The following is a 57,671-nucleotide window of genomic DNA, read 5'->3' as shown; positions in this document are numbered from 1 at the left end:
GTCGTTTCCAAGCTCTTCTTGGAAGACATCAGTGTAAACTATCAGGATTCCAAAATGACCAGTCCTGCTCAATTTAGAGTGGATGAATGTGATGGCGCGATGAAAGCGGGGCAACCGTTTGATCTGACCATAAAGGGGCAACTGCTTGGAGAGTCTTATGTGACAACTGTTAACATCGCATCTCTGGAAGAATTTATTTTAAACAACAGGTCCTGGCTGACCATTAAAATTCAAATTGCAGGAACTAATTTCGATCTCTCCGGGGGGATAGAACTGGAAAAAGTGTTAAGAAACCTTCAACTCAAAGTTTCGGTTAGCGGAGACAACTTAGACAGCCTGAATCAGTTGTTAAAAGTTGATCTTCCCCCGTTGAAAGCCTACAGCGCCACAGGTACAATCTTATTGCAAAAAGACCGGGCCGATCTGACGGACTTTGCCGTACAAGTGGGTAAGAGCAGGTTCCACGGTAAAATGAATATCGACAAATCAGGCAGTCGGGCAATGATAAACATCGATATGAAGGCACCTCTGATTCAACTGGATAACTTTGATATGGACGAATGGTCACCTGAAAAGAACAAACCTGCACGAAAAGAGGATCTACCTGATCCGGATAAGCGTGTTGCTGACATCAGTCAAATCAGGGAATTGTTTTCTCCGGACGTGTTGAAGAAAATGAATATTAAAATGGACGTCACAGCAGACAGAGTATTTTCAGGTAAAGATGAACTGGGCAGCGGCAATCTGACGTTTTCCTTAAAAGACGGGCAACTTCTATTCGATCCGGTTCATTTGAATATACCCGGCGGAGAGTTCTTTTTGACCGCGTCGCTAAGACCAGATCCAAGCAAACCTGAAGCAACGCTCAAGGCGGTGATTAAAAATTTTGATTTCGGTATTTGGGTGAGGCACATAAAACCTGAAAGCGACATGGGTGGGGTTATAAACCTTGACTTGGATTTGAAATCAACTGCTGGCAGGAAAGAAAACCTCATGAAAAAAGGCTATGGTCATTTCGATTACTCCGGCCGCCTGGAAAATCTGAAAGCTGGGATCGTGGACCTGTGGGCGGTAAACCTGATTGCAGCCGCCCTGTCCAAGGAAAAGACAAACGAATCCCATATCAACTGCGTGATCGGGCGATGGAACCTCAAGAATGGATTGCTCACACCGGATATTTTTCTTATTGATACCACAAAAATCAGAATCTGCGGTAAAGGACAAATCGATTTCAATAAAAAATATATCGATATCAAAGTAGCACCTACACCGAAAACACCGGAATATTTCAGCCTGGCAACCCCCCTCCAGATCCAGGGCAGTTTTACTGAACTGGGAGTCGGCATTCAGTCGGGGGGAGTGTTCGGTACAGCGGTTAAATTCTTGGTCAGCCCTGTAACCGTATCCGTGGGGAAAATGGTAAGCAAAAAACTGCCTGCAGACGGGTCCGATGTTTGCGCCATGCCGATCGGCATGGATGATAGATCGGCTAAGTCGCCTGGGGGGTGTAAGTAGCGAGTCTTTTGTCTATTTATGTAGGGTCTCGGCTGAAAACCTACAGCAATCACTGGCATTTTAAAGACTCAGTCAAGACAAGATTCGGGAACCACAATATGTGGTATATGAATATTTTTTAGTTTTGAAATTTTGACTCCACTATATGAGCCTCAACCGCTGTTACAAGCCAATATTGCACTGTGATTTTTATAATATATACATCACATTTTGGCAGATTTTTGGAAAATACTTTCCGGGCCTGGGCGAAAATCTGGTTACTCTCCAATATAGGTTAATGGAGTTTTGATCGATTTGAAAATGTCATTTCCCATATATCTTAATCCACAACCTTAAACTGAAAAATCTTGCCATACCATATCTGGTCTTCTGGAAATATTTAAAAAAACCATACTGGTGAAAGAAACGCTCGGTAAATTGGGGGATTTGACTCGTAAGCTTTTATACCATTATTATTGAATTGAAATTTTCTACTTTTCGAAACTTATTCATTGATCCCAACGTTGGACTCCCCTTGATACTCAAAGAACTTTTTCCTTAAATGTGATACGAATGGTTGGCATGGGAAAACTTAATGGACAAATTGGGCTAATAATAAATTTTAATTTCATCAATCTGTAGTTATCTCAATGATTAATATCGAGGAATGCTTATGACGATGAAGGCGGATACAAACTGGAAGGATCAGGTCTCAACACCTTGGGAAGTTCTGAAAAGAATTAAACCGGGAATGAGGATATTCATTGGGACCGGTGTATCAGAGCCTTTGACTCTGGTTAAACATTTAAAAGAATCAGACACCGGTAATTTGATGGATTTGGAACTGTTCCAATTGGTGGGCCTTGGAGAAGCTATCGAAGTAACTGCTCGGAACTCGAACAGATATCGTCTGAAAACCTTTTTCAGCGGATGGCAAGCCAGCCAAGCCGTGTCACAAGGACTTGCCGATTTTATCCCCAGCCGTTATTACCAGATTCCATCGGTATTTAAATCCGGCCAGATTCTAATTGATGTCGCCTTTGTCCAAGTAACACCACCAAACAAAGCAGGCTTTTGTAGTCTTGGAGTATGTTCGGATGTGGCCCTGTATGCTATCGAACTGGCTACTTTGGTGGTCGCTGAAATTAATACGGAAATTCCCTGGACGTTTGGGGACAATTTCGTCCCCTTATCAAAATTTAACATGATCGTTGAAAGCACTGAACCGCCACTATATTTCGACCGGTGGAAGTATGACGAAATTTATGATCGGCTCGGAGCTAATGTTGCTGCGCTTATAGAAGACGGCAGTTGCATCGGCTCTTCGGTAGGCCCGCTTTATGAAGCCCTATTTCACCATTTGAAATCAAAACGAGATTTGAGTATCCACACCCCCTTTTTTTTTGACTGCTTGATGGACCTTGTCAAATGTGGTGCGGTAACCAACCGCTATAACAATCTATCCCCAGGAAAGTCCCTGACATCTTACGCTATTGGCACCCGCAACCTTATGCAGTGGCTGGACAACAACCCCCTGGTAGAATTTCGAAGTATCGAACAGGTTTTCAACCCCATTTATATCAGCAAAATCCCAAAAGTCGTGGCTGTTCTGCCGGCCCGAGAAATTGACCTGTCAGGTCGGATTACCCTGCATACCGGAAGAGGTAATGTGGGATCAGGGCCCAGCGAGGTGGTCGACTTTTTCAATGGTGCTCTGATTTCCGAAGGTGGACGGGTGATTTTTGCACTGACCAGCCGCAATAGACAAGGGCGGCCCAATATTTTGATTTCGGTCCGGGAACGGCCCAATCAGTTCAGTTTATGGGATTCGGTCACAACGATTGTCACTGAATATGGATTTGTTAACATGAAAGGTCGTTCCGTCAGGGAAAGGGCCCAGGCATTAATAGAAATTGCACACCCGGATGACCGTGCCGATTTGGTAGAAATGGCTAAAAACAGAAATATCCTCTACTCGGATCAGATTTTTATCCCGGAAAGTACCCATTTATATCCAAGTGACATTAGTTTTCGTAAGACCTTTAAAGGTGGCATTAAGGTTTGTTTTCGCCCCCTTAAACCCTCGGATGAAGAAAATATGCGCCGACTCTTCTACAGGCTCTCAGACAAATCAATTGAATACCGTTATTTTTATCCCATCAAAGCAATGTTTCATTCGGATATACAAGAGTACGTTAACATAGACTACAGTCATTCACTGTCATTGGTGGGGTTGCCAGATGATCCTGATTGTGAACAGATTATTGCTGAAGCACGTTTTGACAGGCTCAATCCCCAGGCCAATTACGCCGAACTGTCATGTTTAGTAGATGAAGTTTATCAGAATATCGGAATCGGTACTTACCTTTGTGAAATGCTAATACTATTGGCCAAGAAGGAACAATTAAAAGGATTGACCGCAGATGTATTGATTGAAAATACAAAGATGCAAAACGTCTTGAATAAAATGAAGTGGGATATAAAACTCAAACGTATTGGTAGCACTTACAGGATGACTATGGATTTTTAGCGATCCAGGATTCATCCTGCCTCGAAAAATTGCAGACCCCACAATGTGTCTATAATCGCTTAGAATTAGCCCGTGTTTAGGGGCGTTCACTGGTATTTTAAAGACTCAACCCTTTCCTTCAATTCTTTCCCACACTTGAAAAAGGTCAATTTCTTGGCAGGGATCTGAACCTTCTCCCCTGTTTTGGGGTTCCTGCCGGTATAGGGCTCATAATCTTTGATAAAAAAGGAACACAGTCCTCTTATCTCAACCCTTTCACCTTTAATAAAGGCTTTGGTCATTTCCCCAAAAAATATCTCAACGACCTTGGAGGCTTCCTCTTTGGTCAAGTGACCGTTCTCTTTAAATTCCTGAATCAGTTCAAGTTTGTTCAATGCTTTTTCCCTCAATCATGTGGTTTGGCTAACGAAATAACATTTACCCGCTTGGGCAAGATATTTCAAGGTTAAAGGGCTCTGTTTTAACGTCATGAAGATTGGACACATCAAATAAACATCATCCCTGTAAATCGGGGAAACCCTTAATTTTGATAAAATCGGCAGAGCCAAGTAAATGACACTGCCCGTAACGTTAAGGATTGAGATCGACCTTGAAGGTCTATCTCAATCCTGTATTCAACAGTTCATTGGCTATCCCATTCCAATCATTTTCAATCCTTCTTCCACATCAAGAAATGGCTTGATTTCATATTTGAAACCAGGTACTCCAAAAAATATTGCCAAATAATTTCCTATAAATTCATAACCTTCGCCCAGTTTTGATTTATCGAGTTCATATACAGATAAGGTTGTAATACCATCGTTAAGAGTTGAATTAATGTAGGGGCCTTTTCTCGTCATAAAATCTGGTAGTTGAGGAGCCTCTAAAAACCTTTTTGCAATATCCTGTGCACTTTCTGGCGGGTAGGAAATAGTCGATACAATAACCATGATTTATATCCTTTCATTTTGTTCCATCGGACATTCCGCACTCTTTGGTAACAAAATTCCTAATTTAACTCCGTGGTTTTTTTCATGAGCCTACCAATTCACCATGCTTATTATGAAAATTCAAAGTTCCACCAGCCATCTTGCAGATTTTCATACACGCTGAATGGAACTTTCAATAGTTTCAGTAACAGATGATGTGTTTTTGTTACTCCCTTAACCGTAGATTGTAAAACCCTCTCATCTTTTGTGATTAGAGCCAAGTGAACATTACGAAAGAAATAGCGAATATTATTCCAGGTCGGTGTCTTTGTTTTCATCCTTGACGGTAAAATTGGAAGACTTTCAATCTGCTCTTCTGCCATCTGTTGGCGAATGTTCCTTTCAATCAAGCTCACGATCATCAATGCAATAAAGTAGAGAAACATCATCGCTTCAATACGCTCATTTTTTTTCAAAAACACAGGAGCGACTTCCAAGACCGATTTCTTTGTATAAAAACGCTTTTCCAAAAAAGGCTGCGTCTTATAGATTTTTAAAATTTCTGCTGCCGGTAGAGTTGCATTTGTAATCAGCGGGAATATCCCATCGATTTTTGATGCTCGCTCAATTGCTTCTTTATCACGAGAGCACTTGATGTCGTAGGTAACTTTTTCACTGTCTTCATATTTAGTATTTGGGCCTATTCGACCTGGACCAATTTTAACTTTTTGGGTTGTTTTCTCTTCTATTATTTCAACTTTAATAAAATCTCCGGCTCCTTTGAATGCTTTCCTTGTTGCTTTTTCGATTTGTTCCTTGGTCTTTAAATAATATTTGTTGAGCCCGGGTAATAAGGCCTTCAAATTTTCTTCTGCCTTAATAATCCGCCTTTTTCGGGTTTTGCAGTCTTGTTTTTCCTTACTGCTCGAATGTACCCAAACCAAATGATAACCTTCCCAACTTCTCTCCTCAGAATAAGTCTGATAGGTTATCAATGCTCCTTTTTTGCGACTATACTTTGTAAAATATGCAGGTTGCCATTCGATATTTTCGCCTTGTCGGAGTCGGTCATAAAATGCACTGACTTCTTTACGGTTTTTTGGCATAATTGTGATGAACTTGCCATTGTTTTTTTCGATATGATGCATGTTATCTTCACTACAGAGTTTTGAGTCGGCTATATAATAAAATTCCTCATTTGCTAAAAATTTGCGTAAACTATCCCAGTTGAATATGTGGGTATTAACATCTGCTTGGTTTCCATTGAATACTTGATAACTTATCGGAACATGTCCATCCTCTGTGATATTTAGTCCAAATACAATCTGCTTGTAGTCTGGGCGATGATCTTTGTTATGACCGAAGTTCAGTTGTATCGCTGCTGGGCTTTGATTTTTATATGCACCTGCAAAGCTTACTGTAGTAGAATCGTTGTGGATTCGTGTTGTTATCAAATTATGAACTTTTATAGCTGATACTGATGTCTCTGACATCAAGCTTTGACGATCTGCTCTAAACAGAGCATCAAGGCAGCGCCCCAAACGATCATCATTATATTTGTCCGCATTCACCATGTTTTCTGCTTTGCCATCTATATGTTCAATCAACCATTCATCCACTTTGTATAGCGGTTTTGGCGCAACTACAATGTTCATTAGCATCATGCATAGCACTTGAGCGGGATTGATTTCACAACGGTTCTTATTGGGTACATATTTATCAAAAAGTTCATGCAATCTCAGCTCAGTTATGTAATGCTTAACCAGAGGAAGAACATCTACCTGTTTGACTTTTGTGTCCATTGTGTGCATAGATAATCTGGCCTTTTCATTAAAAGAATAAGTATCCAGATTATTATGAACTACTTTCATACGTTTGTCTAATTAATTTTGAAATTGATCTGTTTTTGTTCAAAGTCTGAGTTTATTTGATTTAAATCTCTTTTCCATGGGTGCGGAATGTCCGTTCCATCAAAATTAATTTAATAAATACGTGTTTGACTAAAGTTTAGAAATAGGCTCCTTAGTTTCTTATCTCTTATATTCGTGTTTTTTTGGCAAAAGAATTATGCAAATGGCTCATAAGCCTTTGACAATTCAGGGATTATAACCATTGTTTTAACTTTCATCCCCATGGTAATTACTTGGCTTCCAAAACGAGTCAAATAGTATTTATAAGTGTGGGCAACTTTTTTGATCATACCGTGTGTATGCAATCTTTTTAAGGTTCTTGATACTTGACTGCTGGAGTAGTTTTTAAGCTTACTACGGAGATTTTTATTCTGGAAGCCACTGATTGTAAACTCACCGGACATTATTGTTTGCAATACGTTCATGTCATCTTCGTTGAAAAAGTTAAACCCCTTGAATGGCCGGTTGTTTTGAACAACGGTCTCTGAGATTTTTTTAAGTTTTTTTATACCAACACTCGGATCAACTATATCTGAAATGAATTTTAAAAAACGTTTGTTTGCATTCAATAATATGCCGGTTAAAGGCCCCAAACTGTATAGTCCTTTTTTCATACCTGTAAGTTTCATGGAGCTTGTTCCATCTCGATGTTCTACCTTTCGGTAGTGCCTAAAAAAAGAGACATCATTGGTCGTTGTTTCTATCCTGAGAATGATACCGTGTTTATCATACATTTTTATTGAGGTGGACCCCATTCTAAATTTGATGCATGTCCCCTCTATCCTTGTAGAAAAATTATTGCCCATTTCATCCTGATATTGTGGATCGAGTTTTCGGCCAAGAAAAGTAGCGATGTTTTCAGGTTTGACTGAATGAATAGCAGTACGGGTTAAATTTTCATAAATTAGTTTCAAATCTTCTTGACGTTTGAAAATAATATCGGTCGCATATTCAACCTGCATGATGCTCCAATGATAACCCATAGGAAAATGTTTGATAACCGGACAATAACGGTTTGCAAGTTCATTTAGCTTTTCATGTATTTGAACAATATTTAGAGCATCGCTGATTTTTTGAGCAGCTTCAAAGGATTCAGTTTTCATGATTGCATTGTCCCTTATTACACTTTGAATGCCTTTTCGTTTCATAGCAGCATCAAGGACATTATGGCCATTAAAATAAATTTGTAATCGAAACGGACACCATGTAGGAACCCTGACATAACAAAGGCCCAAATTATCATCAATAAAATAAAAATAATAATGCAAACATTTCCCCAAAATTGATTTCAGATATGTTTTGCCAGTTTTTTTATTGTGCCAAGGTTTGTAGGAAGGACATGCTTCCATGGCCGAAATAATATGAACAAGACCGGGATGATCACCTCTTTTTTTGATGATATCTTTTATTATTTTTTCTTTCCGAATTTTTCTCTTTGGAAGAAATTGAATCTGGATTTCATTATTTAAAGCAACTTTTTCAGCATTATTTCGGAGTTCTTCTTTGAAAGGTTCGGCAAATTTTGGGTAATCAAAAATTCTAACTTTATTTGAATAAAGATAACTGGTCATGCCTTTTGCGTAACAGATTCCGGGAACAGTACCTTGAATAATGACACGATCGTAACAATGTAAAACACCAGATATTTGTTTGGAGTATCTTTCTGTAAAAAGCATACTTGACCTCCTTTGGGTTAGGCACGGTTTCCAGTGGAGGTTTGATTGCCTTGTAAAGAGCGTGTTTTTGATCATTTTTTACAAACTCTTGCCGAATGGAATGATAGAACAGCAACTGTTTGAGGGAGCGAAGCGAGAGAGTTTTGCTGTTCAAATGAAATGAGGGTAGAGTTTGTTAAAATGATCAAATCAGCGATTGCAAGGTGATCAGACCGGAACGGGTCTTGACCAAATTCTTCTTATTGGATATTCATTATACATTCGCTTATTATTAAATGAAACCTTTTTGGTTCTGGCTTGTCCAGGTTAGGCAATATGAAATTGCCTAAGGAGCTATAGCTTGCATAGTTTGAGGGGGGTTTCCATTTGTATTGATCCTGAATAAAGATTAATAACAATCAAGGCAGGACAATGATTCAAATGATATGTGGCAAAAACAAAACGATCAGCGGAGGCATAAATAGAAACTCAGAAATTTCCTTGTGATTTAATTATCTACATATTTAAGCATTGTCAATCAGGGAAAACCTTAATTTTCTAAAAAATCGAAGGTTGGTATTCATATCGTTTGGATTTGGCGGATTCTGGACCAATACCACCTATTGTATTTCAAATTTTCCAAATTATAATTTCCAATTTCACTATATGAGCAGAGAGAATCATCTTCGGCCATTATCCCACATTAAACGATATAAATATTTAATACCAAAGAATAGAATCGTGAGTGTGTGTGAGCTCGCCTAAAGGCTCACACACACTCACGATATCTATTTCTTTCAACGTGCCAATATAATAAATTTATAGTTGCTGATTTCGAATATTATTTTTCAGCGGTTTGAACCGCTGGAAAGTGTATCTCCAATAATCGTATTTCAATTTTTCTGTGGGAGGATCTCCTGTAATGCCTCAGAATTGTATTTACAGCTTATAGAAATGATTGGTAGATTAGTTGGTGGTTATTTAAAAAAAGTTAAGCCAGCACAAACAACCCCTTGTCTTCCTCAAGGGCGTAGAGTTTGTCGATCATAAATTCCACGTACTTTTCGCATTTTTCTTTCCAGACGCCGGTTTCTCGGAATTCTTCATAAACACCAGGTTTGGAAAAATCCATGCCGATTAAACCCAAGCAGGTTATATCGCCGAACTCTTGATTAAACTCGCTGACAAGCTTGGCTGAAAAATTGCGGATGGCGTGGCGGGCCTGTTTGGAACGCTCTTTGTCCTTCAGCGGGCTACGGTGCCTCAATCCAAGACATATTGCCGTTGATGACACCACCCCGCAGGGTGCATTCTGAAAACCACCTATGCCTCCTAAAAATGGAATACCGGTCCACAGAAAATCTTCATTTTCGAGGCCATAGGCTTCCCACATAACTTGCAGGATGGAAGGCCCTCAATGGTAACCCTTCTGCATCAGTTCTTTTGATAAGTTTTTAGCTTCTTCGACGGACATTTTCATTTCCATAGTAATCTTCTCCATTATGAACATATGTTCGGTTTTAGATGGAGCTTTAAACTTTGTCAATGAAAATTGAACATATGGTTTGTTTTTATTGACAAGGACTTCTTCCATGATTTTTTGATCAAAGTTATCCACTTTCCAGCTTGATCATCACCCTAAAGATAGAGGCTAAGTTAAATCACCTTAATGGAATTAACTATAATAAAAAACATTCAACAACGATTATCCTATCTTTAAGGTTGTTGAATCTCATTATCATTAAGAATACCAAATATAGTCTAAAGTATTTTAGGAGAAGGGGTGGATAGGGGCAAGATTCATTTCTGACCATCTCGGCGTCCCCTATTTTCTAAGTCCCCTATTTCCCAAAATTTCGTTTTTTTAATTGGTTGGCATCTATAATGGATCTTATTGTAATATGACCCATGATAAGATCTTTTAAGAAGATAAAAATAAATAGGAACCCGGCTTGTAGTCTTTGACCAGGGTCTGGATACATATAAAAATGTAGTGTTTTAAAAAAAAATGTTTTAAACTTGCATATATTTGAGCAATAAAGTTATTTTTTTTGGGGAAAATAAATATGGTATTAGAACAAAAAAAGGTGAGTTTTATATCTCCTGCTGATTTTTTTATACGACTTGGATCAACATTGAAATTGCCGACATTTTATTCAACATACAGGGCAGTCGATTTTGTTTTACGGGAAAAGATTTTGCTTACAGTGTCAATAACGAACGATTGTTCTGGATGAATTGGCGCACATACTGCCGTGAGCAGAAAAACAGGAATAAGCAAAGGGGAAATTGCAAACCTCTATACCCTTAAGCAAAAAGATTTTGATTATACTGAATGGCTTATTTTAAAATATGCAAGGGAGTGGACTTTAGTTAAGGGGGAAAATCCATCTGGAGATATTGTCTCTGAATATGAAACTATTGTCTCGGCAGAATTACGAAGATATATTGATAAACTTCTCAGGATGATGATATTTGCAAATTATTTCGGCAACAAATTTCTGCGCAGGAAAAAAGGAAATGATACGTGCAGCCTGAATTAATATTTTAGTCTTTTAATAAAATTTTCCATTTAAATATATGAACCGCAGGCATCATTTCTGGGCATTCTATCGGAGTAATTTTAATAAAGATCAATATAAAAAATTTAATGCGTATCTCTGGCTATAATAATGGCTTTCAGGATTTGAAGAGTCACAAGGACTATCTCCTATTTTATATGAACCTTTGGCCAAGGTTTAGCAATTATAAGCGTTTTGTTTTTTGTTGTGGCCAGGAGTAAGTACCATGTTTTGGCCTCGGTTATTCAAAAATATCCATCCACAATGGAGGAGAACTAATATTATGGAATGTGGTTATGTTTGCGAGGGCAGAGCCTTACCTACCTCCTCTGCCGATAGGTACTATTTGAGAATTGAAAATTGGGAAATTTAGGGTTATTATATTTGGCCGAGGGTTTTAAAAAAAGGGACAAATGGTATGGGGTCAGATAGTGGCAAGGTATTGTTAAAATAGTCAAAAAACCTTGACAATTTAGATTGTTTCACGGTACTAACCCCATGTAAGTATGGATAAATATTAAATAATAAGGGTGTTTGAATGCTTGTTTTAGCCAATTTTCTTGAAGCAATCGCGGTGGTATTGGACTATGCGTTGAGTATATATATGTGGATAATTGTTGCGGGGGCTGTTCTTTCCTGGGTCAGCCCGGATCCCTACAATCCCATTGTCAGGTTTATCAATACGGCTACCGAGCCGGTTTTTTATCAGATCAGAAAAAGACTTCCCGTCAGTTTTGGCGGGCTTGATATTTCTCCTATAATTGTGATTTTAGCGATTATTTTTCTTCAAACATTTGTCGTTAACAGCCTCCGTGGGCTGGCACGCTCAATTGTTTAATTTGCAAAAAGGAGTTTTCCTATGGGGATAACACCACTGGTTGTAAGGCAAAAGGAATTTACGACCCGGTTTAGAGGGTTTGATGTCCAGGAAGTGGATATTTTTTTGGAGGAAATTTCAAAGGAGCTTGAGGCCCAGGGCCGGGCCATCGAAGATGTAAAACAAGGCAATCGTCGTCTGGCGCTTGAAAATCAGGGGTACCGGAAAAGAGAAGATTCCATGAAAACAGCAATGATTCAATCTCAGAAGGTATTGGATCAGATGAAGGAAAACGCTAAAAAAGAAGCCCAGCTTGCCCTTGCCAATGCGGGGGTTGAAGCGGAAAAAATTTTAAATCGTGCCCATAAGAGGCTTTCCCAGCTTCACAGTGATATTATTGAACTTAAGCGCCAGAGAATTCAGCTTGAAATGCAGATTTCTGCGGTGCTCGAATCCCATTCGAAAATGCTTGAGATGACCAAGGAAGAAAATAAGGCGGCAGACGAAACCGATTCTACTCTCAAATTTATTCGACAGGCATAAGATTCTATTAACCCCAGAAACAAGGTGTTTCAATGGCCGAGATTGATGCTTTTTTTAAACTCATGCATGAACAGGGCGCATCCGATCTTCATCTGTCATCGGGTCAGCAGCCGGCATTAAGGCTTAACGGTGATATTGAACGGATCAAGTATGAAGATTTATCCAGCGATAAGCTGCGGCGAATTTTGTATGAAATCACTTCCCAGGAAAAGATAAAGGTTTTTGAGGAAACAGGGGATGTTGATTTTGGATATGAGATTGCGGGATTGGCCAGGTATCGGGCCAATTATTTCATGCAGAAAAACGGCATATCTGCGGTTTTTCGTGAAATCCCTTCCGATGTGCTGACAGCAGAGCAGCTGGGCCTGCCAGGGGTGATTTCCAAGTTGGCGGACCTGCCCCGTGGCCTGGTGTTGGTGACCGGCCCCACAGGCTCGGGTAAATCCACCACCCTGGCCGCCATTATTGATCATGCCAATAAATCCCGGAAAGATCATATTATCACGGTTGAAGACCCCATCGAGTTTGTTCACCAAAGTCATAGTTGTATTGTGAATCACCGGGAAGTGGGGCTCCATACCCAAACTTTTTCTTCGGCCCTTCGGGGGGCCTTGCGTGAGGATCCGGATATTATTCTGGTGGGGGAGCTGAGGGATCTTGAAACCATTTCCCTTGCCATTGAAGCGGCTTCAACCGGACATCTGGTTTTTGGTACCCTCCACACTTCCAGCGCACCCAAAACCGTTGACAGAATTATTGAGGTGTTTCCTTCCACAGAGCAGGCCCAGATCCGTTCCACCTTGTCCGATGGGTTGCGGGCCGTGGTGGCCCAGGTGTTGTTCAAACGCATTGATAAAAAGGGCCGGTGTGCGGCCATGGAAATTTTGATTGCCACCCCTGCCGTCCGGAACCTGATTCGGGAAGGAAAAACCCACCAGATTCCTTCCATGATCCAGACGGGAAAGCAATATGGCATGCAATTATTGGATGATGCCATCATGGAACTATACAAAAAACACTGGATCAGTGCCGAGGAGGCCTATGCCAAATCCAATAACAAGGGTATTTTCAGGCCGTTTTTGAAAACTCAGCCCTCTGATTTTACAGAAGTCTGATTTTAGATTTGGCAACCTAAATTATTTGAAAACGGAAAGTATGCCCACTTTTTTATATGCTCCAGATTATATCTGACCAGGATTATATTTGACCAGGAGGGGATGGAATGAAAAAACAGCAAATTGACCATATTCTTTTACGGATGCTCGATTCCCATGCCGATGTTTCGGATTTGAATCTGACACCGGGCAAGCCGCTCCAGGTGGAAAGTTCAGGCCAGCTGGTTCCCGTTGAAATTGAGCCGGACTATGCCGTTCTGACGCCCTTTCAAACTGAAATTTTTGCCCTGAATTTGATGAACAATAATAGGAATTTGACGGAAACCCTTATACGGGAAGGCTCCTGCGATCTTTCCTACCAGCTTGGCACCAAGGCCAGATTCCGGGTGAATATTTTTTCGCGGTCTGGAAAATATTCCATTGTTTTAAGAAAGCTTGAAACCAAAATTCCCACCATTGAAGAGCTGAACCTGCCCAAAAGTTTTTTGCCCATGGCCGAGGAGAAAAATGGAATTATTTTTGTCACCGGTGCCACAGGTTCGGGTAAATCCACCTCCCTTGCGGCTCTGCTGGATAAAATCAATGAAACCAAGTCCGTCCATGTGATTACCCTTGAAGATCCCATTGAGTACCAGCATTCCCAGAAACGCTCCACGTTTAACCAGCGGGAACTGGGCATGGATTTTGACACCTTTGCAAGCGGGTTGCGAGCAGCTCTTCGCCAGGCCCCCAAGGTGATCCTGGTGGGGGAGATGCGGGACAGGGAGACGGTTGAAATAGGACTGATGGCTGCCGAAACCGGGCATCTGGTGCTGTCTACCCTTCATACCGTGGACGCCGGTCAGACCATTAACCGGGTCCTGGGGATGTTTTCAAGCAAAGAGGAAAAGCAGATCCGAATCCGCCTGGCCGACACGGTGAGGTGGGTGGTGTCCCAGCGGCTGCTGCCCAAGGTGGGAGGCGGCCGGGTGGCAGCTTTTGAAGTCATGTCCACCAATCTGCGGGTCAAAGATTCTATTTTGAATGGGGAATCCGAGGGAAAAACTTTTAACGATATAATCATTACAGGCAAGGCCCAGGGCATGGTTTCCTTTGACGAGTTCATCCTTGCACTGTTTGAAGAGGGGCAGATTGATGAGTCTACGGCCACGGCTTATGCATCCCGAAAGGATATAGTGGGAAGGGGCCTTGACTCCATAAAGAATGCCCGGGGGGAATCCACCACGAATATAGATTCCCTTGAAATTGACCATGGATATGAAAGGGAAAAATAAACAATGAATATTACCTGCCCCCATTGTAAAACACGATTGAATATTCCGGATAATAAGATACCCAGGGACAAGGATTCCTCTTTTAAATGTCCTAAATGCCAGGAAAAGGTCCAGGTACTGGTGTCTCAATTGAATTTATCTGTCCCAAGGTCCCCAAAAAATGCAGATCCCAAAAAAGAATCCATGGGGACTGGGATTTCTTCAGTCCAGGGCCGTGAACAAGCCTTGGTGTGTATGGATGACTCTCCGGTAAGGGACAAGCTTGTGGCGGCGCTTCAGGGGCTTTGGTTTCATGTTGAAGCGACAGGTTCCACCTCATCGGCCTTAAAAAAAATGGCGTATCAGAGTTATCCCCTTGTCCTGCTGAGTGAATCCTTTGATCAAAATAAGGGTTTTTTAGCCATGTCCACCCATATGAATGAACTGGACATGTCACTGAGGCGGCGGATTTGCCTGGTTTTATTCAGTGACAGGCTGCCAACCGGGGATCCCATGTCAGCCTTGCATTCAAGCGTAAATTACATTGTCGGATCCGACAGCCTGAGCTATGTGGAGGTTATCTTGACAACTGCTTTAACAGAACATCAAACTTTTTATAGGGTTTACAACGAGTCCATGAGGGCAGCAGGCAAGGCCTAACGCTTTATGATGCAAAAATGGTATGACCCCTTCACTGCCGGCGAGTGGGCCAAGAGGACCTTTTCATTTTTTAACCTGGGTCTTTTGATTTTCACCGTGGCCTTTGGGGCATCTGAATTCAGGTTCGATTGGTGTGAAAAGCTGGTGGGGACCTATCTATTGGCTACAAACGATCTAAGGCCTGAAACCGGTGCCCTGTGGGAAACCGGCCGGCAGACATCGAACGCCCACAAGTCCTTGAGCCGTATCATTACCCAAAGAGAAGATTCGAAAAGAAGTGTTCAAAACGCCGACTCTTTTTACCATCTGTTAGAGAGCCTTGGGCCGGGGGAATGGGTTACCCTGGAAAAAGGACACTTTAAACGTCTCTACCTTTCCCTTGCCCCGGGAATTGGCCGTCAGTTAATAGAACCCTCCCATCTGGTATGGCTTTTGAATGGAAATCTCACAGACCGAATTTTTTGTGAAGGAATGACCCAGGGGGTCAGCCTCTATTTTATCGATTCCCGGAACCGGGTGATCCATCAGATTGACTTAAAAAAGGATACCATTGGAGAAATTCAATCCAGGAATGAACCGGTTCCAGGAAGACTGATTGAAATTGAGGCTTTTTCCGGTCGTATTTATCCTAGTGAAAAATTTTTTGAGGCAGTGTTCAAGCTGCCAGCCGAGATGATTCCCGAGCTGATGGTGGACCCTGAATTATTGCTCAAACAGGAAGGAACCATTCAATCGGTGGGAATCTGGAACGAAGCCGATGGGGGCTATATCAAGCTGGGATTCGAGTTTTTCCACCGGGGGGAAAACAGGGTGCTGCTGATCCAGGCACGGGAGTGGGCCGTCTGGCAGTTAAGTCTTATCCTGAAAGGGGAAATTCAATGAAATCATTTGTTCGCCTTATTTTTTTTCCCCGGATGATATTTTTTCTTTGCCTTGTGGCGGGTTCCCTCGGCATCCTTGGCAGCCTCTTTTTGGTATTTCATGTGGCCAGGGATTTGCCCAAATTGCCTTCCCCCTTAAGTCGGATCATTGAAACCCCCCAGAGTCTGATCTATGCCTCCAACGGCCAGGTTCTCATGGGGCTTGGGGAAAGAAAGGCCGTGTCCCTGGAAATGGTGTCGAAAAATTTTATGAATGCCATTGTGGCCACAGAGGATCACAGGTTTTTTGAGCACCATGGTATTAATAAGCTTAGAACCCTTAAAGCTTTGTACATCACCCTTTTTGAACCGGGCCGGGTTCAGGGGGCGTCCACCATTACCCAGCAGCTTGCCAAAAATCTGTTTTTCAGCTTTGAACAGTCCTGGCAGCGAAAATTCAAGGAAATGCTGGTGGCCCTGCAGATAGAAGCGGCCAATACTAAAGAGCAAATTCTTTCTGCCTATATCAACCAGATATATTTTGGTGCCGGTGCCCAGGGGATTGAAAAGGCTTCCCAGACTTTTTTTGGCAAACCTGCCCTTGAATTGAATCTGGCGGAAGCCTCTCTTCTGGCAGGCCTTCCCAAGTCTCCCACCCGTTATAACCCTTTTCAGCATTATGAACGGGCCTTGAAACGGCGGGAAGTTGTTCTGGAACGGATGGTGGCCACCGGGTTTATTTCCTCCCTTGATGCTCAAAGGGCTGCTGCCACATACCCCGAACTCCACCAGGGACGGGTGGATGCCAGGCGCGGAAGCTATTTTTTGGATGCCCTGATGAAGGAGTTGATTCAAACCTATGGTGAAGACGTGGTTTTCCATGGGGGAATCCGGGTTTACTCCACCCTGGATACCCGGTTGCAATCCTTTGCCCAAAATGCGCTTAAACAAGGCCTTGAACGGTTGGATGGGTTGATGGGCATAGGTCTGAATGAAAATAGTCTGAAGGAAAATGGCTTAAATGAAAATGATCCGGCAACAATAGATCGTCCCCAGGGGGCATTAGTCGCCATTGACACGGGGTCCGGGGCCATCAAAGCCATGGTGGGAGGCCGGGATTATTACACAAGTGAGTTTAACCGGGCGGTGGACAGTCGACGCCAGGCCGGCAGCGGATTTAAACCCTTTGTTTATTATACGGCTTTTCAAACTTTAGGGGTGCATCCCGGGACAATTATGACGGATAAACCGGTATCCATAAAGGTTGCCGGGGCAAAGGACTGGGAACCTCAAAATTTTGAGCATCAATTTAATGGAAATATGATTCTAAAGAGTGCCTTGACCCGGTCTGTAAATACCATTGCTGCCCAATTGGTGACCATGACGGGGCCTTCTGCAGTAACCGCCCTTGCCAAGGCCTGCGGGGTGAAAAATCCTTTGGAAAATGTTTATTCAGTGGCCCTTGGTACTTCATTGGTAAGTCCTTTGGACATGGCAGGGGCTTTTTGCGTATTTGCCAATCTTGGCATAAAACATGACCCCTTTCTTTTCTGGCGGGTGGAAGATGCCTTCGGGCGGGTGCTGTTTGAGCGGATTGTTCAGAACAAAAAGGTGCTGGATCCGGCCCTGGCTTTTCAGGTGGTGGATATGATGAAGGCGGTTGTGGATACAGGATCGGGCCGGTCCATCCGGGGTCTTGGTTTCCAGGGACCTGCTGCCGGAAAAACCGGCACCACAGACAATTATAAGGACGCCTGGTTTACCGGGTTTACCCCCTCTTTGTGTGCATCGGTGTGGACAGGGTTTGATAAAAAAAAACGACTTAAAAGTAAGAATGGAACTGGCATTACAGGGGGTATGGGGGCGGCACCCATCTGGGCTGATTTCATGATCAATGCCATGAAAGGAGAGCCAGAAAGGGCTTTTAGTGTTCCGAATAATATCCGGTTTGAGGCGGTGGACCCTTCGACCGGATGCGCGCCTGAACCAGGTGGTCCGGTTTCATCGGTGCCCCTGAAAACAGGCCAGGTTATCTGCGGGGAGGCGGTTCAATGATCCGGATTATTGGTAGTTTGAGCCTCCGGCTCTGGATTATTGCTCTTTTGGCTATTCCTGCCTGTTTTTGTTTCTTGTCCATGATATTACGAATTTTTCCAGAGGTGCATCCAGCAATGCCCGGCGGGCTTTTGATCGTATTCCTCGGCGGGGGTGTTGGGGCGGCCCTTGATTTTATCGGCCGAACCCGTATAGAGGGAATGATGAAAGAAGGGGAGATCTGGGAAAGGGCCGGTGTCCTTTCCCGGGCAGAAAAAACATATGAAAACGCCATCAGAATATATGACAGTTTTTTGTTATCTCCTTTGTTTACCAAAAATATCGGCAGTCGTTTGGCCGGAACCCTGGCCAGGTTTTCTCTCACTGCCGGCATTGAACGGCCGCACTTCAAGCTTGCATCGGCTGTTTATCTCCGATCAAGTCCCGGAGATGAGATTTTGGCAATCCTGTGGCTTGAGCAGCTTAAACGAGAGGGGGTGGCCGGGACCATAGAACAGGAGGTGTTGACTGCCCTTGCAAATATCCATTATACCCGCAAACGACTTGTAATCCTTTTGGCGGATGTGCTGCTGGATTTGGGGCGGATGGATTATTCTGCTAAACGTGTCTACAGGACGCTTCTGGATGACCCTGAATTGGCCCGGGAGATTAAGACAGATTTTCGGGAAAAAATCCAAGGGCTTATAGGGGGGCCGCAAGAACCGGGAGGCGGATGGGAATCGGCTGAGATCCTGGGAAATAATGGCCTTGGCCGGGTCGTCTCAACATCCCCCGATAGAAGGGAGGGGCGAAAACAAATTTTACGGAGTGTCGCAGCTGTTTTTACCAGGGCGGCTATCCTTGTGAAATATGGGGGCAGGGGTCTTGGGGCAGCGTTAAGCGGTTGTCTCCATTATTTGTGGCGGGCAATTGTCTTGATCAGGGAAAGGGAGCGGGTTGGGTTTTATATCAGGGTAGGGGCCATGGGGATTTTGTCTGTGTGGCTCTTGTTTTTCATGGGAAATACCATTTCTCATATATTAAATTCCAGCGTCCTTAAAAAAGAACCCCGGATGATAGAGATTCAGTTTCCCAAACCCTTTACCATCCAGGTGGCAGCCTATTTGAAACAAGTTCATGCAGACCGGTATGCGGCCATTTTGAAACAAAAGGGCATTGTCCCCATCATTACAAAGGTTAAGGGGGGCGGTAAAATCTGGTATGTGGTGAGGATTTCTGAATTTGCGGATAAAGCCACTGCCGCAGCTTTCGGTAAAAAGCTCAAGGCGGAAAAAATCATAGACGATTTTTTTGTCAGTAATAAATAAAAAAAATCCCCATTGTTCAAGGGTTATAGGTTAATCACCTTGTCGGCATATTGCATGGCCGTGACAATATCCAGCATATTGGTGGTCTGTCCCACTTTTTTTTCTTTCATAAGTCCCAGATGGGTAAGGCAGGTGCCGCAGACAAGAATTCCAACCTTGTCGGCTTCCAGGGCCTGGATTTCTTCCAAAACCGCTGAATCCTTTGTGGCCAGTTTTACCCCGTGGTTGACAAATACAAGTTGCCAGAGGTCTTCTCCCATTTCTTTCAGGGTTTTTATATAACTAATCATGAGCTTTTCACCCAGCTCCTGGTCTTCCCTGCCCATTTGGGTGGAAGAGATCATGATCATTATTTTCTGGGAAGATCCCCCTGTTTCAGACTTTTGGAAGGCCGGTGCAGATTCAATTATGGTTGCATCTGCAGCCTCTTTTATGCCTTCCACGGCAGAAGAAATGCCATCCGAGTCAACGGAAATTTCAAATCCGTGAAAGGTTAAAAAACGGCTGACATTCTCCACGGCCGCATCATTGTCAACCAGAATACGGACATGGCTCAGGGCATTTGCTTCAAGCAGTTGTTTTGTCTGCAACACCGGGGCAGGACAATCTAATTTTCGACAATCAAGTTCTTTTATCATATTATTATTCTCTTTAGGTCATTCTTCTTTTTAGGGTTTCAGGTTGATCTGTTATGTTAAGAAGGGAGGGGGCTGAAGTCAAATAGGGATATCCAATGAAGCCCCATAAAGATATTTATATTTTAAATAAGCGAAAAAGGTTTGACACAACCTTTAGGGTATGGTCATTATTCATAGGGTAGAATAACAGATTTTTAAAGGAGACAAATCATGATTATTATTTCGAATGTGACCTATCCCCCGGAAGGGACCCGGGAAATAGCCAATCGTTACCTGACAGCACCTGCGTTGCCGAGTTTTATTACTAAAAAAGGGCCCTATATTTCTGCAAGCAACACCCAGGGGATGCATTCCATTACCTATTATGAATTGGAAAATGATCGACTGGCAGATGGGCTAAAGGCCATTGGCGAGAGCCTGGCCATCTATTTTGGTGTGCCGGGGTATAAATATGATATCAAACCCTATTTTGAGCTGGAGGAAGGCTTAAGTATCCTGGGGTTGTGATGCCCCTATAAATTTTTTTTTGCCCAGCCGCAAATGGTTTCAAAGCCTGTAAATCTCCATTCTTTGGGAAATTGCCGGCATTGCAAGGGCTTTACCAAATTGATTTTACACCCCGCATCCGTGAGAAAGATACACGCGCCATCCTCTTTTTCAATGAGGGATAAACCGGTGCGGTCTTTTGTTAAAATCGTATATTGAGCGATGAAATCATGGACAGATAGTCCCAAAAAGGATGCAATTGCATCGGGTTCATCTTTTTTCAGCCTTACATAACCCGGTTCCCGGCAGCAGGCATGGCAGCCGATACAATGAAAATTTGACAGGTCCATGGCCTATAGTGTCCCCCTAAGATTAATCGGTTAAGCACTGATTTATATCAATACTTTCTGAACAGATCAAGTCAATGAGCTGCCGGGATGTCAGGCGACGCCTGGACAGGGATATTTTTTTGTTTTCCACCACCACTTCCGCCGGCATGGGCCGAAGGTTGTAAGTTCCGCCCATGGCATAACAATAGGCCCCTGCATCCTGGATGGACAGAAGATCATTTTCCCGGATTTGGGGGAGAAGACGGTCCTTGGCAAAGAGGTCGCCTGTTTCGCAGATATTGCCACAGATATCGTAGACAAAGGGTTCCCCTTTGGGGTTGCTGATGTTTTCGATTTTGTGGTAGGCATCATAAAACATGGGGCGGATGAGTTGGGGAAAGCCTGAATCTGTCCCGCAGATGGTCCGGTTCCGGTTGTGTTTGATGGTGTTGACCTCGACAAGGAGCTGGCCGGCTTGGGCCATCAGGTATTTGCCGGGTTCAAATCGAAGTTCAAGTTGCCTGCCGTAGGTGCGGGTGAAATCTGAAAAACGTTCCACCACCTGGGCACCCATTTTTTTGTAATCAATGGGGATTTCGTCGGGTCCATAGGCTATCTTGAATCCGCCGCCAAAATCTAAAAATGTTAAATCCGGGAAATTTTCCCTTGTGGCAATGGACATGATTCGCTCCATGGCAGTGAGAATGGAATCGGGTTTTATTAACCCTGATCCCGTGTGCTCATGGAGGCCGACCACTTTTAGGTCATATTGGGTCGTTATTTTTTTTACCTTGGCCACATCTTCCAGCAGGATACCAAATTTTGTTAAATCTCCCCCTGTTTTTATTTTGTCATGCTCGCCATCCACCACATCCGGATTGAACCTCAGGCAGATCTGGGTACAAGGATATTTTTTTGCATATTTTTCAAGCCGGGACAGGGAATCGATATTCATGAGGACGCCTGTTGCCATGACCTCGTCCATTTCCGTTTCCTTCATATTATTGGCGGTATAGATAATTTTTGATCGTTCAAATCCGCAGGAAAGCGCCATATAAAGATCCCCTGGGCTTACGGCATCAATACCGGCACCCAGGTCTTTTAAAGTAGCGAGGACGCAAATGTTGTAATTGGCCTTCATGGCATAAAATATTTTTAAGGCAGGCCAGGGAAACGCGTCCTGTAATCGTCGGTACTGATTTTTTATCCGATCCAGGTCATAAACATAGGTGGGGGTGCCAAATTTTTTTGCAATGGTTTTCAGCAGGGGGGCATCATTTTCCATATAAAATCTCCAGTTGTGGGGTTATGGGAATAATATACAGGAATTTCGGATTGTCAAGAATATTATTCTTATTATATTATAATTATCAGAATATTATTCTTAAATTTTACACAAATAGTGTTAAATTGGGGGTTGTGAGAGTTTCAGGGATAGTTTTTAACAAGCGGTCTATATTGATACAGATTTGCGCCATGGTATCGGCCTTGATCAGTTTTTTTAATGTGGCCTGGGAGAATTTAAAATTGGCACAAAAATAAGGGGCAAATTTTTTAAACATTTTTACGGCAAAAGGATCGTCATAGTGCTGGCTCAGCAGATGGGAGAAGCGCAGGGCGGTAAAATGGAAAATATCATCCCCCGGCACAAATCCCTTTGTCCACTGGGAAAAAATCCAGGGCCTTGACACGGCCATTCTTCCTAGAGAGAGCCCTTGGCAACCGGTCTGGTCCATCATTTTAATTCCGTCCCAGGTGTTAAACAGATTGCCGTTGCCAAAGACCGGTATGGAAACGGCATCGGTTACCCGGGTGATGATTTCCCATCGGGGGGGGCGATTGCGTCTGTCAGGTGCTACCCGTGGATGGAAGGTTAAGGCATCGGCCCCGGCATCTTCAAATCGCTTTGCCATGTCGACTGCAAATTGGGGATTGTTCTCCCATCCGGTTCGAAACTTGACAAATACAGGGCAGGAGACCGCCTGCCGGACCGATGCCACAATTTGGGTGGCAAGATCCGGGGTTTTTAAAAGGGCTGCCCCGCATCCCTTTTTGCAGATGGCCGCCACGGAACAGCCAAAGTTAAGGTCCACACCGAAAAAACCTTCTGCCTCAATGCGGCGGGCTGCCAGAGCCATGCTCTGGGGCCCAGATCCGAAAATCTGACAGACCAGCGAGTCAAGCTCTGCCTTTCGCCAGGTAAACACCTTGGAGATGGCCGGGTTCTCATGGGGCACTGCCCGGGCGCTGCACATGCCGGTAAACAAAAGCCCGAACCCGCCGAATTCCGATATAAGTTCTCTAAGGGCAATGTGTCCCAGGCCTGCCATGGGGGCCAGCACCATCCTGTTCTGGATGGTTTTATTGCCAATGGGAAGGCAAGTGTTTAGATAACAGGCCAGGTCTTTTTCTGTGGTTATCATGTTAATTTCAAAGCTTTTATGGGGTTATTGATTTTGGTATTGTTCTGTATTTTATAGGAACCCTTTCCAGATTGGATAGTAACATTAGCGGCTGGAAATTGTCCAGAAATTTTCATGTTTTGCCTAAGCGGTATTTTTTGAAAATTGCATTCCTTGACATACGCTTGTACCTATAATATCTTAAAACGTTAATTTATGGGATATAATAAATGATTAATAGACATGAGCAGGAAAAAAAACAGTTTCGGCGGCTTTTTCAACGACAGAATGTTGACAGATTTGATGAAAGATTTCATGTTCTTGAAGCCTTTTTAAAGCTGGAACACCATGTGACATGCAGGGATATTTCCCGTCAGCTGAAATTGGACGGCATCGATCTGGATGAAGGGTTTGTGAGTACCAGCATGGAGCATCTGTGCCGGTTTGGTTTTGCAAGCCGGGTGGCCTTTGATCCCGGGGAAGAGATCCTTTATGAACATCGGCACCTCGGGGTTCACCATGACCACATGGTCTGTGCAAAATGCAGTGCCATCCTGGAGTTTAAGGATGAAACCCTGGAAAAACTTCAGCAAAAGGTGGCCGAGGCCTATGGATTTTATATGCTTCAGCACAAGATGGAAATATACGGGCTTTGTTCCAAGTGCATGGCTACTAGAAAGAACCGGGTTCCCCTTTACAAGGCCAAGCCTGGGGAAAAGCTCATTGTCAAGGCGTTGGAAGCCGGTAAAAAGATGCAGATGCGGATTTCATCCATGGGGCTTAAAATAGGGGATCTTGTCGAGGTTGTCTCCAATGGGTTCGGCGGTCAGGTGGTCATTGCCGTCGGGGAGAACCGGCTGGTTATTGGGACCGGGATGGCTCAAAAAATATGGGTCCAGCCCTTTGACAGATTGCCCGCGTTAAAAATCGACAGGCCTAAGGGTCGGGAAGAAAGTTCTGATGCACCTCCCATGGATCTGAGCCGGATGAAGGCCGGGCAGGAGGGGACCATCGTTCGGGTCTCCGGAGAAACACATTTGCGGCGCAGACTTCTTGAGATGGGAATCAACCGGGGAACCACCATATATGTGGAAAAATATGCCCCCTTAAAAGACCCCCTTGAACTGGTAGTCAAGGGATACCATATTTCCCTCCGAATTGAGGAGGCAGCCAATATTTTGGTTGAAAATGTTATTTCTAAAAAAAGATAAAAATGAAACAGAATCTAACCATAGCCCTGGCAGGGAATCCCAATTGCGGTAAAACCACCATATTCAATAATTTGACCGGTGCCCGGCAGAAAGTCGGCAACTGGCCCGGGGTAACCGTTGAAAAAAAAGAAGGGCATCTTCGCCACGGGGAGGTTGACCTGAAGGTGGTTGATCTTCCGGGAACCTACAGCCTGACACCCTTTTCCATAGAGGAAATCACGGCCAGGGATTTTATTATTGATGAAGCCCCGGACATTGTTATCAATATCATCGATGCCTCCAATCTTGAAAGAAGCCTATTTTTGGCCCTCCAGATTCGGGAATTGGGCCGGCCAGCCCTCTTTGTCTTGAATATGGCGGACATGGCCGAGGCCAAGGGCATTAAAATTGATGAAAAGAAATTATCTGAATTGCTGGGCCTGCCCGTTGTCTTTACCATCGGCAATAAAAACAGGGGAACAGATATACTGATTGAGGCCGCCATCCGGGAAGTGAGCTCCTTTCATCAGCAAAAAAAATTTAGAACCATCCGGTACAGCAAAGATATAGAAAGCTGTATTTCAAAGATTGAATCGGCCCTTAAACTTGCAAAAATAGAGGATGAAGATGTTCTGATTCGCTGGAAGGCCATCAAGATTCTTGAGGATGATAAAATAATCAAGGAGAAAATTGCCGGTCTGCCCCTGGAAAAAGAGGCCGATGTTTTGGCCCAGGCGGCTGCCTGTCGCGCCAGGATTTATAATTTATTCCAGGATGATTTTGAAATTGTTTTGACCGATGACCGGTATGGGGTGATTGCTGGGATTGTAAAAGAAACCGTCACCAATCTTGCCATCAAGCGGATCGATATGTCACGCAATATCGATCTGGTACTGACGGATCGGTTCTTTGGTCTTCCTGTTTTTGTTTTCTTTATCTGGGCCATGTTTCAACTGACATTTACCCTGGGGGCCTTTCCCATGGAATGGATTGAAGCCGGCGTTGGGGCTTTGTCAAGTGGGCTTGACGGGGTGATGGCACCGTCTTTGTTCAAATCTCTTCTTTTGGATGGGATTATTGCCGGCATTGGCTCTGTGGTTGTTTTTTTGCCCAATATTTTAATTTTGTTTTTCTGCATTGCCTTGTTTGAAGATACCGGTTATATGGCAAGGGCTGCCTTTCTCATGGACCGGGTCATGCATACGGCAGGTCTCCATGGCAAATCTTTCATTCCCATGCTCATGGGATTTGGCTGCAATGTGCCGGCCATTATGGCCACCCGTACCCTTGAAAATGATAAAGATCGGATTCTTACCATATTAATGACACCTTTTATGTCCTGTTCTGCCAAGCTGCCGGTTTATATCATCCTGGCCGGCAGTTTCTTTGCCCACAGGGCCGGCACCGTTATCTTCGGACTGTATTTTGCCGGGATTATTATGGCCATTTTGTCCGGCCGCATTCTGCGTTCCCTGTTTTTTAAGGGGGAAGACGCTCCCTTTGTGATGGAGTTGCCACCCTATCGAATGCCCATGTTAAAGAGTCTGCTGATTCACATGTGGGACAGGAGCAAGATGTTCCTTAGAAAAATGGGGGGGGTGATTCTGGTGGGCTCCATTATTATCTGGGTGCTGTCAAGCTTTCCAAGAAACATAGCGTATTCAGTGGATTATGATACCTTGTCTGCTGGCCGGTCTGCTGAATATGCCCTGAAGATTAAATCAGCAGACAAGGATGCTGCCATGGAACTTGTCCAGGCAAAGACATTGGAACTGCAAGGGATTGAAAATAAACGAGAACAGGAACGGATTTCAAAATCCTATATTGGCATGATCGGTAAGACCCTGGAACCTTTGTTTCAGCCCATTGGTATCGGGTGGCAAGCCAGTGTCGCATTGGTGACAGGTTTTGTGGCCAAGGAAGTTGTGGTCAGTACCATGGGGGTATTATACGGGGTTGGTGCGGAAGATGGCAAGGCCCTGGAAACGGCCTTGAAAAGATCGGGGATGACCCCTTTGTCTGCCTTGTCCATGATGGTTTTTGTGCTGTTGTATGTGCCTTGCTTTGCTACGGTGATGACCATTTACAGGGAAGCCTCCCCTAAATGGGCCTGTTTTAACGTGATATATACAACTATGGTTGCATGGACCATGTCTTTTTTGGTATACCAGGCGGGAATGTTTTTTTCTGGATAAAAATCAGGGATACCGTAAAGGGAGAGTCTTATATGAAAAATAATTTTGCCAAACAGGTGCTAAAATATATCTTGCCCGCAGTGGTTGCGATGATGGTTGTCGTTGGCCCGGGGTTAGCGGCTGAAAGGATGACCGTTAAATCAGCTATTGCCAATCTTCGTTCAGGTCCGGGCAGTAAATATGAAGTTTTGTGGCAGGTGGAAAAATTTCATCCGTTGTTGATCATTGAAAAGAAAAAGAACTGGTATAAAATAAAAGATTTTGAAGGGGATATGGCCTGGATCCATCGCTCTCTTTTGGGAAAAATTAACGGGGTTATTACCATCAAAGCCAAATGCAATGTTCGGTCCAAACCGAATAAAAAGGGTAAGATCTTGTTTACGGTTGAACGGGGGGTGCCTTTCAAGGTGCTCAAACGCAGTGGCAACTGGATCCGGATTGAGCACGCAGATGGTGAAGTCGGTTGGATTTATAAGAGCCTTGTATGGTAAATGAATGTTTTTAAAGATTAAGGTGGGTGTATGGCAGAGCAGGGAGTATCAAACGAACGGAAAAAAGAACTTGAGCAGATAGATCCTTTTCAGGAAAACCTTTTAAAAACATTGGCCTATGTAAAGGAAAATCAAAAACAGTTTTTGCTGATTCTGGGGGGTATCCTTCTGGTTATTGTTATTTTCTCAGGCATTATGTTTAGCTTCAAAAATTCGGAGAGAATTGCATCGGATCTTGTCGCAACGGCAGTCATCTCCTATGAAAAAGCCAGTGATCCGGTCAAGGGATTTCAGGCGGTAACGGCTGATTTCGACACGATTTTTGCAGAGTATTCAAATACCAGTGCCGGAAGAATGGGCAAGGTCAAATTTGCAAAAATTTGTTTTGATGCAGGCGAATATGACAGGGCCTTTGACCTTTATAAAGAGGCTTTGGAGATGTTTGAAGATGAAGCGGGTATGAAAAATTTCCTCCTGGCCTCTCTTGGGCATGTCTCCCAGGCAAGAAGCGACGCTGAAAAGGCAAAATCTTATTTCCTTGAGATTGAAACAGGGGCTTCTGATCTTCTAAAGGATGAGGCACGGTTTGCCCTGGCAGGTATTTATGAAGATGCCAATGACACGGCATCAAGTTTGAAGATGTATGAAAAAATTGTGAATGACCATGAAAATTCTATTTACAGGAATATTGCCGAAAGCAAAATCAAGGATGTTCAATAACGGATCCAAACTAAACGAGGCTGCCATTGGCAGCCTCGTTTAGAAAAGGAAAAAAGATGAAAAAACTAACACTTGGTTAGTGAATATAATCAATGCAAATCTCCGGCCAATCCCCTCCTGTATTCTGTTATTTTCTAATCTTTCTTCTAACCATCTAAAATTATTATAATATAAGACCTCAATTTTTCCGAAATGCTGTTGGCTTTTTTACCGATATTTTATGCCCTCCTGTGCAAAGTTCAAAAATTTGAACTCCCTTGGAGAGGTTTAAAGGGAGAAGGGGAGGGACGGCTTGAACTGAAAGGGGTTTGCAAAGGGTTCAATATATTGAACTTGGTGCAAAATTATATCTATTATATAATTAATTCAATTATTTGTCTTGATTGAGTTCCCTGTCCAGATTAAACTTTTTTAGTTTCTGGTTCAATCCGCTTTTGCCAATTCCTAGGAGCTGTGCCGCTTTGGTTTGAACATTACCCGATAGCTTCATGGCCCGTTGAATCATCCTTTTTTCAACTGCAGCAAGGGTTTCTGACAGACCTACACCATCTGGGATTCCGTCCAGTTGAAGCGCTATCCCTGAGCTTTGTCGAAGTTGTGTGGGGAGATCTGTCGGGGAGATCAAGTTGCCGCTGGAAAGAATAACGGCCCGCTCAATGACATTCTCCAACTCCCTTACATTTCCTTTCCATTCATAATCACACAGAATTTGGGCGGCTTTTCTGTCTATACCGGTCACACGGCTCACAGACCCAGCCTCGCTGGTGTATTTTTTAATAAAATGATTGATCAGCATGAGGATGTCTTCCTTGCGATCCCTTAAGGGCGGGATGGTCGTTTTTACGACATTGAGTCGATAATACAGATCTTCCCTGAAATTTCCCTTTTGTACCTCGTCTTCAAGAATTTTGTTAGTGGCGGCTATCAAACGGAAGTCAACGGGGATAGCCATAGTTCCCCCGACCCTCTCCACAGAGCGTTCCTGGAGAACCCGGAGAAGTTTTACCTGCAGGGTCATGGGAAGTTCGCCAATTTCATCCAGGAAAAGGGTGCCCTTGTCGGCCAGTTCAAACCGTCCTTTTTTCATATTTGCTGCCCCTGTGAAGGCGCCTTTTTCATGGCCGAATAATTCACTTTCCAATAAGGATTCAGCAAAGGCGGCGCAATTGACTGCCACAAGAGATTTGTTTTTTCTTGGGCTGTTGTAGTGTATGGACTTTGCCACAAGTTCTTTGCCGGTGCCGCTTTCGCCTTCTATGAGGACAGAGGCATTGGTGGGTGCCACTTTTTGAATGATTTCATACAATTCCTGCATGGGCTTGCTTTTTCCGATGATATTATCAAACTGATATCTTGTTCGCATGGCATCTTTGAGGATATTATTTTCCTCTACAATTTTGTACACGGAGATGGCTTTTGCGATGTGGGCAATCAAGGCTTCATTTTCAAAGGGCTTGAGGATAAAGGTATAAGCTCCCTTGTGCATGGCTTCAACTGCCTTTTCAACACTGCCGAATGCTGTCATGATGATGACCGGCATGTCCGGTTTGAGTTCTTTTATTTTTTCCAGCAGATCGATGCCGGTCATTCCAGGCATCTTAACGTCGGTGAGGACAAGGTCAATGAGTTGGGTGTTTAAGATATCCAGGGCCTCCATTCCGCTTGGGGCTGTGAATGTTCGATAGCCTTCTTCTTGAAGGATTTCTCCAATTATCATTGGATAATGCTTTTCATCATCCACAATTAATATATTTTCCATTTAGTATGACTCCTGAATCGGTAAGGTAATTTCAACTTTTGTCCCCAAAGGTCTGGCATTGGAGATGTGGATCTGGCCTTTGTGGGCTTCAATAATGTTTTTGACAATTCCAAGACCAAGGCCTGTCCCGGTATCCTTGGTTGTGAAAAATGGGGTCCATATTTTCTTTAGCACATCTTCGCTGATACCGTCACCCGTGTCTGTAAAACAGATATGGACAAAGTCGGGGTCTGACCATGTGGCAATGGTGATGGTTCCGTTTTCTTTCAATGCATGGAAAGAATTTAATAAAATATTCAAAAAACTCTGATAGAGCATGGCGGTGTCCGCCATGATTTCCGGGATGTCTTCTTGATACTGTGTTTTAATATTGATTTTTGCATCTTGAATCTGGGAGGCAAGAAAAATCAGATTCTTTTCAATTACCTCATCTATGATGCAGGGCCGGAGATCCGGTACCCTTGGTTTTGCAAAATCAAGAAAGTCGGTAATAATATGGTTGAGTCTTGTTGATTCTTCCACAATTATATTCGGAATATTACTGTCAGGATCCAATTTGGCCATTTTCTTTTTTAATAGTTGGGCACTGCTTTTTATGATTCCCAGAGGATTTCTGATTTCATGGGAAACCCCTGCCGTCATGCCTCCGATGGCAGACAGATGTTCAGCCCTGCTCAGTTTTTCTTCAAGCTTGAGGCGTTCTTCTGCTCTTGCCTCAATGATTTTTTCACCCTGCTTGACCACAAATCTGAGTATGAGAAACAAGATACCCATGATAATGGAACAGGTGGCAACGATGAGTCCCTGGAGCCTGACGACGTCCTGGTAATCATCGGATATATCCCGGATGACTTCGACTACACCGATAACCATCCGTTTTCCGGAACGAGAGAATTCTACTTCCTGAATTAAGGGGGCAAAGGTGATAATTTTTGTTTCCTTTGGGAACCAGAACATCAATTCAAGAAAACTGCCTTTTTGGATCAGTTTGGAGGTGACCTGATTTTTCATGGCCTTTTCATAGTGGACACCGCCAGCGTTTTTCTTTCCAATCTGGCTTTCATCGAAACTATACCCGATAATATTATCGGTTCCATATATATTGACCATTTCAACATGAAAGCTGTGGAGGGTTGATTTGATAACGGTGTCCAGAAGCATATGCTGGGCATTCTCCCTCAATTTGATTTCACCGTGTTGATATACAACCGGTGCAACAAATCTTAGAAAGATTTGATGATTAAGGTTTTCAACCAGAAGTGAATTGTATTCTTTGTTTTTTTCAAGGAGGATATTCCTGACCCAGTGGGCATTTAAAGCGGCAATAACAATGGTGGCCGTCAGCATGACGATCAAGCTGGAAAAGGTAAAGGCTTTGACCAGTACAAATGGTCGAACCTCCTTGGGATTTGAGTCTTTTTTTGGTATATTTTTCACAGGTTTCCTTGGTGGTATGTATTTTTTTTCATATTTTTCATGTTTTTGTGTTTGACAAGTCATGGTTTCTTTTGCTATCAATTACCATAGATAACGATTATACTTGACTTTAGCGTCATATCGTATCAAGTTATAGTAATATTGTTGTTACATATCAATACAAAAGATTGATGGTACCGTATGGTGTTTAGATGCATGGCTTGCCGAATAAGGATGAAAGTGTATGCTATTTAGAAAAAAGGATCATCTTGTCGGTTTAGATATCGGCTCTTCATTCATAAAAGTTGCTGAGCTTAAGATTTCCAAAAAAGGAAAGATCCTTAAAAAATTTGGTGTGGCGCAGGTTCCTTCCGGGGCGATTGTTGAAGGGCGGGTAATCGATACAGAAGGGGTTGCCAATATTATTCGTACCCTGTTTAAATCCCAGAAAATCAAAGAAAAAAATGTGGCAATTTCAACGGGTGGGCATTCCGTTGTCATAAAAACAATCACCACGGCAAAAGTGCCGGAGAAAGAACTTCACGCAACGATTCATTCGGAAGCAGAACAATATATTCCCTATGATATTGACGATGTGAATATCGACTATCAGATTCTTGGGGAAAGTGAATTTTCGCTGGATCAGATGAATGTTTTGCTTGTGGCGGTTAAAAAAGATCTGGTTGCTGAGTATATTAATCTGCTTTCCCTGGCAGGTTTAACGCCTAAAATAATTGATGTTGACACCTTTGCCTTGCAAAATATTTATGAAGTTCTGCCGGACTCAGATCCAGAAACGGTGACCTTATTGGTGGATGTCGGGGCTTCGAAAACCTCGCTGAATATTTTAAAAGGAAATATTTCGTTGATGATGCGGGATAATGTTTCCGGCACAGATCAGATTTTAGAGGAACTGGCAGGTCAGCTTGATATCAGTATTGAAGAAGCTGAAAATATGGTTTCTGGTAATACCGATCAAAAAGATTCCAAGGCCATAGCTGAGATCAGCCAGCGCATTGCAAATAATTGGTGTTCTGAAATCTGTGAAGTGGTTTATACCTTTCAAACCAGTAACAACGAGAAGAAAGTTGAAAAAATTGTCTTAAGCGGAGGTGGCGGGTTTGTGGAAGGATTTTTAGACAACCTTAAGTCTGAGCTGAATGTGGAGGTTGTTGGCATTAATCCTTTTGAAGGATTGATTCTGGATAAAAAACGATTTCCAGACTCATTTATATCTGGTATCGGGCTCCAGGCACCCATTGCATTGGGCCTATCATTGAGAAGGATGGATGATAAATGATAAGAATCAATCTTCTGCCCTTTAGGGTTGCCCGTAAAAAAGAAAACATTCGCCGCCAGGTTTCTATTTTCTTTTTGTCCATTGTGATGGTATCCCTCCTATTGGCTTGGTATACTATGGGGATTAACAAAGAAATTGTTGAAACCAAGGCCCAGATAGTACAGGTAAAGACCCAGATTGCGCTGTATAAAGAAAAGGCGGACAGGGTTACTCAGATAAAGAAAAATTTAAAAACTCTTGAGGATAAGTTGAAGATCGTATCTTCCCTTGAAGAAAAACGGATGGAACAGCTTGTCCTTTTGGAGGAATTGTCTGAAAGGGTAGTCCCGGAAAGAATGTGGCTCGAAAGTATGAAAGCTGATTCAACTCATGTGACCTTAAAGGGAGTGGCCTTTGACAATCCGACAATCGCAGATTTTATGAGGAATCTTGAAATTTCCTCTCTTTTTTCCAACATTGATTTAAAACGATCAAAGGTGCAAAAGTTCAAGGAAGGGATTATGCTTAAATCCTTTGAGCTGTTTTGTACCAAAAAAATCATTGCCCAGAAAGATGGCGGCAAGGATAAAAAAGGGAAATAATGGCCTCGGATACTAAAGAAAATAAAAAAGACGAAATCAAGGAAAAAATAGCTTTTCTTTTCGAAAAAATTGGTGGACTGAGCAAGGTTCAGCGGTTGCTTATCTGTGTTTTGACCATCGCCGTTCTGGGGGGGGGGTATTATTATTTTATATTTGCTCCCAAGAATAAGATGTTACAGAGCGTAAAAACTGAGTACAAAACCCAGGTTGCGAAATTGGAAACCTTTAAGCGAAAAGCACGCGCATTAAAAGAATTTGAGACAAAAATGGCCAAGGTCCAGGAAAAATTTGATATCGCCATGAAGGCTCTACCGGAGAAAAAGGAGATACCCTCTCTTTTAGAGGGGGTGTCAAAGGCCGGAAGCAATGCCGGTCTTGTGTTTTTGCTTTTTCAGCCGGCCCCGGTTGTCAACAAGCAATTTTATAAAGAAATTCCCCTGTCCTTAAAGGTCGAGGGCAATTTCCACCAGATTGCTGATTTTTTTTCCCAGGTGGGTAATTTAAACCGGATCGTCAATATAAAAAACATGTCCATGGCGAGCGATAAAAAGGATGCAGGTCTGATCCAAATGAATTGCAGTGCGGTAACCTATATGTTTGCAGAGCCTAAAAAAGAAGACACAAAAGGGAAAAAAAAGAAACCTAGAGGAAAGAAAAAAGGATAATTCTGACTGGTATGGTAAACATGATTAGAATATCAATTGTCATTTTAATGATCGCCGTGCTTGGGTTTTTTACTGGGTGTGAAGACCAACCTGAAATAAAAAAACCGGCAAGGTCACCTGTCATCGTTTCCGGCAAAATTTTGCCGCTTCCCTCGGGAAAGACGGATGAAAAACCGACTCCAAAGCCAAAGAGTGTGGGGCCGACAAAAACGGGTCAAGCTCAAACCATCACGAAAACAGACGCACAAAAACTAGCTGCTAAAAAAACAGCTGCCAAGAAAATAGTTCCGGTCCCGTCTGGGGATGTTACACAGAAATCGCTTAAAAATGAACAGATGATTGTTAGTACTCAGCCTGAAAAATCGGTTACCACAGAAGGGGTTGCCAGGTATGATTCAACCGGGAAATTGAATCCGTTTTTACCCTTGATCCAGGAAAAAGAAGAAAAGGCTGTTACCGGCTTGGTGGTGGATGAAAAACCTAAAAGAGTGTTGACCCCCCTTGAGAAAATGGAATTAAGTCAGATAAAACTTGTGGCGGTGATCCTGATGGAAAACAGACAACTGGCAATGGTGGAAGAAGCTACCGGGAAAGGATATGAAGTGAGTATAGGCACCTACATGGGTAAAAATAATGGGCAGGTTTCAAAAATCAACCAAAGCAGTATCGTTGTAAAAGAATATGTGAAAGATTATAAAGGGAAGCTGCAGGCTCGTTTCCAGGAAATTAAATTACAAAAAACAGAGGGCGGGGAATAATATGCCGGTTTTTCAGTTTGGTAAAAAAAATTATCGGATTACACTGGTTATTGCTGTATTAACGCTGTTATTTTTGGCCGGGTGCGTGACCGGAAAAACGGGGAACATTGATACACCAGAGATTGGCCAGGCCCAAGCGGATAAAACAGCCGACTCTTCTTTATCGCCGGAAGGCGTGATAGCTGGCCAAAGATATATTAATGAAATTGATGTAAAAAAACAAGACAAAACCATTGAGGTCCGGATCAAGGGAAATCAAAAACTTAGCTTTACCTCCATTAAGCAGTCTTTTCCCTTTGCCATTTGTGTATACCTCCCTGAAACCGGTATAAATCCAGGTCTCGTTCCGGGAACGATTGAGGATGAAGCCATCGGGGGGCTGAAACTCTCCTATGCAGACCAGGATAAGACCACGGCAAAACTTGAAATTCTCTTGAACCAGGACCTTTCCTATGTGGTTCAGGAAGAAGGCGAACAGTTGCGGCTGATTCTTTCACTGGAACAGCCCCGGGATAAAGAGGCTGATTCGATTCCTTCCAAAGAAATGAACATGGCATCCGAGGGAACTATTGTGGCCCCGGAACAGAAAATAGCCGCGCCAAAAAAATCAACGCCGGTGGTTGTGCCGGATACACCAGCTCTAATGACCGGTATTGAGTTTGATACCCTGCCGTCTGGCAGGTCTGATATTCGGTTGGAAACCAGTCATCCGATAAAATATGATACCACCCTGCACAGCGATGAAAAATTATACTTGACCCTTTACAACACAAAGATTCCCGACCGGCACAAGCGCCCACTTTTAACCCGTTATTTTAATTCTGCCGTGGAGAGCATTGAACCAAAAACTGTTAATACAAAGAACGCCATTATTGAGATCAATATCAGAGAGCAGGTTCCCTTTCAAATTGTCCAGGATCAGAACTTCATTACAATGGTGTTTGAACCCTCACAAATTGAACCGCCACCATTTGATAAGGCAAAAATAGATGTTTCCAGTGCAAATAGGGAAACCAAGACCACGGCCGTAAAGCTTCCTGACGGTAATGGTGTCGAAAAAAATAGCCAAGTCAAACAAAAAACAAAGAGCTTGATACCAGGGGAATCCCTTCCAGTCTACACAGGGGAAAAAATAAAACTGGATTTTTATGATACGGATATCAAGAATGTTTTCAGGATTCTCAGAAGTGTTTCCGGTCTGAACTTTGCCATTGATAAAGATGTCACAGGTAAGGTGACCATGACCCTGGGGAATCCAGTTCCCTGGGATCAGGTGCTGGACCTTGTTCTTAAAATGAATGGGCTTGGTAAAAAAAGTGAAGGCAATGTAATCCGCATTGCGACGGTTGCAACCCTGCAAAATGAAGAAAAAATCGTACAGGAGTCCATCGCCACCCACAAGAAAGCGCTCGAACAGAAAGTAAGCCTTGAGCCGCTGGTGACCCAATATCTTCACATTAATTATTCCGATGCCCAGGCGGATATCAAGCCCCATCTGGAACAGATCCTTACCAAGGATCGGGGAAAGATATCTGTGGATAGCCGAACCAATACGATAATATTTACCGATACCCAGGCAAAAATCGACCAGGCCCTGGATATTATTAATCGTTTGGATACGGTTACCCCCCAGATCATGATTGAGGCGAAGGTGGTGGAAGTCACAAAAGACTTTGCCCGGAGCATCGGTATCTCCTGGAATCTGTCCAATGCAACTGACGTTGTCTCGACATTTGTTGATGATTTTGATGTGTCGGTCAACAGCGGCCTGAGCGCTGAATTTTCGTTTTTTAGATTGTTCGGCTCTTCTGTGACGGCTTTAAATGCCCAGCTCGAGGCATCTGAAGAGGCTGGAGATGCCAGGATTGTTTCTTCTCCGAGGATATTGACCCTGGACAATAAAAAGGCCAAAATAAAGCAGGGAGAAAGTCTCAGCTATCTTGAAAAGGATGAATCGGGCAGCTCTACCACCGGATATGTAGATGTTGATCTGCTACTGGAGGTTACGCCCCATGTGACACCGGATAATCGTATTTCCTTGTCCATTTTGATCACCAAAAATGATGTTACAGGCTACAGCACAACAACCGGGGCTCCGGACATTTCAACCAATGAGGCGGAAACCGAACTTCTGGTGAATAACAAAGAGACAGTGGTTATCGGCGGTGTTGTCAAGACAGCTTCAACCAATGATTCGTCGGGACTGCCCTTCCTTACTGGGATACCGGTTCTTGGTTACCTCTTTGGCGTTGAGGCAGTAGAGGACAGTCGGAACGAGTTGTTGATATTTCTAACCCCCTCAATTGTCCAGCTTGAACAAAAGCGGACTACGGGAACTCCGGTCAAACAATAGAGTTGTGAATAAAAGGGTTATACCCGTCAATGAAAGGATTAAACCCATCAATGGAGTTCCAATAATCTGGTTTCAGCTTGCTTGGCCAGGGAGGATCTTTCCGGCACCAGTTTTAATACCTTTTCCCATGATTCCATGGCCTGGTGACTCATACCCTTTCCTTCGAATGCCTGGGCTATATCGGCATGGAAAATGGCGGTATCCGGAGACTGGTTGATACATTTGTGCAGGTAATCCAAAGCCTTGTCCATCTGCCCGGTCCGGATATAGACCTGGGCCAATCCGTGAGAGGCGGCAGTAAACCATGGTCTCTTATCAAGGGCCTTCATAAAATAGGTTTCAGCTAAATGATATTTTTTTTCCCCTAAATAGGCCCAACCAATATTTGAAAGAGGGTAGTGAGGGGTTGGGTACAAAAGGTTGTCCAAGACCGTTTTAAAATTTTCCACGGCCATATCCCATTTTCCCTGGCGAAGATAGGCTGCGCCAAGATTATTGATTGCTTCGATATAGTCGGGTTTTATGGATAAAGCCTTTTTAAAGGCAGTGATTGCCAGATCTTCTCTATCCTTACCCATATACGCCAAGCCCAGACTGTTTTGAAGATACGGGTCTCTGGGGATGATTTTTTCCGCTTCAAGCAGTCGGCTCAGTGCCGCGGTGTAGTTGCCATGGCTTTGGAAAACATCTGCCTCTTTCTTCATTGCCTGGGCGATTTTGGTATTGTTATGTTGGCTGACAGAGCCTGCGCAGGATGAAATGAAAAAAGCTGCGAGTATTAAGATAGTCAGTTTTTTTATGGACATGGGTTCCTCTATAATTTTTTCTGGTTAAGAATTAAGAATTAAGAATTGGATATTTTCTGATTCCAGGAATGTGATGGTAGTGGTGGTGGGTTTTTGCCTGGTAAACAATAGTTTTTCAGTACCCTTTGTAACGTAGATCCCCTTGATGATTTCGACGTGCCTTGAGGTGGTAAAGGAGGGGTTTTTCCAGATGGAATACCCAAGGCGGTTAAAGAGAGTTAGGATCAATTCCGACATTGTTAATCCAGGGGGAATCGTGAGAATTTGATTCCCTTTTTTCTCGATGGCCTCAAGTGCCAGTCCATAAACGCTTCCTGTGTTGATCAATAAATCTGGCTGGCCGAGCCTGTTAATGCGTCCAAAGGATGCGGTCATTTCAATGGTGCCAATGGGAAAAGAAATGATTTGGTCGGGAGTATATTGGGTTTGGGTAATAGATAATAGGGTCAAGATGAACTTGTCAATATCGACGGGCCTGTCATCCAGGGAGGTTTTATCTCTTTCTAATTCTTCGGCCATGGAGATGGCATTGTCAAGTTCCTGTATTTTAATCTGTTTCCAATATGCTCGGATATTTTTCACAAGATCCTTTCCCAGGGAACTGCCATTATTCCGGGGAATGATAATGGTTTTCTCTCCGTCTTTTCTTTCAATCAAGGGGGTCTGGGTTAAATCAAGCACCAAATTCGGCTGTACTCCACGTCCAGGGAAATGCATCTTCCCCTGGTTGATAAGGGTTCCCTGGATCAATTCTGAATACCGTTTAAGTTGGGTCATCTGCAGGGGAGAAATGACCGGTAGGCGGGGAGCCGATGTTTTTTCGACGGGTGCCTGGGGGATGGCATTTGGGTTACTTCCTTGTTTTAAAAAGGATTTAAACCAGGGCTGGGCCAGGATGGATGGGTCGGGTATCACCAACTGGGTTCCTTGATAAATCAGGTCGATATTTGTAACATTCGGGTTGAGGTAGGAAAATGTTTTTTGACCAGCCTGGGAGATGCCACCGCCTTTTTCAAGGAATTTTTTGTCTATAAGCTTTGATACGGTGTCTCCGGTCTGTATGGTGTGTTTTCGAATATAGGGTTGTAATTCAAATTTTTCCGGAACACTTGAAAATTCAATCACCGGAACCTCCACAATACCAGGCGTCTTTTGTTCATAGTCTTGTGTATCAATTTTTCTTAAGGGGATTAGAATTTTAATTCCCGGTGCAATGGCGTCAATATTGCTGATGCGGGGATTGATTTTTTTGAAAATATTTAAAAACCTAGGAAAATCCGCCTCGGAAATTTCTCCTTTTTGTCGGAAAATTTTATAGAGCCAGTCATCCTGTTTAACCTGGTAGGGTTCACATAGAATAGTATCATTTTCATAGGTGAAAACAGAGTATCGCTTGAAAGACGTTTTCACCCCGGCGGCATGGCCATAGCTTGAGAAGAGTATCACTATAAATAATAATGCCGCGCTGGGTATTTTAACCACGAAAGAATCCTTTGTATATGAATTAAGGTTATAAATTAAGTTTCTTTACGATTTTTTCTGAAATTTCCTGGACAAAGTGTTGAAATTCATTTTTTGCCAGCCTTTTTTCCTGGGATGGTACCAGATCCGGATTGTCAGGTGTTATTAATTCAGGCAGATTTATATATCCGGAATTTGGCTGGATGTCATAGGCATCAGGGAGTTGGTTTTTAAAATACAGGTCCTGGAACTCGGAGAATTTAATGGCATGGGCGGTGGCATCCAATATGGCCGTTTCAGCCTTTGTAACAATTCCCTGGGCTGCGGCTTTGACAAGTCCGGCCAAACATTCTCCGCCCTGGGTACAGGTGATATGGCCGTTTCGGTTGGCGGTTAACTGCCAGTCCATGATCGCTTGCTCTTTCACCTGAATAAAAAAGACATTCTGGTGGCGACTTTCTCGATTGTATTGCCGGGTAAGTTCAATGACCCGGGGCATGGAAACCGGGTTACCGATCATGGCAGCCTGGGCAACACTGGGACGGGTATTAACGGGTTTAAAGCACCGTTTGTTTTCATCGGGCTCCAGGTAGTATTGAAAGACCGGATCGGCATGTTCAGACTGAACACCGATTATTTTGGGGAGATGGCTGATAATACCGGCTTTGTGAAATTTTAAAAATCCGTTCATGACAGCCGAAATATTGCCGGCATTCCCAATGGGAACCACCACCACCTTATTTGCCATGTCCCAGTCAAAATCCTGGGCAATCTCATAGGAATAGGATTCCTGTCCCAAGATTCGCCAGGCATTTTTTGAGTTTAAAAGAACCACCGGATAAAGACTGGAAAGATGTTCCACAATTTTCATACAATCATCAAAAACCCCGGGGATCTCAAATACATTGGCCCCGCTGCCTAGGGGTTGGGCGAGCTGCTGGGAGGTTACTTTTTTATGGGGTAGAAGTACCGCCGATTTGATCAAGGGTCTTAGATAGGACACATACAACGCTGCTGCAGCAGATGTGTCCCCTGTGGAGGCGCAGATGGCAATGACATCTGAAACCAGGTTTTGGTCAATTAGATACTTGATACTGGAAAGGGCGCTTGCCATCCCCCGGTCCTTGAAAGACGCGCTTGGGTTCTGACCGTCATTTTTATAAAAAAAGTTGAGTCCTGTTTTTTTCTTAAGGTGTGGGCTTGCTTCAACAATTGGGGTGTGGCCTTCCCCCAGGTAAAGGATGGACTCCAAGGGGATGCACGATCCAATGAATTCATGGTATCGATAAATTCCTTTTAGTGCGGGAATTTTTAACATTTTGCGGTAATCAAATATTTTTTGCCAGGTGGCGCCTGTATGCTGGGTCAGGGCTGCCTTATTTTTATCATGGATCAGTAAAACCTGGTTGCATTTAGGACAAACATACAACAGTTTCTCAATGGGAAATTCCGCTGAACAGCCAAGACATCTATAAAATAGTTTGCCCACAGGTTTCGGGATGATATAAGGCCGGATTTCTTCCGGGAATAGTTCAAGATTCATTTTTAATTACCGTTTGGCCTCCCATATAAGGAACAAGGACATCCGGAATGGTAACAGATCCGTCAGCTTGTTGATAATTTTCTAAAATTGCGGCAAAGGTTCTGCCCACTGCAAGGCCGGAACCGTTCAGGGTGTGGCAGAATTCTGCCCTTTTCTGGCCGGGACGTTTAAAACGGATATTGGCACGTCTGGCCTGGAAATCTGTGCAATTGCTGCAGGAGGATATCTCCCTGTATTTGTCCTGGCCCGGCATCCAGACTTCAAGGTCATAGGTCTTTGTGGCGGAGAACCCGAGATCCCCTGTGCACAGGGTGACAACCTGGTAGGGAAGTTCAAGCCTTGCCAGAATGGTTTCGGCATTTGCCAACAGAGATTCTAGCTCATCAAAGGAGGTCTCCGGGGTGGTGAGTTTAACCATTTCCACCTTGTTGAATTGGTGTTGCCGGATCAATCCCTTGGTATCCCGCCCATAGGAGCCGGCTTCGGATCTGAAACAGGGGGTATAGGCGGTAAATTTAAGGGGCAGCTTTGCTTCATCCAGAATCTCTCCTGCATGGATATTGGTTACCGGAACTTCTGAAGTGGGAATTAAATAATAATCCAACCCTTCCAGTTTAAACAGGTCTTCTTCAAATTTAGGTAATTGTCCCGTACCGGTCATGGTGGTTTTATTGACAATAAAGGGAGGTAAGGTCTCCTTATATCCATGCTCAGTCGTGTGAATATCCAGCATGAAATTGATCAGAGCTCTTTCAAGCCTTGCCCCGGAACCAAAGTAGAGCGGAAACCGGGAACCGGTAATTTTAGCAGCACGGGCTAGATCAAGGATTCCCAAGGACTCACCAATATCTGCGTGATCTTTGATTTTAAAATCAAAGACTCTTGGGGTCCCAATGGTTTTTTCCAGCCGGTTTTGGGATTCATCTTTTCCCATGGGCACATCAATGTGGGGCAGGTTGGGCAGGGCAATAAGAAAATCCTGGATGGCCTGTTGGACGGAAGACAGTTGTTTATCAAGGGCCTTGATGGTTTCTGATACGGCGCGCATTTTGTCAATGCTGGGCTGCGCATCCTCTCCTGAGCGTTTCATTTTAGCAATGTCATCGGAAACGGTATTTCGTTGGTATCTTAATTCTTCGATATTGAGTAAAAGCGCCTTTCTTTTTTCTTCGTTTCCCAGGAGATCTGAAAAATCAATATTGGCCCTTCTTTTCTCCATTCCTAGTTTAACAGAGTCTAAATTGTTTTTTATATATTTTAAATCGAGCATTGTATCCTATCTACGTCCTTAATTTTGCCGGGTTAATAATTGTTAAGGTTTGATTTTAAAAGATTCTTCACAATTTTAATCAGATAACACGGGCCTTGTAAACAGTCAACGATTATTGCAGTTGACAATTGGCCACATCGGTATAATGTTTTCTCAAATATTTTATTTTGCAATTAAAGGAAAGGCAATTATGGAAGAGATGAAAAATACAAAGATTAGTGTGCTGACCCAGGTTTCTGATAGACTTGGTGCGCTTACAAAAGAAGCGCTTACGGAAAAATACAATGGTATTGAAAATAAGTTGTTCGAATTTGCAAATTTCATGGAAGCTCAATTGGCTTTTTTGTCTACATCCACCGGGACAGATATTTCAACTGAAGGGATTATTCCCACCGAGGCAATTATTAGAAAGGCCCTTCACATTGAGAAGGGGATCGTTTTGCCCGTGTTTACCGATGCAAAAAACAGCATTCTACTATATAAAATCTCTGATTATGACAAAGATCTTGTGATCAGCGGTGATGACGTCCTGGAACCAGATCCAGAAAAATGCAAGAAAATATCCCTGGATGATATTGATATCGCCATTATTCCCGGATTGGCCTTTGATGATAAAGGGGGCCGGGTAGGATTTGGAAATAATTATTATTCCAAATTGATCACAAAACTTCCAGAAACCTGTAGAAAAGTTTCCCTGGCCTATGAAGAGCAGATTGTGGATCAGATCCAGATGGAATCACGCAAATTTACAGTGGATATTATCATTACGGATAAGCGGGTCATTTATAAGATTTAGTAAAGATTTAGTATTTTGCTTCGTAGAAGAACATGAAGAAAAAAATAACAATTCTTCATGTTCTTTATGACTTTGATGACAAAAACCATTTTTATTCCGGGTCCAATGCCTTGCCAAAGGCTTGTAAATCTTCTGTTTTTCCCATGAGAATCAGGGTGTCCCTCGCCTCCAGCAGGGTTTCAAAATGCGGGGCAAATATCATTTCACCGGATGATTTTTTGATGGCAATAATGATCAGATTAAAACTTTGGCGAATACCCGAGTCTTTCAATGCCAACTGGGTATACCGGGATTTTTTTGGGATAAAAAGTTCTTCAATCTGGATGGCATCACTCTTTCGGGACAATGCCACATCAAGGAAGCTGCTGACAGTAGGGCGAAGCAGTTTCAGTCCCATTGAGACGGCACCGGTGTCATAGGGGGATTCCACCTTGTTGGCCCCGGCCACCAACAGTTTTTTGCCCACCCCCGGGCTGCTGGCCCGGGCCATGATATAGATATCCGGATTCAATTGTCTGGCCGTTAATACCAGAAATACATTTGCCGTGTCCGTTGCCAGGGCGGCCACCAGGAATCCGGCTCGTTTGATTCCACCCTTTATCAGCAACGACTCATCCAATGCATCGCCGATAAGGTAGTGTATCTTATTTTTCTCCAGCACCTCTGCCTGGGTTTCATCCTGGTCTATGACAACTATATTTTTTGTGTCTTCTTTGATGAAATTGCACAATACCCTGCCGATACGACCATACCCGCAGACCATATAATGATTTTCCAGACGTTTAATTTTTTTATCCAAACGTTGTCTCCCTAACAATGTTTTGATTTCCCCTTCCACTATAGACTGTACGATCACGCCGGCCAGGTAAAGAAAATACCCGACGCCGATGAAGATCAGGAATATGGTGTAAATCCTGCCGGCATTGCTGGGTTCCTGGACTTCAAGAAAACCGACGGTACTCAGGGTGATGGCCGTCATGTATGCGGCATCAAGAAAACTCCACTTCTCAATGAGCATATATCCGGATATACCCATGCCGAATATAAAAACGGCAAAAATGACGGCGAGTTCCATTTTTAAAATTTTGTTCATAAAAGCTATAAATACGTGTGTTCACGGTAAAAAGCAAGATAAGAATCTTCACGGTTTATGGGCGTAAGATTCTTGACGGACGGATGGGTTGCTGATATGAAGAGATGCATGAATGATGAACCCAATAAATTTGCCCGCTGGCGCAGGGATATGGTCGAAAATCAGATCATTGCCAGGGGGATTACCGACCCTCGGGTGATTGATGCCATGACCCATGTTCCCCGGCATCTTTTTGTCAGTGAGGCAATGGCTGACAGTGCCTATGGCGATTTTCCCCTTCCCATAGGGGAAGGCCAGACCATATCACAGCCGTTTATCATTGCTGAAATGACCCAGCGGCTTGAACTTTGCGGCTCTGAAAGGGTCTTGGAAATAGGGACTGGTTCCGGATACCAGGCCGCTATTTTGTCCAAGATGGTGTACAAGGTGTATACGATTGAACGTAATAACACCTTGTTCCTGCAAACCCGCAAACTCTTTGACAAGCTCAAATATCATAATATTGTGACCCGGTATTCCGACGGAACTCAAGGGTGGAAACAAGAAAGTCCTTTTGACGCTATCATTGTGACGGCAGGCGGAAATCAGATTCCAACCCCCTTGGTGGATCAGCTTGCCCTTGGGGGCCGGCTTGTCATGCCGGTGGGAGGCCTCCACTCCCAGGAATTGCTGAAAGTTGAAAAAACCGAAACCGGAATTAAAACCACGAACCTGGGCGGATGCCGGTTTGTAAAGCTCATTGGACAGCACGGATGGAGTGAATAGGATACCGGTCATATGAAAAAGGACCAGATGAAGAACGATACCACACAGCAGACCTTTGTCAAAGACCAATCCCTTGCCAAAGAATTGTTCATGGGGTTTTGCCTTGGCACGGCCAACATTATTCCCGGGGTTTCCGGCGGAACCTTTTTACTTGTTTTTAAAATTTATGAGCGGGTTTTTGCCATTTTGAATCGCATTAATCGAGCCTTGGTTTTAAGGTTTGTAGCAATTGTTTTTTGTGTTGTGAAAAATCTGGGCAGAAACGGGTGTCTCCAGGATCTTACCTCATTTTTAAAGGAAACAGATGCCGTGTTCCTGTTGAAATTGATCCTGGGTGCTGTTACGGCCATTATCGCCCTTTCCAGTTTGATGAAATATCTGCTTGTTCATCAGTTTGTCTACACCTATTCTCTATTTTTTGGTTTGATACTGGTCTCCATTGTTATTCCGGTTAGAATGCTCAACTCCCTGAAGGGGCCTGTGGTTTTCATGGTCCTGTTGGGGATGTCTCTCACTGTCTTTGTTTCCTGGTCAGTGAATCCCTATGACAAGGTGAAAATTAAATCAGACCACCTTGAACGCCAGTTTCAACATCTTTCTTCCCGGGAAAATACAGCGCCTGTTTTGGGGCAGGATAGCCACGGCTACCCGCTTGAAAACCAGCTTAAAAAAAAGGTGAGTAAAACCCAGGAATCCGGGTTGTCTTCATTCTTTGGCAAATACACCATTGAAGAATATGTCTATGCCGGTATCTGCGGAGCTGTTTCCATTTCTGCCATGGTACTCCCCGGTATCAGTGGTTCTTTGGTGTTGATCCTCATGGGGGCTTATTTTGATGTAATCTCTGCCATATCAGCGCTTAAATCAGGGCACCTGGAAACCCTTGCGTTTCTCGGTTGTTTTGGAGTAGGGATTGTCGCGGGTGGCCTTTTGTTTGCCAGATTGATTAATCTTGTATTGAAACGGTATTATAACCTAACCATGGCATTTCTTGTCGGTTTGATGGCCGGATCATTGCATGCTCTGTGGCCCTTTAAAAAGGTGATGGTCATGGCCCGGCAATATGTCAAGCAGGATGACACGATTTTTGTGGTTGAGAATTTTCAAGTTTACACCAATCTCAATATTCTGCCCTCAAACGGCCACCAGCTTTTGGTTTCTCTTCTCTTTTTTTTTGTGGGCTGCGCCGTGATGGTTGCTTTTGTCCGGGCAGAGTCCTCCTGATTTAAGGTGTTCTATTTAAGGTGTCGCCTTCAGCCCGTTGAGGATGAGGGAAACGGCAAACCGAGTCTGCTCTTCCACTCGTTCAAAATCGAATCGGGCCAGGGTCAGATTGTCATTTTCCAACAGCATCTGCTGTTGTTTTATGCCGTAGATCACGGAAAGAATAATACGGGCTGTTTTCAGGGTATCTATTTTCTGGATTTGATTATTTTCCATTGCCTGGTCTAAAATATCACAGATTATCTGGGTTTCCTGGATGTTGAGTTGTTTGAGTAGATCAAGAAACAACGGTTGGAACTGGAGTTGCTTGGATGTTTTAATGGACAGCTTATGAAGATTCACCATTTTTTGGAAATGCCGCTGCCGTTCCAGGATATAAATTTGAATTTTTTCATGCCAAAGCGTTATTTGTGCTACTTTTTCCTTGAGGGAAGTCAGGAAAAATTCGCTTTCCTGGCGGATGATTTCGCAGAAAATGGCTTCCTTGTTTTTATAATAATAGTATAGGGACGCCTTGTTCAATCCCACCATTTTGCCGATATCATCCATAGTGGTCTTGGCAAATCCATAGTGGGCAAAACAATGACTGGCAGCCTTTCGTATGGCGTCTCCCTTGTTTGTTTCGGACATGTTTTCCCCTGCTTGTGAAATGTGGGTTCAATTATTCAAACAACCATATTTTTTGTTTGATATATTGTCAAGTAAAATAAGGGGACAGGAAAGAATTACCCAAAGCGTGTTTACAAGGTGTCAGGCGGGAACGCAACCACCTCATTAATGCTAACCGCATTGCAAAAAAGCATGACCATTCGGTCAACCCCTAATGCGATGCCGGCTGCATCGGGCATGTTTTTTAAGTCGGCAAGAAATTTTTCAGGCAGGGGAAGAGAGGGCTGGCTGCGATCTGACCTGATCTGGTTTTCCAGCACAAATCGTTGTCTTTGCAAAATCGGGTCGGTCAGTTCTGTGAATCCGTTGGCCAGTTCAATTCCGGCCACATAGAGTTCGAACCGCTGGGCAAGGTTTTCATCCCCCGGTTTGAGCTTGGCCAGGGAGGCCAAGGCGGCAGGGTAATCATACAGGATACAGGGCCGTTCTTTCCCCAGGCAGGGTTCTATCTCAAATCCCATGAGTTCATCGAAACTGCCGTCTTCAAGGGCCTTTAAAGCCGGTTTTGATCCATAAGTGTCAAATGCCTGCTTAACGGTAATCCTGTCAAAGGGAGGCTTAAGGTCAATGGGTTGATTTTGGTAGACAATTGCAGTCCCCAACCCTAAGCCCCCTGCAATGTGTTGGACAAGACCCTGGCAGTGGTCCATTAAATCAAGATAGGTGGCATCTGTGTCATACCACTCAAGCAGGGTATGTTCAGGCAGGTGGAAAGGGCCTTGTTCATTTTTTCTGAAACATTTGCAGATCTGGAAAATTTTTTGAAGGTTTTTAGATAATAGGCGCTTCATGCAAAGCTCGGGGGATGCCTGCAGATAAAGTTGTTCTGATAGTAAGGGATCGATATGGGCTTCGGGAATAATGCTGGGGCAGCGGATGGGGGTTTCCACTTCGAGAAACCCGTTGCCCATGAAAAAATCCCTTATGCGCTGGATCACAAGGGATCTTATTTTTAAATTATTAAGTTGTCGGGGTTCCATGGTTGGGATAAATTTCTCAAAAAAAAAGGAATCTTATTTGATTTTGTATTGGTCTTTTGGCCTGTCCTGGAGATAAATCCGATCATACTTGGTCTTGTCTGCTCGTTCAAAAAAATCATATCCTTTTTCCTGGCAGGCTTTGCAGGCATTTATGGGAATATGGACCCCGAGGATGTGGTTTCCTGGTGTGGCCTTTGAATCAATTTCAAAGCTGCCGCCACAGTCCCGGCATATCCATATTTTTTCTTTTTGCCGTTCAAAGATATTGTCGGTATCATAGAAAATTTCCTTGTGGCGGATCATCAATTCCCCGGGTTTGCCGGATTTTTCCCGTAATTCATGGCGCTGCTGCCAATAGGAATTGATCTGGTCGGTGGTCTTTTTGATTTTGTCGGTTATGCTCACCGATTGTTTGAGTTTTTCCGGGTTGTAATCTGGTTCCACCACACCGGAATAGTCCAATCCTGCCATGGCAAGGATAATGCCCAGATTGACGTAGGGAAGGGCACCTTCAATGGCATATCCGCCTTCAAGCACCGCAATGTCCGGTTTGAGCAGGGAGGTAAGTTTTGCATACCCCTGGGCGGAAAAATTCATATTGGTCAACGGATCTGTGTAGTGGTTGTCCTGGCCGGCGGAATTGACCACTATATCGGGTTTGAATTCCGCCAGTATAGGCATTACGCAATTGCGGATGACATAGAGATATCCTTCCGTTGACGTGCCCGGCGGTAAGGGAATGTTCAGGTTAGAACCCTTGGCATTGGGCCCTCCTAACTCGCCGGGAAAACCGGTTCCCGGGTACATGGTCCTGCCGTCCTGGTGAAGTGAGATGAACAAGACATCGGGATCGTGCCAGAAAATATCGTTGGTGCCGTCCCCGTGGTGGCAGTCGGTGTCAATAATGGCAATTTTTTTTACACCGAACTGAGTCCGAATGTACTCGACCATGATGGCTTCCATATTGATATGACAAAACCCTCTTCCCCCGTGGGACACCCGCATGGAATGGTGGCCAGGAGGCCTGACAAGGGCAAACCCGTTTTTGACTTCCTTGTTCATGACGGCATTGGCAATGGCCTTGGCGCCGCCGGCGCTGATGAGATGGGATTCCGTTGTTACCGAGGGCTCATCGGGTACGCAAAAATGGGTTCTTTGAATATCATGGGCCGTGACAATGTCTGGTTTGTATTCGATGATACCCGGGATATCAAAAATACCCTCTTCAAGTACCTGGTCCTGGGTATACAGCAGTCGCTCTTCTCTTTCCGGATGGGTGGGGTCAATGGCCCAGTCAAATGCAGGGAAGAATACCAGTCCTGTTTTATTTAATGCTTTTAACATATTTCCCTCATAATTCTAGTGCAAAATCGTTTCAAAGCCTTTGATCAGGCCCGGTTTAAGCTGAATTTTTGCTCTGTATATCTTTCCCCTGGGTGAAAAATTTCGGACAATATTAAATTTTTGAAATTCCACCACTTCCACCTCTTCCATGTTCTCCGGGTCCGCTCCTGAGTTCAGGGCTTTTTCCTTGAGCAGGGTATAGGCGGTTTCAATCAGGTCATCTTCTGAATAGGTTTTGGAAATGGGTTCGGCAAAATCTTCTTCATGGGCCGTTACTATTCCCTGCTCTGTATCGGCAATCAGGGAAACTTCGCAGGTGGTTCTGGCAAGGGCTGCGCCAATGGCATTGGCAACCTCTGATTCTGGGACTGCAATGGTTTTAATCTGGTAGAGTGCTTCTATTTTCTCGGCAAAGAATTTTGCCGGTCCTCCCATCATGAGAATTTGCCGGGGACTCAGTTTGTACCCTTCCAGAAAATCATGGACCGTATACACGGGCTGGGAATTGAGTTCATCGATCATTTCAAAGGTTTTTTTCAAAATAATATTGCAGCAACGCTTGAAGATATACTCTGCGGCATCGATATCGGCGAGGTTCAATTGCCCGGCAATGGTATGGATGCCCTCTTTGGCTTTTTCCGGGTCCCCTTTATCCATAAACCCCAACACCACCAAGGCGTCTGTGGGGGTGGGGACAGGTCCACCAAAGGCCATGGCAGGTCCCTGTCTGTCCGGACCAATTGACAACTCTCCCTGAGCGACCCTAAGAGCACTGTCTCCGCCAATCCCCTTTGAATCGGTTCGAAGGGATCGAATCAGGCTTTTATATCGTCCTCTTTGGATTCCCAAGGGTTCCAGCAAAGGGGCTTTATCCACCAGAAAGGCGATATCCGTTGTGGTACCGCCAATGTCCAGAACAATGGCGTCCTGGTTGGCCGGGGCATAGGGGATAGCACCCATGATGCTGGCGGCAGGACCGGACAAAACCGTCTGACCGGGGAAATCCATGGAAGATTCAAGGGACATGGTGCCGCCGTCTGCTTTGAGAATCTGGATGGGAATGGTCAATCCCTTTTCCGCAAGGGAGCGTTTGACGGCTTCAAAAAAGGATTTGTGCAGGTCAAAGACAGCTGCATTTAAATGGGTGGTGGCAATTCTGCGAGGAAAATTTAAATTTCCCGATACATGGTGGCCCAGGAAAATCTTTTTAAAATCTCGATTGAGTATCCGCTTGATTAAAATTTCGTGGGAGGGGTTTCGGACACTAAATTTACTGACCACGCCTACATATTTTACCCCGGCTTTTTTTAATTGTTTGGCAACATCTTCAATTTCCATTTTATTTATCGGGGCTTTTTCCCTTCCCCGATGGTTTATGGATCCTGAGACGGCGTAATACTGTTCTCCGGTGCTGAAAAATTTAGGATTGATGCCGGGTCCTGCTGAGACAATCATACCAACAATGGGGCCTATCTCCTGCTGGACAAGGGCATTGGTTGTAAGGGTTGTTGAAATTACCACCCGTTTTATTTCACCAGGATCTGTGGTGCCCAGAATCTGTGTAAACCCTGAGAGTACACTTTCGAAAAGGTTGCTGGGGTCAGTCAGTACCTTAACTTTTTTTTCAATCCCCTTGCTACTTAGGAGAACAACATCTGTATACGTACCGCCAACATCTAATCCTATTATCATGGCCGGTTCCTGTTCATTTGGATTGTCATCAACTGATATTTTTGGGATCAGCAATACCTAGGAAGCTTGTCAGAAAAAACAAGGGTTGTCAATGAAGTTTTTAGGGGTATTTAAAGATCCATAAGGTGTTTCAAACTTGAAATTTACCCTAATTTGGTTTATGTGTTAATAACATTGTTTTTTTGAATAAATTTATCTTATTTTGGAGTCTTTTATGGCAGTCATTGAATGGAAAAAAGAGGGGAACGTTGCCGTGGTCACCATGTGTAACGGCGCCAATCGACAAAATCAAGAATTTGCAAAACAAATGAACGGCTGTTTTGATGAAATACTGGAAGATACGAGTCTATCGTCGGTCATCCTGACATCCTCCGATGAAAAAAACTTTTCTCAAGGGATCGATATAGAATGGATGGGGCAGAAAATGCAGGCCCAGGATTTTGAAACGATTAAATCTTTTATGTATGGAATGAATGGTATCTTTAAGCGGATCCTTTTGATGCCAATCCCTGTGATAGCGGCCATTAATGGACATGCATTCGGAAACGGCGCCATACTGGCCTGTGCCTGTGATTTTAGATTCATGCGGAAAGATAAAGGCTTTTTTTGTTTTCCAGAGGTGGATGTCAGTATTCCTTTTCTCCCCGGGATGATTGCCTTTGTGAGAAAATCCATTCCGGAATATCAGTTCAATGAGATGCTTCTTTCGGGAAAAAGAATGACAGCAGAAGCCCTTGCGGCAAGCAATGTCATTGTCAAGGCCTGTGATAATCAGGAAGAGTTGATGACAGAAGCCATGTCCTTTGCGGCTGGCTTCATGAAAAAAAGAGGGATTTTTGGAGAATTAAAAAAGCGGATACACAAAGATCTTGTCCATACCATTGACACCCAGGATCCTGTTTTCATTGATGCCCTGGATCTGTTTGTTCAAGAATAGCGCTAATTAAGTTCATAGAGTTTTTTTTGCAAACTCTATGAACTTTTTGCAAATAGGGGACTGGGTCCTTTTTTTGGGCAGGGTCAGATAAAAATACCGATTAAGATCCAGACCCTTAACCGAAAGGGCATGGAGCCGGCCGGTTTCAATTTCATTGGCCACTGCAATGGTGGAGAGAATTGAAATTCCCACTCGGTTCAGTATCCCCTGGATAACAGACACTGAATTTCCCATGGTGACCCGGGATTTAAGATTCTGGGAATTAAAACCGGCCTTGTCCATGCTATTGAGGATGGATTGCCAGGTCCCGGAACCTTTTTCCCTGGCAATAAAGGGCTCGGAAAATAATTTTGAGCATTCAATGGATTTTTGACCTGCCCACTTATGTCCTATTGGTACAATCAGTCGCATCTCATCGGCCGTAAGCTTCTCCTGGCAGATGGCCGGGTCCTCTTTTAAGGCCCCCACCACCCCAAGTTCAATCTTGCCTTGTTTAATGGCATCAATGATCTGCATGGTATCCCCGGCAGACAGGGCCATGGTAACATCGGGAAATTTTTGGGTAAATTCACCCATGAGTTTAGGGATGAGATAACCGGCCGGAATGGTGCTGCCGCCGATCTTTAAGTTTCCTTTTGTAAACCCAAGGAAATCAAGCATGGCAGATTCGGTAAGATCCCTTAGCGATAGAACTTTTTTGGCGTGATCATAGAGAATCAAGCCGGCCCTTGTGGGTTCTGTGGTTTTGCCAAGCCGGTCCAAAAGCCTGCATTGGAAGTGATCTTCCAGTTCCTTGATATGGGTGGATACCGTCGGTTGGGAAAGATTTATGGCCTCGGATGCCTTTGAAAAACTTTTTTTGTCAACCACTGATACAAAGATGTGAAGCTGCCATAGATCCATATTTTGTCCTTGTTGTTTGTCGCTCTTTCCACCCCGTAAAAAATTTTGCAGGATCAGTTGTTCAATTTGGGAAATTTTTCCATAAGTTTGAGCTGGACCGGTTCCGGCACCATGTCTGAAATATCTCCGCCAAATTGGGCGGCTTCTTTTATGATGGAGGAACTGGTGAATATCCACCGCAGACCTGTCATGAGGAATACCGACTGAATATCCTTGTTTAATTTCCGGTTCATCAAGGCCATTTGGAATTCGTTTTCAAAATCAGAGATGGCCCGCATGCCCCGGATGACGGCCGTGGCTTTTTTTATCCGGGCATACTCCACCAGGAGACCGTCAAAGGTATCTACCTGGACAGGTGTAAGCCCGTTCATGCTTTGTTTGATCATTTCCACCCGTTCTGCGGAGGAAAACAATGATTTTTTAGATGGGTTGTGAAGAACCGCCACAATGACTTCATCAAAGATTTCAAGGGCTCTTTCTATTACGTCCACATGGCCGTTGGTCAGGGGGTCAAACGAGCCTGGATAAATTGCAATTTTTTTTTTACTCATTGTTGCCAGATCCTTTTTACAACTTAGGTTTTCTTAAAAAAGAAATACGAGTCTTTGAGTATTTTTTTTGACGGTAAATGTCAAGCCCGTTAATGGGTTCGGCAAGAGATTCTTTAAATGACTGCTCCACAATAACGATGCCCTTGGGTGCCAGAAGGTCTATAAAATCAGATTTTTCAAGTGTTGTCTCAACATATCCCTTTCCATAGGGCGGATCCATAAAAATCAGATCAAAGGGGTCTGTTCTAAGACTTTGGGGAAAGGAGCTAATAATATCATGGTGAATAAGGGTGGTTTCTTCGGCCATTTTGCACAGAGCAATGTTTTTTTTGATAATCTCGCAGGAAGACAGAGCTGCATCTATAAACACCGCATCCTTTGCTCCCCGGCTCAGGGACTCAAGCCCCAAGGCACCGGTGCCGGCATAAAGATCCAGAACCCTGGCACCCCTTATCCAAGGTTCTAATATGTTAAAAACAGCCTCCCTGACCCGGTCCGACGTCGGCCTGATGTCATCACCCGAAAGGGCAATCAATTTTCGTCCCTTGAAGTTTCCCCCAATAATTCTCATTTGGTAATTCTCACTTGGTAATTCTCATCTGGTAATTTCCATATTGTTTTTTTACACCACGCCTAAAGGGATGAGATCCTTTTTTTTATGTAATGGACACTGGTGCCGATTCTTCGGGCGGTTGCCTTGAGGTCACCCTTGTCCTGGTCCACTTTTTTGCAAATAAATTGTTGTTCAAATCTTTTTCTGGCAAGTTCCAGATTGTCCATGTTGAACAGCGGTATGGATTCAATGGATTTTTCCGATGTGAATTCCGGGTTATAGGGCTGGGGGATGTCTTCCATACCGATTATATCCCCTTTCACCATTATGTACAGACGTTCTACCAGGTTTTTTAACTCTCTGACATTGCCCTGCCAATGGTATTGGTCCAGCAGTTCAAGGGCTTTTGGAGAAAGGGTTTTTTTGGGGTCAGAAGACTGCTGGGCCATCTTGTCAAAGAAGGTATCCACAAGCAATGGAACGTCCCCTTTTCTTTCCCGCAGGGGGGGCACGTGGATGGGGATAACATTGAGGCGGAAAAAAAGGTCCTGTCTGAAATTGCCCTTTTCAATCTCTTGTTCAAGGTTTTTGTTGGTGGAGGCAATGAGCCGGACATCCATGTGAAGGGTGCGCCCCCCACCGATACGCTGGAATGTCTTTGATTCAAGGGCCCGCAGAATTTTGGCCTGGGTATTGATGTTCATATCCCCGATCTCATCTAAAAAAAGAGTGCCCCCCGAGGCCATTTCAAATTTGCCCTTGTTTTTGGAGGTGGCTTGATCAAAAGAGCCTTTTTCATGGCCAAACAATTCACTGTCAATATTTTTTTCAGGAATGGCAGCACAATTGATAATGATAAAGGGTTCTTCCGGCCGGGTGCTGAATTGCTGGATGGTTCTGGCCACCATTTCCTTGCCCGTTCCGTTTTCTCCGGTTATGAGAATGGAGGCATCCGAAGGAGAGGCCGCCATTATCTCACCGTAAAGTTTTTGAACTGCGATACTTGTACCGGTAATGGAATTTTTTTCTATGGCTTTTTTACGCAGATATCTATTTTCTTCTTCCAATTTCCGAAAATTTAATGCGTTGTTGATGGTTACCATGATCTTGTCAATGGACAAGGGCTTTTCCAGGAAATCAAAAGCGCCTGATTTTGTGGCATCCACAGCCGATTCAATGGAGCCGTGTCCTGTGATCATGACCACCGGGAGATTGGGTGACATCTTTTTAATCTCCTTTAGGGTATCAATGCCGTCCATTCCGGGCATCCAGATGTCCAGCAACACAATGTCCGGAGATTCGGCCTCTATTTTTTTGAGGGCCTCATACCCGTTATAGGCATGCATCACCTCGAAGCCGTCATCTGAAAGGATTCCCTCAAGGGAGTCTATGATGGTCGATTCATCATCAACAATTAAAACTGCCGGGTACATAATATAAATTCCTTTCCTGGTAAATAAGGTTTACTTCCTGTCATGGTCGGTGTGATCATGCCGGAAGCTCAATGATAAATTTTGCGCCCCGAGGCGGGTTGTCCTGGACCCGGATCACTCCGTTGTGGTTCGAAATAATCGAATTCACAATGGCAAGGCCCAGTCCCATGCCTGATTTTTTTGTGGAAAAATAGGGCTCAAATAATTTTGTTTTCTCTTTGTCGGAAATCCCTTTGCCATTGTCTGCTATTTCAATTCTGACAATTTTTAAGATGGGGTCATAGGAAACGTCAATGACAATGATTCCCTCTTTATTCACGGCGTATACCGCATTGTCAATCAGGTTGATAAAGGCCTGTTTCATCTGTTGATGATCCAGTTTCAAAAAGGGGATATCCTCACCAAAATTTGACTGAATATCCACCCGTTCAAGTCCTTCCCGGTATAATACAATAGTTTCTAAAATGACATTTTCGATTCTGTCCTTGGAGAAATTGGTGTCCGGGAATTTGGCAAAGGTGGAAAACTGATTTACCAGATTTCGGATAAGATCCACATGTTCCACAATAGTATCGGCACATCCATTAAAGATCTCGTCATTGATTTGTTTTCCATATTTTCGCTTCAGCCGCTGGGCAGATAATTTTATGGGAGTGAGGGGATTTTTTACCTCGTGGGCAATCCGCCTGGCCACTTCCCGCCATGCCACCATGCGCTGGGCCTTTTCAAGTTCCGTGACATCATCAAACACAAGAACCGCTCCCATGGTATGGTCGGTATCATCTTTTAAGGTGCTGTAATGGAGGGAGAAATGTTTGGGTGCTCCGGAGATACTGGTGGAAATGGGGATTTGAGCATTCTTGAGGCCCTGGACAGCCTGTTCATATATTTTATTGGCCATCTGCAGGTAATCTCCCCTGAGCACCTGTCGAAAGTTCTTGTCCAGAATGTCCAGACTATTAATGCCCAGCATGGATTCTGCGGCTTTGTTAATGGTGGTGATGATGCCTTGGTTATCAATGGAAACAACGCCTGCGGAAATGTGTTTGAGGACAACTTCAATATATTGTCGGCTTTTTTCCAGCTCTGTGTTCTGTTTTTTGAGCATCTCTCCTGTCAGGGCAATCTGTTTCCTGCCTGCGGCCAGCTGCCGGGTCATGGAGTTAAAGGATTTGATTAGGGTTCCCAGCTCATCATCGGTTTGAAAGTCAATCTGGTAGCCGAGGTCTCCATCTGCAATTCGCTGGGTCCCCTCTGCAAATTTCATAATGGGAATGGTAATGGATTTGGCCATCTGAAATCCAAACCAGATGGCGCAGAAGATCACCAGGAGTGCCACAATGGAAAGGGCAATATAATAGGAGATCTGGGCGGGTCTTTTGGTCAGCTTGAGTTGCTGGTACTCTTCAACCCCTTTGAGTATCGCCCTGAGGTTTTCCGATAGGTCAGCAGATACCAGGGTGGTGACAACGATAAACCCTTCGGCCTTTGACGGTTCAACGCCAAAGGGAATGGTGGAGATGGTCCGTAAAAATTCTCCTTCTTCAATGGTTTGGTAAATGGTGTTACTGACCTTGGCGCTAGGAATTTTGGTCAGGTCGGTGGTGGTCAATAAACCAAAGTAAAGGGGTTCTAATTCATTGGCCAAGGAGAGGCAGACCCGTTTGGCATCCGGGGTATAAACTTCGATCCCGTGGCGGTTGAAGGCCCGCTGGACCACCTGGGCATAGCGGGTCAGTTTTTTTCGGTTTTCGGGTTGCAGCAATTTTCTTGAGTCAATCTGAAAGGCGGCTCTTTTGGCAGAAAATTCATTTTGGGCTTCAATGTATTCATATAATTTTTGGCCGACGGTAAGCGAGCTGTTCAGGGTCTGTTCCACCGGGGCATTAAACCAGAAGGCAATGGAGGTTGAAATAAATTGTATGGAAAAAAAGAAAAGTACGGTGGTGGGAAGCAGGGCCAGAAAGATAAAGGCGGTTACCAGCCGCGTTTTTAATTTGGAGCCCAGAATATTGTTCTTTTTTTCGTAATATAACTTTGCCAGGTTTCTAAATACCAGCAAAAACAGACTTAACAACAGGAGCAGGTTGATATTGATCAGGATAAACATCAGCACGGTGCTGGACAAAGAAAAATCCGTTCCAAAGGGGGTGATCCTTGTTTCGACGATGGTAAGGGCACCGACAATGAGCAGGATGGTCAGAATCAGAAGTCCTTCCCGTTTTCTTCTGGAGCGCCTTTGTTCTGAGTTTTCTTGTTTCTCAATCATAAACTTGATGGTTTGGCAGGGTCTTGTTACAAGGTTGCAGTTAATATGTAAAGTTTATCACATACCAATCTGTTTCAAAATCCCAAAAGGATACAAAAAATAAAACATAGTGGAGGGATAAGGGCAGGGTTACCTTGTCCAGCTCCGCTTTAATCCGGATCTGGTATTTATTTCCCTTGATTAAGTCCTTTAATGGAATCACCCTGAGGTTGTCCACTTCGGTCATCCAGGATTTCGCCTCTTCAAATGATTTGGTTACAACGGGTTTTTCATCTTTCCAGGGTCGAGAAATAGAAAATTCTTCTTTCAGGGAATTGTATTTAACCGTGGATTTTATCTGGACATCGGCAATTTCTTTATCAAAAAAGGTGTTGCCTGTTTTATAAAGGGAAACATAAAAGGAAAAGGTTGTGGGAACACCATTTTGAACG

General features: G+C 43.8%; 51 protein-coding genes (2 of these 51 running past the window's edge). 25 read left to right on the top strand and 26 right to left on the bottom strand.

Annotation, left to right across the window (positions count from 1 at the left end):
* Both ACZ45G_RS23675 and ACZ45G_RS23670 read left to right on the top strand, forming a co-directional pair.
* Window positions 1–1,515: the 3' portion of an AsmA family protein gene (locus tag ACZ45G_RS23675; RefSeq protein WP_464172985.1), read on the top strand. 516 nt of this gene lie to the left of the window's left edge; 1,515 of the gene's 2,031 nt are visible here — the last part of the coding sequence; its start codon lies off the left edge, out of view; it ends in the stop codon at window positions 1,513–1,515.
* A 646-nt stretch (window positions 1,516–2,161) separates the two neighbouring features.
* Window positions 2,162–4,024 carry a GNAT family N-acetyltransferase gene (locus tag ACZ45G_RS23670; protein ID WP_464172984.1) on the top strand — a complete coding sequence of 621 codons (1,863 nt, stop codon included), beginning with the start codon at window positions 2,162–2,164 and terminating at the stop codon, window positions 4,022–4,024.
* 86 nt (window positions 4,025–4,110) lie between these two features.
* On the opposite strand, the gene ACZ45G_RS23665 is transcribed toward ACZ45G_RS23670, so the two are convergent.
* From ACZ45G_RS23665 to ACZ45G_RS23645, 5 genes are all read right to left on the bottom strand, one after another.
* Window positions 4,111–4,398: an HU family DNA-binding protein gene (locus tag ACZ45G_RS23665; RefSeq protein WP_464172983.1), complete on the bottom strand. Its 288-nt coding sequence runs from the start codon at window positions 4,396–4,398 to the stop codon at window positions 4,111–4,113.
* A gap of 255 nt (window positions 4,399–4,653) precedes the next feature.
* On the bottom strand, window positions 4,654–4,953 hold the full coding sequence (locus tag ACZ45G_RS23660; protein WP_464172982.1) for a hypothetical protein: 300 nt from the start codon (window positions 4,951–4,953) through the stop codon (window positions 4,654–4,656).
* A 110-nt stretch (window positions 4,954–5,063) separates the two neighbouring features.
* Window positions 5,064–6,803, bottom strand: a complete 1,740-nt coding sequence (locus ACZ45G_RS23655; protein ID WP_464172804.1) for an IS1634 family transposase — start codon at window positions 6,801–6,803, stop codon at window positions 5,064–5,066.
* Window positions 6,804–6,997: 194 nt separating this feature from the next.
* A complete protein-coding gene (locus tag ACZ45G_RS23650) occupies window positions 6,998–8,518 on the bottom strand; it encodes a MarR family transcriptional regulator (protein ID WP_464172795.1) in 1,521 nt (506 codons plus the stop codon).
* 970 nt (window positions 8,519–9,488) lie between these two features.
* On the bottom strand, window positions 9,489–9,983 hold the full coding sequence (locus ACZ45G_RS23645; protein WP_464172980.1) for a C-GCAxxG-C-C family (seleno)protein: 495 nt from the start codon (window positions 9,981–9,983) through the stop codon (window positions 9,489–9,491).
* Window positions 9,984–10,752: 769 nt separating this feature from the next.
* On the opposite strand from ACZ45G_RS23645, the gene ACZ45G_RS23640 reads away from it, so the two are divergent.
* The 9 genes from ACZ45G_RS23640 (at window position 10,753) to ACZ45G_RS23600 (ending at window position 19,668) form a co-directional block, all read left to right on the top strand.
* A complete protein-coding gene (locus tag ACZ45G_RS23640; protein WP_464172979.1) occupies window positions 10,753–11,040 on the top strand; it encodes a hypothetical protein in 288 nt (95 codons plus the stop codon).
* Window positions 11,041–11,596: 556 nt separating this feature from the next.
* Complete coding sequence (locus tag ACZ45G_RS23635; RefSeq protein ID WP_464172978.1) at window positions 11,597–11,896, top strand: YggT family protein; 300 nt, start codon at window positions 11,597–11,599, stop codon at window positions 11,894–11,896.
* A gap of 21 nt (window positions 11,897–11,917) precedes the next feature.
* The gene (locus ACZ45G_RS23630; protein WP_464172977.1) at window positions 11,918–12,418 is read left to right on the top strand and encodes a DivIVA domain-containing protein; all 501 of its coding nucleotides are present in this window, start codon (window positions 11,918–11,920) and stop codon (window positions 12,416–12,418) included.
* Between the two features lie 32 nt (window positions 12,419–12,450).
* Entirely contained in the window at window positions 12,451–13,533 is a 1,083-nt protein-coding gene (locus ACZ45G_RS23625) for a type IV pilus twitching motility protein PilT (protein WP_464172976.1), read from the top strand.
* A 107-nt stretch (window positions 13,534–13,640) separates the two neighbouring features.
* Window positions 13,641–14,807, top strand: coding sequence for a type IV pilus twitching motility protein PilT (locus ACZ45G_RS23620; RefSeq protein WP_464172975.1), 1,167 nt, complete (start codon window positions 13,641–13,643; stop codon window positions 14,805–14,807).
* Window positions 14,808–14,810: 3 nt separating this feature from the next.
* The gene (locus ACZ45G_RS23615) at window positions 14,811–15,446 is read left to right on the top strand and encodes a zinc-ribbon domain-containing protein (RefSeq protein ID WP_464172974.1); all 636 of its coding nucleotides are present in this window, start codon (window positions 14,811–14,813) and stop codon (window positions 15,444–15,446) included.
* A gap of 6 nt (window positions 15,447–15,452) precedes the next feature.
* On the top strand, window positions 15,453–16,328 hold the full coding sequence (locus ACZ45G_RS23610; RefSeq protein ID WP_464172973.1) for a hypothetical protein: 876 nt from the start codon (window positions 15,453–15,455) through the stop codon (window positions 16,326–16,328).
* Entirely contained in the window at window positions 16,325–18,361 is a 2,037-nt protein-coding gene (locus ACZ45G_RS23605) for a transglycosylase domain-containing protein (protein WP_464172972.1), read from the top strand. The genes ACZ45G_RS23610 and ACZ45G_RS23605 overlap by 4 nt, the downstream gene beginning before the upstream one ends.
* A complete protein-coding gene (locus tag ACZ45G_RS23600; protein WP_464172971.1) occupies window positions 18,358–19,668 on the top strand; it encodes an SPOR domain-containing protein in 1,311 nt (436 codons plus the stop codon). Before ACZ45G_RS23605 ends, ACZ45G_RS23600 begins: the two co-directional genes overlap by 4 nt.
* A 23-nt stretch (window positions 19,669–19,691) precedes the next feature.
* On the opposite strand, the gene yedF is transcribed toward ACZ45G_RS23600, so the two are convergent.
* Window positions 19,692–20,306, bottom strand: a complete 615-nt coding sequence (gene yedF, locus ACZ45G_RS23595) for a sulfurtransferase-like selenium metabolism protein YedF (protein WP_464172970.1) — start codon at window positions 20,304–20,306, stop codon at window positions 19,692–19,694.
* A 210-nt stretch (window positions 20,307–20,516) separates the two neighbouring features.
* Between yedF and ACZ45G_RS23590 the strand changes: the two genes are divergently transcribed.
* Window positions 20,517–20,813, top strand: coding sequence for a hypothetical protein (locus tag ACZ45G_RS23590; protein ID WP_464172969.1), 297 nt, complete (start codon window positions 20,517–20,519; stop codon window positions 20,811–20,813).
* A gap of 5 nt (window positions 20,814–20,818) precedes the next feature.
* On the opposite strand, the gene ACZ45G_RS23585 is transcribed toward ACZ45G_RS23590, so the two are convergent.
* The 3 genes from ACZ45G_RS23585 to ACZ45G_RS23575 form a co-directional block, all read right to left on the bottom strand.
* Complete coding sequence (locus ACZ45G_RS23585) at window positions 20,819–21,142, bottom strand: YkgJ family cysteine cluster protein (RefSeq protein ID WP_464172968.1); 324 nt, start codon at window positions 21,140–21,142, stop codon at window positions 20,819–20,821.
* Window positions 21,143–21,164: 22 nt separating this feature from the next.
* Window positions 21,165–22,406 carry a diaminopimelate decarboxylase gene (gene lysA, locus ACZ45G_RS23580; protein ID WP_464172967.1) on the bottom strand — a complete coding sequence of 414 codons (1,242 nt, stop codon included), beginning with the start codon at window positions 22,404–22,406 and terminating at the stop codon, window positions 21,165–21,167.
* 106 nt (window positions 22,407–22,512) lie between these two features.
* Complete coding sequence (locus ACZ45G_RS23575) at window positions 22,513–23,544, bottom strand: tRNA dihydrouridine synthase (RefSeq protein ID WP_464172966.1); 1,032 nt, start codon at window positions 23,542–23,544, stop codon at window positions 22,513–22,515.
* A 209-nt stretch (window positions 23,545–23,753) separates the two neighbouring features.
* Here ACZ45G_RS23575 and ACZ45G_RS23570 point away from each other — a divergent pair, with 209 nt between their 5' ends.
* From ACZ45G_RS23570 to ACZ45G_RS23555, 4 genes are read left to right on the top strand one after another with little or no spacing between them, the layout of a single operon-like run.
* A complete protein-coding gene (locus ACZ45G_RS23570; RefSeq protein WP_464172965.1) occupies window positions 23,754–24,734 on the top strand; it encodes a FeoA domain-containing protein in 981 nt (326 codons plus the stop codon).
* A 2-nt stretch (window positions 24,735–24,736) separates the two neighbouring features.
* Entirely contained in the window at window positions 24,737–26,908 is a 2,172-nt protein-coding gene (gene feoB / locus ACZ45G_RS23565) for a ferrous iron transport protein B (protein ID WP_464172964.1), read from the top strand.
* 32 nt (window positions 26,909–26,940) lie between these two features.
* A complete protein-coding gene (locus ACZ45G_RS23560; RefSeq protein ID WP_464172963.1) occupies window positions 26,941–27,399 on the top strand; it encodes an SH3 domain-containing protein in 459 nt (152 codons plus the stop codon).
* A gap of 30 nt (window positions 27,400–27,429) precedes the next feature.
* Window positions 27,430–28,119: a tetratricopeptide repeat protein gene (locus tag ACZ45G_RS23555; protein ID WP_464172962.1), complete on the top strand. Its 690-nt coding sequence runs from the start codon at window positions 27,430–27,432 to the stop codon at window positions 28,117–28,119.
* Window positions 28,120–28,489: 370 nt separating this feature from the next.
* Here ACZ45G_RS23555 and ACZ45G_RS23550 read toward each other — a convergent pair whose 3' ends face one another.
* Together ACZ45G_RS23550 and ACZ45G_RS23545 are read right to left on the bottom strand one after the other, a co-directional pair.
* Window positions 28,490–29,878 (bottom strand): sigma-54-dependent transcriptional regulator, encoded by a 1,389-nt coding sequence (locus tag ACZ45G_RS23550; protein WP_464172961.1) that lies wholly within the window; start codon window positions 29,876–29,878, stop codon window positions 28,490–28,492.
* The gene (locus ACZ45G_RS23545; protein WP_464172960.1) at window positions 29,879–31,315 is read right to left on the bottom strand and encodes a two-component system sensor histidine kinase NtrB; all 1,437 of its coding nucleotides are present in this window, start codon (window positions 31,313–31,315) and stop codon (window positions 29,879–29,881) included.
* Between the two features lie 223 nt (window positions 31,316–31,538).
* On the opposite strand from ACZ45G_RS23545, the gene pilM reads away from it, so the two are divergent.
* From pilM to ACZ45G_RS23520, 5 genes are read left to right on the top strand one after another with little or no spacing between them, the layout of a single operon-like run.
* Window positions 31,539–32,594, top strand: a complete 1,056-nt coding sequence (gene pilM / locus ACZ45G_RS23540) for a type IV pilus assembly protein PilM (RefSeq protein WP_464172959.1) — start codon at window positions 31,539–31,541, stop codon at window positions 32,592–32,594.
* Window positions 32,591–33,175, top strand: a complete 585-nt coding sequence (locus ACZ45G_RS23535; protein WP_464172958.1) for a PilN domain-containing protein — start codon at window positions 32,591–32,593, stop codon at window positions 33,173–33,175. Before pilM ends, ACZ45G_RS23535 begins: the two co-directional genes overlap by 4 nt.
* Window positions 33,175–33,840 (top strand): type IV pilus inner membrane component PilO, encoded by a 666-nt coding sequence (locus ACZ45G_RS23530; protein ID WP_464172957.1) that lies wholly within the window; start codon window positions 33,175–33,177, stop codon window positions 33,838–33,840. Before ACZ45G_RS23535 ends, ACZ45G_RS23530 begins: the two co-directional genes overlap by 1 nt.
* Window positions 33,841–33,851: 11 nt before the next feature.
* Window positions 33,852–34,598 (top strand): pilus assembly protein PilP, encoded by a 747-nt coding sequence (locus tag ACZ45G_RS23525; RefSeq protein WP_464172956.1) that lies wholly within the window; start codon window positions 33,852–33,854, stop codon window positions 34,596–34,598.
* 1 nt (window position 34,599) lies between these two features.
* Window positions 34,600–36,951, top strand: a complete 2,352-nt coding sequence (locus ACZ45G_RS23520) for a type IV pilus secretin PilQ (protein ID WP_464172955.1) — start codon at window positions 34,600–34,602, stop codon at window positions 36,949–36,951.
* 47 nt (window positions 36,952–36,998) lie between these two features.
* On the opposite strand, the gene ACZ45G_RS23515 is transcribed toward ACZ45G_RS23520, so the two are convergent.
* Genes ACZ45G_RS23515 through serS form a run of 4 tightly spaced genes read right to left on the bottom strand, consistent with a single transcriptional unit; the run spans window position 36,999 to window position 42,031 of the window.
* On the bottom strand, window positions 36,999–37,757 hold the full coding sequence (locus ACZ45G_RS23515; RefSeq protein WP_464172954.1) for a tetratricopeptide repeat protein: 759 nt from the start codon (window positions 37,755–37,757) through the stop codon (window positions 36,999–37,001).
* A 24-nt stretch (window positions 37,758–37,781) separates the two neighbouring features.
* Complete coding sequence (locus tag ACZ45G_RS23510; protein WP_464172953.1) at window positions 37,782–39,239, bottom strand: hypothetical protein; 1,458 nt, start codon at window positions 39,237–39,239, stop codon at window positions 37,782–37,784.
* A 28-nt stretch (window positions 39,240–39,267) separates the two neighbouring features.
* Window positions 39,268–40,761 (bottom strand): threonine synthase, encoded by a 1,494-nt coding sequence (gene thrC, locus ACZ45G_RS23505; protein ID WP_464172952.1) that lies wholly within the window; start codon window positions 40,759–40,761, stop codon window positions 39,268–39,270.
* Window positions 40,751–42,031, bottom strand: coding sequence for a serine--tRNA ligase (gene serS, locus ACZ45G_RS23500; protein WP_464172951.1), 1,281 nt, complete (start codon window positions 42,029–42,031; stop codon window positions 40,751–40,753). Before serS ends, thrC begins: the two co-directional genes overlap by 11 nt.
* 190 nt (window positions 42,032–42,221) lie before the next feature.
* Between serS and ACZ45G_RS23495 the strand changes: the two genes are divergently transcribed.
* On the top strand, window positions 42,222–42,827 hold the full coding sequence (locus ACZ45G_RS23495; RefSeq protein WP_464172950.1) for a 5-formyltetrahydrofolate cyclo-ligase: 606 nt from the start codon (window positions 42,222–42,224) through the stop codon (window positions 42,825–42,827).
* 91 nt (window positions 42,828–42,918) lie between these two features.
* On the opposite strand, the gene ACZ45G_RS23490 is transcribed toward ACZ45G_RS23495, so the two are convergent.
* Entirely contained in the window at window positions 42,919–43,920 is a 1,002-nt protein-coding gene (locus ACZ45G_RS23490) for a potassium channel family protein (RefSeq protein ID WP_464172949.1), read from the bottom strand.
* 108 nt (window positions 43,921–44,028) lie between these two features.
* Here ACZ45G_RS23490 and ACZ45G_RS23485 point away from each other — a divergent pair, with 108 nt between their 5' ends.
* Together ACZ45G_RS23485 and ACZ45G_RS23480 are read left to right on the top strand one after the other, a co-directional pair.
* Complete coding sequence (locus tag ACZ45G_RS23485) at window positions 44,029–44,685, top strand: protein-L-isoaspartate(D-aspartate) O-methyltransferase (protein WP_464172947.1); 657 nt, start codon at window positions 44,029–44,031, stop codon at window positions 44,683–44,685.
* A gap of 12 nt (window positions 44,686–44,697) precedes the next feature.
* The gene (locus ACZ45G_RS23480; RefSeq protein WP_464172946.1) at window positions 44,698–45,909 is read left to right on the top strand and encodes a DUF368 domain-containing protein; all 1,212 of its coding nucleotides are present in this window, start codon (window positions 44,698–44,700) and stop codon (window positions 45,907–45,909) included.
* Window positions 45,910–45,924: 15 nt separating this feature from the next.
* On the opposite strand, the gene ACZ45G_RS23475 is transcribed toward ACZ45G_RS23480, so the two are convergent.
* From ACZ45G_RS23475 to ACZ45G_RS23460, 4 genes are all read right to left on the bottom strand, one after another.
* Window positions 45,925–46,539, bottom strand: coding sequence for a TetR/AcrR family transcriptional regulator (locus tag ACZ45G_RS23475; RefSeq protein WP_464172945.1), 615 nt, complete (start codon window positions 46,537–46,539; stop codon window positions 45,925–45,927).
* Window positions 46,540–46,649: 110 nt separating this feature from the next.
* Window positions 46,650–47,558 carry an EF-P lysine aminoacylase EpmA gene (epmA, locus tag ACZ45G_RS23470; protein WP_464172944.1) on the bottom strand — a complete coding sequence of 303 codons (909 nt, stop codon included), beginning with the start codon at window positions 47,556–47,558 and terminating at the stop codon, window positions 46,650–46,652.
* Between the two features lie 33 nt (window positions 47,559–47,591).
* Complete coding sequence (locus ACZ45G_RS23465) at window positions 47,592–48,902, bottom strand: histone deacetylase family protein (RefSeq protein WP_464172943.1); 1,311 nt, start codon at window positions 48,900–48,902, stop codon at window positions 47,592–47,594.
* A 15-nt stretch (window positions 48,903–48,917) separates the two neighbouring features.
* Window positions 48,918–50,594, bottom strand: a complete 1,677-nt coding sequence (locus ACZ45G_RS23460; RefSeq protein WP_464172941.1) for a hydantoinase/oxoprolinase family protein — start codon at window positions 50,592–50,594, stop codon at window positions 48,918–48,920.
* A gap of 214 nt (window positions 50,595–50,808) precedes the next feature.
* Between ACZ45G_RS23460 and ACZ45G_RS23455 the strand changes: the two genes are divergently transcribed.
* On the top strand, window positions 50,809–51,531 hold the full coding sequence (locus ACZ45G_RS23455; protein ID WP_464172940.1) for an enoyl-CoA hydratase/isomerase family protein: 723 nt from the start codon (window positions 50,809–50,811) through the stop codon (window positions 51,529–51,531).
* 12 nt (window positions 51,532–51,543) lie between these two features.
* Here the strand turns inward: ACZ45G_RS23455 and ACZ45G_RS23450 are convergent, their stop codons facing one another.
* The 6 genes from ACZ45G_RS23450 to ACZ45G_RS23425 form a co-directional block, all read right to left on the bottom strand.
* Entirely contained in the window at window positions 51,544–52,434 is an 891-nt protein-coding gene (locus ACZ45G_RS23450) for a selenium metabolism-associated LysR family transcriptional regulator (RefSeq protein WP_464172938.1), read from the bottom strand.
* Window positions 52,435–52,487: 53 nt separating this feature from the next.
* Window positions 52,488–52,985: a pantetheine-phosphate adenylyltransferase gene (gene coaD / locus ACZ45G_RS23445; protein ID WP_464172937.1), complete on the bottom strand. Its 498-nt coding sequence runs from the start codon at window positions 52,983–52,985 to the stop codon at window positions 52,488–52,490.
* 16 nt (window positions 52,986–53,001) lie between these two features.
* Entirely contained in the window at window positions 53,002–53,556 is a 555-nt protein-coding gene (gene rsmD, locus ACZ45G_RS23440) for a 16S rRNA (guanine(966)-N(2))-methyltransferase RsmD (RefSeq protein WP_464172936.1), read from the bottom strand.
* Between the two features lie 62 nt (window positions 53,557–53,618).
* A complete protein-coding gene (locus ACZ45G_RS23435) occupies window positions 53,619–54,971 on the bottom strand; it encodes a sigma-54-dependent transcriptional regulator (protein ID WP_464172935.1) in 1,353 nt (450 codons plus the stop codon).
* Window positions 54,972–55,026: 55 nt separating this feature from the next.
* On the bottom strand, window positions 55,027–57,240 hold the full coding sequence (locus ACZ45G_RS23430; protein ID WP_464172934.1) for a sensor histidine kinase: 2,214 nt from the start codon (window positions 57,238–57,240) through the stop codon (window positions 55,027–55,029).
* Between the two features lie 40 nt (window positions 57,241–57,280).
* Window positions 57,281–57,671 carry the 3' portion of a DUF4390 domain-containing protein gene (locus tag ACZ45G_RS23425; RefSeq protein ID WP_464172933.1) on the bottom strand. The gene runs 194 nt beyond the window's last position, so only the last 391 of its 585 coding nucleotides appear in the window; its start codon lies beyond the right edge, outside the window — the gene reads right to left on this strand; the stop codon is at window positions 57,281–57,283.

The sequence above is a fragment of the Desulfoconvexum algidum genome, assembly GCF_055382125.1.
The sequence above is the reverse complement of the archived record's forward strand: the minus strand, read 5'-3'. Positions and strand labels throughout refer to the sequence as shown.

Excerpts from the sequence above, each read along its gene's own strand:
- ACZ45G_RS23670 (WP_464172984.1), top strand. The coding sequence starts at position 2,162 with ATGCTTATGACGATGAAGGCGGATACAAACTGGAAGGATCAGGTCTCA.
- ACZ45G_RS23660 (WP_464172982.1), bottom strand. The coding sequence starts at position 4,953 with ATGGTTATTGTATCGACTATTTCCTACCCGCCAGAAAGTGCACAGGAT.
- ACZ45G_RS23655 (WP_464172804.1), bottom strand. The coding sequence starts at position 6,803 with ATGAAAGTAGTTCATAATAATCTGGATACTTATTCTTTTAATGAAAAG.
- ACZ45G_RS23650 (WP_464172795.1), bottom strand. The coding sequence starts at position 8,518 with ATGCTTTTTACAGAAAGATACTCCAAACAAATATCTGGTGTTTTACAT.
- ACZ45G_RS23635 (WP_464172978.1), top strand. The coding sequence starts at position 11,597 with ATGCTTGTTTTAGCCAATTTTCTTGAAGCAATCGCGGTGGTATTGGAC.
- ACZ45G_RS23630 (WP_464172977.1), top strand. The coding sequence starts at position 11,918 with ATGGGGATAACACCACTGGTTGTAAGGCAAAAGGAATTTACGACCCGG.
- ACZ45G_RS23625 (WP_464172976.1), top strand. The coding sequence starts at position 12,451 with ATGGCCGAGATTGATGCTTTTTTTAAACTCATGCATGAACAGGGCGCA.
- ACZ45G_RS23620 (WP_464172975.1), top strand. The coding sequence starts at position 13,641 with ATGAAAAAACAGCAAATTGACCATATTCTTTTACGGATGCTCGATTCC.
- ACZ45G_RS23615 (WP_464172974.1), top strand. The coding sequence starts at position 14,811 with ATGAATATTACCTGCCCCCATTGTAAAACACGATTGAATATTCCGGAT.
- ACZ45G_RS23610 (WP_464172973.1), top strand. The coding sequence starts at position 15,453 with ATGATGCAAAAATGGTATGACCCCTTCACTGCCGGCGAGTGGGCCAAG.
- ACZ45G_RS23605 (WP_464172972.1), top strand. The coding sequence starts at position 16,325 with ATGAAATCATTTGTTCGCCTTATTTTTTTTCCCCGGATGATATTTTTT.
- ACZ45G_RS23600 (WP_464172971.1), top strand. The coding sequence starts at position 18,358 with ATGATCCGGATTATTGGTAGTTTGAGCCTCCGGCTCTGGATTATTGCT.
- yedF (WP_464172970.1), bottom strand. The coding sequence starts at position 20,306 with ATGATAAAAGAACTTGATTGTCGAAAATTAGATTGTCCTGCCCCGGTG.
- ACZ45G_RS23590 (WP_464172969.1), top strand. The coding sequence starts at position 20,517 with ATGATTATTATTTCGAATGTGACCTATCCCCCGGAAGGGACCCGGGAA.
- ACZ45G_RS23585 (WP_464172968.1), bottom strand. The coding sequence starts at position 21,142 with ATGGACCTGTCAAATTTTCATTGTATCGGCTGCCATGCCTGCTGCCGG.
- lysA (WP_464172967.1), bottom strand. The coding sequence starts at position 22,406 with ATGGAAAATGATGCCCCCCTGCTGAAAACCATTGCAAAAAAATTTGGC.
- ACZ45G_RS23575 (WP_464172966.1), bottom strand. The coding sequence starts at position 23,544 with ATGATAACCACAGAAAAAGACCTGGCCTGTTATCTAAACACTTGCCTT.
- ACZ45G_RS23570 (WP_464172965.1), top strand. The coding sequence starts at position 23,754 with ATGATTAATAGACATGAGCAGGAAAAAAAACAGTTTCGGCGGCTTTTT.
- feoB (WP_464172964.1), top strand. The coding sequence starts at position 24,737 with ATGAAACAGAATCTAACCATAGCCCTGGCAGGGAATCCCAATTGCGGT.
- ACZ45G_RS23560 (WP_464172963.1), top strand. The coding sequence starts at position 26,941 with ATGAAAAATAATTTTGCCAAACAGGTGCTAAAATATATCTTGCCCGCA.
- ACZ45G_RS23555 (WP_464172962.1), top strand. The coding sequence starts at position 27,430 with ATGGCAGAGCAGGGAGTATCAAACGAACGGAAAAAAGAACTTGAGCAG.
- ACZ45G_RS23550 (WP_464172961.1), bottom strand. The coding sequence starts at position 29,878 with ATGGAAAATATATTAATTGTGGATGATGAAAAGCATTATCCAATGATA.
- pilM (WP_464172959.1), top strand. The coding sequence starts at position 31,539 with ATGCTATTTAGAAAAAAGGATCATCTTGTCGGTTTAGATATCGGCTCT.
- ACZ45G_RS23535 (WP_464172958.1), top strand. The coding sequence starts at position 32,591 with ATGATAAGAATCAATCTTCTGCCCTTTAGGGTTGCCCGTAAAAAAGAA.
- ACZ45G_RS23530 (WP_464172957.1), top strand. The coding sequence starts at position 33,175 with ATGGCCTCGGATACTAAAGAAAATAAAAAAGACGAAATCAAGGAAAAA.
- ACZ45G_RS23525 (WP_464172956.1), top strand. The coding sequence starts at position 33,852 with ATGGTAAACATGATTAGAATATCAATTGTCATTTTAATGATCGCCGTG.
- ACZ45G_RS23520 (WP_464172955.1), top strand. The coding sequence starts at position 34,600 with ATGCCGGTTTTTCAGTTTGGTAAAAAAAATTATCGGATTACACTGGTT.
- ACZ45G_RS23515 (WP_464172954.1), bottom strand. The coding sequence starts at position 37,757 with ATGTCCATAAAAAAACTGACTATCTTAATACTCGCAGCTTTTTTCATT.
- thrC (WP_464172952.1), bottom strand. The coding sequence starts at position 40,761 with ATGAATCTTGAACTATTCCCGGAAGAAATCCGGCCTTATATCATCCCG.
- serS (WP_464172951.1), bottom strand. The coding sequence starts at position 42,031 with ATGCTCGATTTAAAATATATAAAAAACAATTTAGACTCTGTTAAACTA.
- ACZ45G_RS23495 (WP_464172950.1), top strand. The coding sequence starts at position 42,222 with ATGGAAGAGATGAAAAATACAAAGATTAGTGTGCTGACCCAGGTTTCT.
- ACZ45G_RS23490 (WP_464172949.1), bottom strand. The coding sequence starts at position 43,920 with ATGAACAAAATTTTAAAAATGGAACTCGCCGTCATTTTTGCCGTTTTT.
- ACZ45G_RS23485 (WP_464172947.1), top strand. The coding sequence starts at position 44,029 with ATGAATGATGAACCCAATAAATTTGCCCGCTGGCGCAGGGATATGGTC.
- ACZ45G_RS23480 (WP_464172946.1), top strand. The coding sequence starts at position 44,698 with ATGAAAAAGGACCAGATGAAGAACGATACCACACAGCAGACCTTTGTC.
- ACZ45G_RS23475 (WP_464172945.1), bottom strand. The coding sequence starts at position 46,539 with ATGTCCGAAACAAACAAGGGAGACGCCATACGAAAGGCTGCCAGTCAT.
- epmA (WP_464172944.1), bottom strand. The coding sequence starts at position 47,558 with ATGGAACCCCGACAACTTAATAATTTAAAAATAAGATCCCTTGTGATC.
- ACZ45G_RS23465 (WP_464172943.1), bottom strand. The coding sequence starts at position 48,902 with ATGTTAAAAGCATTAAATAAAACAGGACTGGTATTCTTCCCTGCATTT.
- ACZ45G_RS23460 (WP_464172941.1), bottom strand. The coding sequence starts at position 50,594 with ATGATAATAGGATTAGATGTTGGCGGTACGTATACAGATGTTGTTCTC.
- ACZ45G_RS23455 (WP_464172940.1), top strand. The coding sequence starts at position 50,809 with ATGGCAGTCATTGAATGGAAAAAAGAGGGGAACGTTGCCGTGGTCACC.
- ACZ45G_RS23450 (WP_464172938.1), bottom strand. The coding sequence starts at position 52,434 with ATGGATCTATGGCAGCTTCACATCTTTGTATCAGTGGTTGACAAAAAA.
- coaD (WP_464172937.1), bottom strand. The coding sequence starts at position 52,985 with ATGAGTAAAAAAAAAATTGCAATTTATCCAGGCTCGTTTGACCCCCTG.
- rsmD (WP_464172936.1), bottom strand. The coding sequence starts at position 53,556 with ATGAGAATTATTGGGGGAAACTTCAAGGGACGAAAATTGATTGCCCTT.
- ACZ45G_RS23435 (WP_464172935.1), bottom strand. The coding sequence starts at position 54,971 with ATGTACCCGGCAGTTTTAATTGTTGATGATGAATCGACCATCATAGAC.
- ACZ45G_RS23430 (WP_464172934.1), bottom strand. The coding sequence starts at position 57,240 with ATGATTGAGAAACAAGAAAACTCAGAACAAAGGCGCTCCAGAAGAAAA.